The sequence below is a fragment of the Streptomyces alfalfae genome (assembly GCF_004127445.1).
Classification (GTDB): Bacteria; Actinomycetota; Actinomycetes; order Streptomycetales; family Streptomycetaceae; genus Streptomyces; species Streptomyces alfalfae.
On the sequence record NZ_QEXM01000040.1, the window covers coordinates 55657 to 113327 of the forward strand.

43 protein-coding genes and 1 tRNA gene (2 of these 44 only partly in view) are annotated in these 57671 nt (G+C 72.1%); 34 read left to right on the top strand and 10 right to left on the bottom strand.

Annotated features, from left to right (window positions below; all coding sequences use genetic code 11):
* Nucleotides 1-103 carry the 5' end (the start) of a hypothetical protein gene (locus DCW30_RS18685; protein WP_076684689.1) on the bottom strand. Its footprint begins 119 nt before the window's first position, so the window shows 103 of its 222 coding nt (coding positions 1-103); it begins with the start codon at nucleotides 101-103; its stop codon lies off the left edge, out of view.
* A gap of 191 nt (nucleotides 104-294) precedes the next feature.
* On the opposite strand from DCW30_RS18685, the gene DCW30_RS18690 reads away from it, so the two are divergent.
* The 7 genes from DCW30_RS18690 to moeZ all read left to right on the top strand — a co-directional run bounded on the left by DCW30_RS18690 (nucleotide 295) and on the right by moeZ (nucleotide 8888).
* A complete protein-coding gene (locus DCW30_RS18690; RefSeq protein ID WP_076684687.1) occupies nucleotides 295-1287 on the top strand; it encodes an alpha/beta fold hydrolase in 993 nt (330 codons plus the stop codon).
* Between the two features lie 8 nt (nucleotides 1288-1295).
* Nucleotides 1296-2663: a DUF3152 domain-containing protein gene (locus DCW30_RS18695; protein WP_076684684.1), complete on the top strand. Its 1368-nt coding sequence runs from the start codon at nucleotides 1296-1298 to the stop codon at nucleotides 2661-2663.
* 221 nt (nucleotides 2664-2884) lie between these two features.
* Nucleotides 2885-4618 (top strand): DUF3492 domain-containing protein, encoded by a 1734-nt coding sequence (locus DCW30_RS18700; RefSeq protein ID WP_076688914.1) that lies wholly within the window; start codon nucleotides 2885-2887, stop codon nucleotides 4616-4618.
* Nucleotides 4615-5808 (top strand): hypothetical protein, encoded by a 1194-nt coding sequence (locus DCW30_RS18705; protein ID WP_418347070.1) that lies wholly within the window; start codon nucleotides 4615-4617, stop codon nucleotides 5806-5808. The genes DCW30_RS18700 and DCW30_RS18705 overlap by 4 nt, the downstream gene beginning before the upstream one ends.
* Before the next feature lie 147 nt (nucleotides 5809-5955).
* Nucleotides 5956-6909: an NAD-dependent epimerase/dehydratase family protein gene (locus tag DCW30_RS18710; protein ID WP_062782440.1), complete on the top strand. Its 954-nt coding sequence runs from the start codon at nucleotides 5956-5958 to the stop codon at nucleotides 6907-6909.
* Complete coding sequence (locus DCW30_RS18715; protein ID WP_076684682.1) at nucleotides 6897-7646, top strand: spherulation-specific family 4 protein; 750 nt, start codon at nucleotides 6897-6899, stop codon at nucleotides 7644-7646. The genes DCW30_RS18710 and DCW30_RS18715 overlap by 13 nt, the downstream gene beginning before the upstream one ends.
* A gap of 63 nt (nucleotides 7647-7709) precedes the next feature.
* Nucleotides 7710-8888 carry an adenylyltransferase/sulfurtransferase MoeZ gene (moeZ, locus tag DCW30_RS18720; RefSeq protein WP_062782433.1) on the top strand — a complete coding sequence of 393 codons (1179 nt, stop codon included), beginning with the start codon at nucleotides 7710-7712 and terminating at the stop codon, nucleotides 8886-8888.
* 147 nt (nucleotides 8889-9035) lie between these two features.
* Here the strand turns inward: moeZ and DCW30_RS18725 are convergent, their stop codons facing one another.
* The 3 genes from DCW30_RS18725 to DCW30_RS18735 form a co-directional block, all read right to left on the bottom strand.
* Complete coding sequence (locus tag DCW30_RS18725; RefSeq protein ID WP_076684680.1) at nucleotides 9036-10601, bottom strand: alpha/beta hydrolase; 1566 nt, start codon at nucleotides 10599-10601, stop codon at nucleotides 9036-9038.
* Nucleotides 10602-10738: 137 nt separating this feature from the next.
* Nucleotides 10739-12292 (bottom strand): alpha/beta hydrolase, encoded by a 1554-nt coding sequence (locus tag DCW30_RS18730; protein WP_076684677.1) that lies wholly within the window; start codon nucleotides 12290-12292, stop codon nucleotides 10739-10741.
* Nucleotides 12293-12432: 140 nt separating this feature from the next.
* Entirely contained in the window at nucleotides 12433-15198 is a 2766-nt protein-coding gene (locus DCW30_RS18735; protein ID WP_076684675.1) for a lysylphosphatidylglycerol synthase domain-containing protein, read from the bottom strand.
* A 173-nt stretch (nucleotides 15199-15371) separates the two neighbouring features.
* On the opposite strand from DCW30_RS18735, the gene DCW30_RS38240 reads away from it, so the two are divergent.
* The 11 genes from DCW30_RS38240 to DCW30_RS18790 all read left to right on the top strand — a co-directional run bounded on the left by DCW30_RS38240 (nucleotide 15372) and on the right by DCW30_RS18790 (nucleotide 36329).
* A complete protein-coding gene (locus DCW30_RS38240) occupies nucleotides 15372-15965 on the top strand; it encodes an MGMT family protein (RefSeq protein ID WP_167552452.1) in 594 nt (197 codons plus the stop codon).
* Between the two features lie 166 nt (nucleotides 15966-16131).
* On the top strand, nucleotides 16132-19674 hold the full coding sequence (locus DCW30_RS18745; protein WP_076684673.1) for an ATP-dependent helicase: 3543 nt from the start codon (nucleotides 16132-16134) through the stop codon (nucleotides 19672-19674).
* A gap of 97 nt (nucleotides 19675-19771) precedes the next feature.
* On the top strand, nucleotides 19772-20473 hold the full coding sequence (locus DCW30_RS18750) for a hypothetical protein (RefSeq protein WP_062782412.1): 702 nt from the start codon (nucleotides 19772-19774) through the stop codon (nucleotides 20471-20473).
* Between the two features lie 83 nt (nucleotides 20474-20556).
* On the top strand, nucleotides 20557-24291 hold the full coding sequence (locus DCW30_RS18755; RefSeq protein ID WP_079250013.1) for an ATP-dependent DNA helicase: 3735 nt from the start codon (nucleotides 20557-20559) through the stop codon (nucleotides 24289-24291).
* 10 nt (nucleotides 24292-24301) lie between these two features.
* The gene (locus DCW30_RS18760; RefSeq protein ID WP_076688910.1) at nucleotides 24302-25705 is read left to right on the top strand and encodes a dipeptidase; all 1404 of its coding nucleotides are present in this window, start codon (nucleotides 24302-24304) and stop codon (nucleotides 25703-25705) included.
* A 73-nt stretch (nucleotides 25706-25778) separates the two neighbouring features.
* Nucleotides 25779-26726, top strand: a complete 948-nt coding sequence (gene nudC / locus DCW30_RS18765; RefSeq protein ID WP_062782405.1) for an NAD(+) diphosphatase — start codon at nucleotides 25779-25781, stop codon at nucleotides 26724-26726.
* Nucleotides 26727-26944: 218 nt separating this feature from the next.
* Nucleotides 26945-32434 (top strand): DUF6531 domain-containing protein, encoded by a 5490-nt coding sequence (locus DCW30_RS18770; protein ID WP_076684670.1) that lies wholly within the window; start codon nucleotides 26945-26947, stop codon nucleotides 32432-32434.
* 29 nt (nucleotides 32435-32463) lie between these two features.
* The gene (locus DCW30_RS18775) at nucleotides 32464-32934 is read left to right on the top strand and encodes a hypothetical protein (RefSeq protein WP_123985598.1); all 471 of its coding nucleotides are present in this window, start codon (nucleotides 32464-32466) and stop codon (nucleotides 32932-32934) included.
* 60 nt (nucleotides 32935-32994) lie between these two features.
* Nucleotides 32995-33381, top strand: coding sequence for a hypothetical protein (locus tag DCW30_RS18780; protein WP_079250012.1), 387 nt, complete (start codon nucleotides 32995-32997; stop codon nucleotides 33379-33381).
* 84 nt (nucleotides 33382-33465) lie between these two features.
* Nucleotides 33466-34137 carry an ABC transporter ATP-binding protein gene (locus DCW30_RS18785; protein ID WP_237283386.1) on the top strand — a complete coding sequence of 224 codons (672 nt, stop codon included), beginning with the start codon at nucleotides 33466-33468 and terminating at the stop codon, nucleotides 34135-34137.
* Nucleotides 34134-36329, top strand: coding sequence for a hypothetical protein (locus DCW30_RS18790; RefSeq protein ID WP_079250011.1), 2196 nt, complete (start codon nucleotides 34134-34136; stop codon nucleotides 36327-36329). Before DCW30_RS18785 ends, DCW30_RS18790 begins: the two co-directional genes overlap by 4 nt.
* A gap of 133 nt (nucleotides 36330-36462) precedes the next feature.
* Here the strand turns inward: DCW30_RS18790 and DCW30_RS18795 are convergent, their stop codons facing one another.
* Nucleotides 36463-36717, bottom strand: coding sequence for a glutaredoxin domain-containing protein (locus DCW30_RS18795; RefSeq protein ID WP_062782389.1), 255 nt, complete (start codon nucleotides 36715-36717; stop codon nucleotides 36463-36465).
* A 27-nt stretch (nucleotides 36718-36744) separates the two neighbouring features.
* Between DCW30_RS18795 and DCW30_RS18800 the strand changes: the two genes are divergently transcribed.
* The 5 genes from DCW30_RS18800 to DCW30_RS18820 all read left to right on the top strand — a co-directional run bounded on the left by DCW30_RS18800 (nucleotide 36745) and on the right by DCW30_RS18820 (nucleotide 40736).
* Nucleotides 36745-39078 (top strand): ATP-dependent DNA helicase UvrD2, encoded by a 2334-nt coding sequence (locus DCW30_RS18800; protein WP_076684667.1) that lies wholly within the window; start codon nucleotides 36745-36747, stop codon nucleotides 39076-39078.
* 161 nt (nucleotides 39079-39239) lie between these two features.
* Nucleotides 39240-39581: a hypothetical protein gene (locus tag DCW30_RS18805; protein ID WP_076684664.1), complete on the top strand. Its 342-nt coding sequence runs from the start codon at nucleotides 39240-39242 to the stop codon at nucleotides 39579-39581.
* A gap of 168 nt (nucleotides 39582-39749) precedes the next feature.
* On the top strand, nucleotides 39750-40118 hold the full coding sequence (locus DCW30_RS18810) for a WhiB family transcriptional regulator (RefSeq protein ID WP_062782379.1): 369 nt from the start codon (nucleotides 39750-39752) through the stop codon (nucleotides 40116-40118).
* The gene (locus DCW30_RS18815) at nucleotides 40115-40438 is read left to right on the top strand and encodes a hypothetical protein (RefSeq protein WP_062782376.1); all 324 of its coding nucleotides are present in this window, start codon (nucleotides 40115-40117) and stop codon (nucleotides 40436-40438) included. Before DCW30_RS18810 ends, DCW30_RS18815 begins: the two co-directional genes overlap by 4 nt.
* Before the next feature lie 106 nt (nucleotides 40439-40544).
* Nucleotides 40545-40736: a hypothetical protein gene (locus DCW30_RS18820; protein WP_076684663.1), complete on the top strand. Its 192-nt coding sequence runs from the start codon at nucleotides 40545-40547 to the stop codon at nucleotides 40734-40736.
* A 66-nt stretch (nucleotides 40737-40802) separates the two neighbouring features.
* On the opposite strand, the gene DCW30_RS18825 is transcribed toward DCW30_RS18820, so the two are convergent.
* Entirely contained in the window at nucleotides 40803-42242 is a 1440-nt protein-coding gene (locus DCW30_RS18825; protein ID WP_076684661.1) for an ABC1 kinase family protein, read from the bottom strand.
* Between the two features lie 41 nt (nucleotides 42243-42283).
* Nucleotides 42284-43462: a TOMM precursor leader peptide-binding protein gene (locus DCW30_RS18830; protein ID WP_076684659.1), complete on the bottom strand. Its 1179-nt coding sequence runs from the start codon at nucleotides 43460-43462 to the stop codon at nucleotides 42284-42286.
* Nucleotides 43463-43699: 237 nt separating this feature from the next.
* Here DCW30_RS18830 and DCW30_RS18835 point away from each other — a divergent pair, with 237 nt between their 5' ends.
* From DCW30_RS18835 to DCW30_RS18850, 4 genes are all read left to right on the top strand, one after another.
* A complete protein-coding gene (locus tag DCW30_RS18835; RefSeq protein WP_076684657.1) occupies nucleotides 43700-44323 on the top strand; it encodes a M48 metallopeptidase family protein in 624 nt (207 codons plus the stop codon).
* A 138-nt stretch (nucleotides 44324-44461) separates the two neighbouring features.
* Complete coding sequence (locus tag DCW30_RS18840; RefSeq protein WP_076684655.1) at nucleotides 44462-46204, top strand: TerD family protein; 1743 nt, start codon at nucleotides 44462-44464, stop codon at nucleotides 46202-46204.
* 11 nt (nucleotides 46205-46215) lie between these two features.
* Nucleotides 46216-46896 carry an AIM24 family protein gene (locus DCW30_RS18845; RefSeq protein WP_076684653.1) on the top strand — a complete coding sequence of 227 codons (681 nt, stop codon included), beginning with the start codon at nucleotides 46216-46218 and terminating at the stop codon, nucleotides 46894-46896.
* 16 nt (nucleotides 46897-46912) lie between these two features.
* Nucleotides 46913-47668 carry an AIM24 family protein gene (locus tag DCW30_RS18850; RefSeq protein ID WP_062782354.1) on the top strand — a complete coding sequence of 252 codons (756 nt, stop codon included), beginning with the start codon at nucleotides 46913-46915 and terminating at the stop codon, nucleotides 47666-47668.
* 94 nt (nucleotides 47669-47762) lie between these two features.
* Here DCW30_RS18850 and DCW30_RS18855 read toward each other — a convergent pair whose 3' ends face one another.
* A complete protein-coding gene (locus tag DCW30_RS18855; protein ID WP_076684651.1) occupies nucleotides 47763-48287 on the bottom strand; it encodes an NUDIX hydrolase in 525 nt (174 codons plus the stop codon).
* Complete coding sequence (locus tag DCW30_RS18860; RefSeq protein ID WP_076684649.1) at nucleotides 48284-49774, bottom strand: zinc-dependent metalloprotease; 1491 nt, start codon at nucleotides 49772-49774, stop codon at nucleotides 48284-48286. Before DCW30_RS18860 ends, DCW30_RS18855 begins: the two co-directional genes overlap by 4 nt.
* Nucleotides 49775-49964: 190 nt before the next feature.
* Between DCW30_RS18860 and DCW30_RS18865 the strand changes: the two genes are divergently transcribed.
* The 4 genes from DCW30_RS18865 to DCW30_RS18875 all read left to right on the top strand — a co-directional run bounded on the left by DCW30_RS18865 (nucleotide 49965) and on the right by DCW30_RS18875 (nucleotide 53184).
* The gene (locus tag DCW30_RS18865) at nucleotides 49965-51080 is read left to right on the top strand and encodes an SDR family oxidoreductase (RefSeq protein ID WP_076684647.1); all 1116 of its coding nucleotides are present in this window, start codon (nucleotides 49965-49967) and stop codon (nucleotides 51078-51080) included.
* A gap of 173 nt (nucleotides 51081-51253) precedes the next feature.
* Nucleotides 51254-51718 carry a molybdenum cofactor biosynthesis protein MoaE gene (locus tag DCW30_RS18870; RefSeq protein ID WP_062782342.1) on the top strand — a complete coding sequence of 155 codons (465 nt, stop codon included), beginning with the start codon at nucleotides 51254-51256 and terminating at the stop codon, nucleotides 51716-51718.
* A 159-nt stretch (nucleotides 51719-51877) separates the two neighbouring features.
* Nucleotides 51878-52048 (top strand): hypothetical protein, encoded by a 171-nt coding sequence (locus DCW30_RS36735; RefSeq protein ID WP_162933565.1) that lies wholly within the window; start codon nucleotides 51878-51880, stop codon nucleotides 52046-52048.
* A gap of 47 nt (nucleotides 52049-52095) precedes the next feature.
* Nucleotides 52096-53184, top strand: coding sequence for a YlbL family protein (locus DCW30_RS18875; protein ID WP_062782339.1), 1089 nt, complete (start codon nucleotides 52096-52098; stop codon nucleotides 53182-53184).
* 36 nt (nucleotides 53185-53220) lie between these two features.
* On the opposite strand, the gene DCW30_RS18880 is transcribed toward DCW30_RS18875, so the two are convergent.
* Complete coding sequence (locus DCW30_RS18880; RefSeq protein ID WP_076684644.1) at nucleotides 53221-53760, bottom strand: PPA1309 family protein; 540 nt, start codon at nucleotides 53758-53760, stop codon at nucleotides 53221-53223.
* A gap of 137 nt (nucleotides 53761-53897) precedes the next feature.
* On the opposite strand from DCW30_RS18880, the gene DCW30_RS18885 reads away from it, so the two are divergent.
* From DCW30_RS18885 to DCW30_RS18895, 3 genes are all read left to right on the top strand, one after another.
* Nucleotides 53898-56870, top strand: coding sequence for a UPF0182 family membrane protein (locus DCW30_RS18885; RefSeq protein WP_076684641.1), 2973 nt, complete (start codon nucleotides 53898-53900; stop codon nucleotides 56868-56870).
* Nucleotides 56871-56917: 47 nt separating this feature from the next.
* Nucleotides 56918-56991, top strand: a tRNA-Met gene (locus DCW30_RS18890).
* A gap of 291 nt (nucleotides 56992-57282) precedes the next feature.
* On the top strand, nucleotides 57283-57671 hold the 5' portion of the coding sequence (locus DCW30_RS18895) for an SEL1-like repeat protein (RefSeq protein WP_076684639.1). The gene runs 1489 nt beyond the window's last position; the window shows 389 of its 1878 coding nt (coding positions 1-389); it begins with the start codon at nucleotides 57283-57285; its stop codon lies off the right edge, out of view.

The following is a 57671-nucleotide window of genomic DNA, read 5'->3' on the forward strand; positions in this document are numbered from 1 at the left end:
CCTGCTGTTCCGCGGTGTCCGCCTCGGGCGCCTCCACGGCGGTCTCGGCGGCGGTGCTCTCTTCCGTCTCGAAGGTCTCGGGATCGGTCGGGTCGACACTCATCTGTGGCTCTCTTCCCGTGCGGTGTCTGCTGGCCCTTCCTGGTGCGAGTGCCCTCTTCGCCCGCGTTGTATGAGCCTTCGTCCGCTTTCTCTGAGCGTAGGAGCAACCCGGGTGGGGCGCTACGCGGTCCATGCGCGATCTGTGACGGCGAACACGTGAACTACCGCGTGATCGTCTCGTAACATTGCCGCATGCCTTCGACCGATCTGCCGAATCTGCTGGCCACCACGGCGTCGCCCAAGCCGGGCACCGTGGCGGTCGCGGACGGTGAGCGGCTCGACTCGGTCGGCCTCCCCGGGCTCTCCCTCACGGTGCGTTCCCGGCCCTCGGTCCGCTCCGGTCTCGAACCCGCGCTGTTCGTGCACGGGCTCGGCGGCTCCTCGCAGAACTGGTCGGCCCTGATGCCGCTCCTGGAGGACGTGGTCGACTGCGAGGCCGTCGACCTGCCGGGCTTCGGGGACTCGCCACCACCGGACGACGGCGACTACTCGGTCACCGGGCACGCGCGCGCGGTCATCCGTTACCTCGACGCCCGCTCACCCGGCCCCGTCCACCTCGTGGGCAACTCGCTGGGCGGCGCCATCACCACCCGCGTCGCCGCCGTCCGCCCCGACCTCGTCCGCACGCTGACGCTCGTCTCGCCCGCGCTCCCGGAGCTGCGGGTGCAGCGCACGGCGGTGCCGACCGGACTGCTCGCGCTGCCCGGCGTCGCGGCGCTCTTCACCCGGCTGACCAGGGAGTGGACGGCCGAGCAGCGGGTGCGCGGCGTGATGGGGCTCTGCTACGGAGACCCGGGCAAGGTGACGCCGGAAGGGTTCGAGGCGGCGGTGCGGGAGATGGAGCGCCGCCTTCAGCTCCCCTACTTCTGGGACGCGATGGCCCGCTCGGCGCGTGGCATCGTCAACGCGTACACCCTGGGCGGCCAGCACGGTCTGTGGCGGCAGGCCGAGCGGGTGCTCGCCCCGACCCTGCTCGTCTACGGCGGGCGTGACCTGCTCGTCTCGTACCGTATGGCGCGCAGGGCGGCGAACGCCTTCCGGGACTCGCGGCTCCTGACGCTGCCCGACGCCGGACATGTGGCGATGATGGAGGACCCGGAGGCGGTGGCCACGGCCTTCCGCGAACTGCTGGCCGACACCACCACCGCCGGGCCAAGGGGTTCGCGCACGGAATCAGGGAGCTGAGGCGGCACGTGGGACGGCACAGCCGCCGGGGTCCGGCAGACACGACCGACGAGACCGGCGCCTCTGGTGCGGCCCCTGCCCGGGCCGCGGTCCCGCGCCCGGGTCCCGGCTCGGGCCGCCGCAGACGCGCACCCGGAGACGAGGGGACGCCGGCGCACGGCACCCCCGCCGCCTCGTACGGCACCCCTGCGCACGGCACGCACATTCCTCCGCACGGCACTCCGCCGCATGGCGTCCCGCACGCGCGCGGCGGGCATCCGGAGCAGCGGGAGGACGGTGGCGGCTGGGGCGAGGTCGGCGGTACCGGAGCCGGGCCCCGCGCGGACGCCGCGCACCCGGCGCCGCCGCCCGCGATGCCGGGGCCCCGCGGACAGGGCCCCCGCCAGGACTACGTGGCCGCCTTCGCCGAGGGGGACGCGCCGGCGTCGAGCGGACCTCCCCCGCCCCGCGACCTGTACGCCTCCGTCACCGCCTGGGGCGACGTCGAGCCGCGGCCCGGGGACGAGGTGTCCTTCGCGGGCGACGGCGATCTCGGTGACGGCAGTGACGAGGGCGGCGGCAGGCGCAGGCGCAACCGCCGTGCCTACGCGGGCATCGCGGCCGCCGCGGTGACCACCGTGCTCGCGGTCGTCGTGGCCGGTCAGGTCGCCGACGGCGCCGACCCCGACGACACCGGGAAGCGGGCCGCCGCGGGCGGCGGCGACCGGGACACCGAGGACCCCGCGTCCCGTTCGGACGAGCGGAACAAGCCGGCCAAGGCGCCGGACGCGCCCCCGGTCACGTACGAGCAGAAGATGGGCGAGAAATACCCGCTGGACGCGAAGCTGAGCGCGTCCGGCGAATTCGAGGCCGTGGGCGGATTCGCGAAGGGCCCCGGAAAGGGGCAGCGGTTCCGGTACCGCGTGGACGTGGAGAAGGGGCTCGGTCTCGACGGTCCGCTCTTCGCCGACGCCGTGCAGAAAACCCTGAACGACGAGCGGAGTTGGGCCCACAAGGGCGCCCGCACCTTCGAGCGGATCGAGTCGGGGAAACCCGATTTCGTCATCACCCTGGCCAGTCCCACGACGACCGCGAAGTGGTGCGCGAAATCCGGTCTCGACACCACTCAGGACAATGTCTCCTGCGATTCCGCGGCGACGGAACGCGTCATGATCAACGCCTATCGCTGGGCGCAGGGCGCGAAGACCTACGGCGACGACATCTATCCGTACCGCCAGATGCTGATCAATCACGAGGTCGGCCACCGGCTCGGTTTCAACCACACGGACTGCTCCAAGAGCGGTGATCTCGCGCCCGTCATGCAGCAGCAGACCAAGTTCCTCGACCACGACGGCATCAAGTGCAAGGCCAACCCCTGGGCCTTCCCCAAGAGTTGACGGCATTGCCGGGGCCTGGCTCTCCGTAGCGAAAACGGGCCGGAGAAGTGCCATAGCGCGACGGAACGCCGTCGGCGCGGGAAAGTTACGACCGTTCACCCCTTTTGGTGGCGCGATGGACAACCGTCCGTCGCGCCACCGGCATGACCGCATACGTTCTTCCCGCTGCGAGCCGCCGGACCAACGGCGGCTCCCCAAGCGGGAGATCGGGGGTGGCACTCGTGCGCGTCGCACTGCTTACGGAGGGTGGCTATCCGTATCTGACCGGTGAGGCGAGGCTCTGGTGCGACCGGCTCGTGCGCGGTCTGGAACAGCACGAGTTCGACGTCTACGCGCTCAGCCGCAGCGAGCGGCAGGAGGCGCGGGGGCGCGTCGGACTGCCGCCCAACGTCACCGGGGTGCGGACGGCGCCGCTCTGGACCACCGACGACCGGACGCTCCATGGCGCGGGCCCGCGGGGCGGCCGGGGACGCGGCGCGCGGCGGCGGTTCCTCGCGTGCCTCGCGGAGCTGGCGGAGGTGGTGTGCCGCGGCACCGGACCCGGCCCCGACTCCAGCGACCCCGACGACATGGCGGACCGTTTCCGCAACGCGCTCCACGGGCTGGCCGAGCTGGCCCGCGCAGAGGGCGGCCTGGTCGGCGCCCTGCGCTCGGAGGCGGCCGTGCGCACGCTGGAGCGCGCCTGCCGTGCGCCCGGCGCGCCGGCGGCCGTCCGCGCCGCCCGCGTGCCCGACCTGCTCGCCGCCGCCGGGCTCATGGAGCGGGCGCTCCGGCCGCTCTCCCTCGACTGGTACGGGGACGGGGCGCTCGGCTCGGCCGACCTCTGCCACGCCACGGCGGGCGGACCGGCGGCGCTGCCGGGACTCCTGGCCCAGCATTTCGCGGGGGTGCCGCTCCTCGTGACCGAGTACGGCGTGCGGCTGCGGGCGCACTACCTCGCAGCGGGCGAGGCGGGCCTCGGCGCACCCGCGCGGGCCCTGCTCGCCTCCTTCCACGGCCGCCTCGCCGCCGAGGTGTATCGCGAGGCCGCCCTCATCACCCCGGGCAACACGCACGTACGGCGCTGGCAGGAGCGGTGCGGCGCCGAGCGCGCCAAACTCCGCACGGTCCACCCCGGCATGGCGGCCGACCGCTTCGCGGAGATCGGGGAGCGGGGGTACGACGGCCGCGCGGACGCCTCCGGCACGCTGCTCTGGGTCGGCCGCGTCGAACCCGCCAAGGACCTGGTCTCACTGCTCCACGCCTTCGCCGAGGTCCGCGCGGCGGAGCCCGGGGCGCGGCTGCGGATCGTCGGGACGGCCGCCGAAGGCCGCGAGGCCGAGGAGTACCTCACGCGCTGCCGGGCGCTGGCCGCGCGGCTCTTCCCCGGCCCCGACCCGGCGGACGGCGCGCACGACGACGGCGCCGTCTCCTTCGAGGAGATCGGCGGCCCGGGCGTGCCCGACCTCGCCGACGCGTACGCCGCGGGGGCCGTCGTGGTGCTCTCCAGCGTCGTCGAGGGCTTCCCGATCAGCCTGGTCGAGGCCATGTTCTGCGGACGCGCGACCGTCTCGACGGACGTGGGCGCGGTGGTGGAGGTCATCGGCGGCACGGGACTCGTCGTGCCGCCGCGCGATCCGGGGGCGCTCGCGGAGGCGTGCGTGGCGCTCCTGCGCGACCCCGCGCGGCGTGAGCGCCTGGGCGCTGCGGCGCGGGCGCGGGCCCTGGAACTCTTCACCGTCGAGCAGAACGTCGCGGCATTTCGCGGCATTTACCTGGAGATCGTCTCGCACTGCCCGGTGCGCCGTGACGCACTGGACGAGGCGGGCGAGCCGGTGCCCTTCGCCCACCCGGCGGAGGCCCATGTGCCGGGCCGCTGGGCGGCGTCGGCGTCCACCGCGGAGGCGGCGGCGACGCCCAGCTGGGCCGGCCGGGAGACCGACGGGCGCGACCGGCTGAAGGGGGCGGCCGTATGAAGCGCCAGGACGGTACGGGCGGAGCGGTCGACGCACCGCCCCCGATGGAGCCCTCGGCCGATACCGAGATCGGGGCCGAGATCGAGGCCGCGGCGCCGCGGCACGGCGCGGCCGACCCCGTGAAGGCGCTCATGCGCCGGCACCACGACCTGTGCGCCCGCGCCGTCGACCCGCTGGAGATCGCGGCCGGTCTGGAGGCGCACGGCCTGACCGACCGGGCCGCCGGGCGCTATCGGCACCGGGACGTGTTCTCCCTGGCCGAGGAGATGTACGCGCGCGTGCCCCGCGACGACGACGTGGCAGGTGGCCTCTCCGGCGACAGCGTCGACGTACGCCATGGGTCGGCGGTCGCGCCGGGCTGGGCCCTGTTCGCGCTGCTGCCCGGCGCGGCGTGCGCGGCGACGGCGGCCGCCGTGCCACGGGTCGGCGCGGGCGCCGCGCGGCTCGCCGTGGTGCTCGGCGGCGCGCTCGCCGTGGCCCTGGCGCTGCGCTGCGCCCTGCGGCGCGGGCCCCTGCGCGTCACTCCGCGCCGGGCGCCGGCCACGCGCGCGTGGGTGTGCTGGCTCCTCCTGTACGCACTGCTCGGCGACGCCCTGCTGCGCGACGCCGTGGCGGGCGGCCCCGACGAGCCGGGCGACCTCTGGGAGCCCGCCGTCGCACCGGTCCTCGCCCTGACGGCGGCCGTCGCGCCCGCGGCCCTGTGCGCCCGGCTCCTCGCCCTGGCGGCCGGGCGGCGGCTCCGCGCGAGCCGCGGCCTCGACGAGTTCGCCGCCTCCGCACGCCCGTTGGTGTTCGGCGCGGTCGCGCTGTTCCTCGGCGCGCTCGCCGGGCTGCTCGCGGCGGCCCGGACGCTGCCCGGCGCGCCCGGCGCGTGGCCCGCGGGGGCCGGGGCGCTCGGCGCGCTGCTGTTCCTCGCGCGGCTGCTCGCCGTGCACGGCTTCCGGCGGGCCCCCGCCCTGCTCCTCGCGGCGGCGGGCGCCTGCGAGGTGACCGCGCTCGCCCTGGTGTTCGCGGGCCGCCTGCCCGGGTGCGACGTGCTGGCCGCACCCGTCACGGCCGCCGTCGACTCCTGGGGCCCCGGCGTCGTACCGGCCGCCGCGTGCGGTGCCGCCGCCCTCGTCCTCCTGATCCACGCGGCGAGGACCCTGACCCTCGCCTCCGCTCACGCCCGCACCGGAGCCGCGCCGTGAACCGGCCCACCGACCACGACCCGCCCCCCGCGGGGCCGACACCGCGGGCGCCCTTACCCCGTGACCCACGGCACCACCCGAAGGAGAAAGACAGATGACCACCCGCAGTCGCTTCCGCCCGCGAGCGGCCACCCCGGGAGGCGCCCGATGAGAGTGCTGCTGATCGGAGCCAACGGATACCTCGGCCGCTTCGTCGCCGACCGGCTGCTCGCCGACCCGGCGGTGCAGCTCACGGCGCTCGGCCGCGGCGACGACTCGGACGTACGGTTCGACCTCGCCAGCGGCAGCCCCGGCGCGCTCACCCGCTTCCTCGACGCCGTCCACCCCGGCGTGGTGATCAACTGCGCCGGTGCGACCCGGGGCGGCGCCCGCGAGCTGACCAGGCACAACACCGTCGCGGTCGCCACCATCTGCGAGGCGCTCAGGCGCAGCGGCTGCGGGGCGCGGCTCGTGCAGCTCGGCTGCGGCGCCGAGTACGGCCCGAGCCAGCCGGGGTCGTCGACCGCGGAGGACGCGGTGCCGAGGCCCGGCGGACCGTACGGCGTCAGCAAGCTGGCCGCCACCGAGCTGGTGCTCGGCTCGGGTCTCGACGCCGTCGTCCTGCGGGTGTTCTCCCCCGCGGGGCCCGGCACGCCCGCCGGCTCCCCCCTCGGACGGCTCGCCGAAGCCATGCGGCGGGCGATGCAGTCGGGGGACGGCGAGCTCAAGCTGGGCGGCCTCGGCGTGCAGCGGGACTTCGTCGACGTGCGCGACGTGGCGCGGGCCGTGCACGCGGCCTCGCTCTCCGCCGCGCAGGGCGTCGTGAACATCGGCGCGGGCCGTGCGGTGCGGCTGCGCGACGCCGCCGCCGTGCTCGCCCGTGTCGCGGGGTACGGCGGAGCGCTGCACGAGCTGGACCAGATGCCCTCACGAGCGGTCATCGGCCACCCCCGGGGCGAGCCGGACCACGGCGGCCCGGCCGTGTACCCGTACCCCGACGGCTGCGGGAGCTGGCAGCAGGCCGATGTGCGCACCGCGCGCGACCGGCTCGGCTGGCGGCCCCGGATCAACCTGGAGGAGTCCCTCGCCGACATCTGGATGGAGGCGGCATGCCGCATCTGACCAGGACCGCGAGGGGCGGCTCGGCCACCGGCATCAGCGTCGGCTTCGGCGTCCCGGGCTTCGCCCACCCGCTCGTCGCCCCCGTCGAGTGGCACGAACTGACCCGGCACGGCACCCCGTTGCGGTGGGTTGTCCTGAACGTCGCGAACGGTCCGGGTGAACGGCCGGACCCGCACTGCCTGGAGGCGGCGGGCCGCCTGCGGAACGCGGGCATCCGGGTACTCGGCCACCTCGACCTCGGGTACGGCGCCCGCGGCTTCGGGGACCTCGCCTCCGACGCCCACCGCTACCGCGACTGGTACCAAGTGGACGGCTACTCCCTCGACCGCTGCCCGACGGAGCGCGCCGGGCTGCCCGAGGTGCGACGGACCGTGACCGCGCTGCGCGGTCTCGTCGACGGCGCGCACATCGTGCTCGGCCACGGGAGGCCTCCGCATCCCGGATACGCGGAGTGGGGTGACCAGTTGGTGACCTTCGCCGGCCCCTGGAGCGATTACCGCTGGTCGCAGGCGGCCGAGTGGACCGCCGAACATCCGCCCGAGCGGTTCTGCCACTTCGTCCACGGCATGCCGCGCGGACATCTGGAGGAGGCCCTGCGCATCGCACGTCGGCAGGGCGCCTCGACGATCTACTTCACGGACCGTGTCGACCGGGGCGGCGGAAACGACCCCTGGGAGTCCCTGCCCGGCTACTGGGACGACATCGTCTCGCGTATCGGAACAGGTATCTCGGAATGAAGAAGGGCGTGGCAGTGTTACGTGCAGAACAACCGTTCCGCACAACCGACCAACGGAGTCCCCGTGTCGCTGCCACCCCTGGTCGAGCCAGCCTCTGAGCTCACCGTCGACGAGGTCCGCAGGTACTCCCGCCACCTGATCATCCCCGACGTCGGGATGGACGGGCAGAAGCGGCTGAAGAACGCCAAGGTGCTGTGTGTCGGCGCCGGTGGCCTCGGGTCGCCGGCGCTGATGTACCTGGCCGCGGCCGGTGTGGGCACGCTCGGCATCGTCGAGTTCGACGAGGTCGACGAGTCCAATCTGCAGCGGCAGATCATCCACAGCCAGGCGGACATCGGCCGCTCCAAGGCGGAGTCCGCCAAGGACTCGGTCCTCGGCATCAACCCGTACGTGAACGTGGTCCTGCACGAAGAGCGGCTCGAGGCCGACAACGTGATGGACATATTCGGTCAGTACGACCTGATCGTCGACGGCACGGACAACTTCGCCACGCGTTACCTGGTCAACGACGCGTGCGTGCTGCTCAACAAGCCGTACGTCTGGGGCTCGATCTACCGCTTCGACGGTCAGGCCTCGGTCTTCTGGAGCGAGCACGGCCCCTGCTACCGCTGCCTGTACCCGGAGCCCCCGCCGCCCGGCATGGTCCCCTCCTGCGCCGAGGGCGGCGTCCTCGGCGTGCTGTGCGCGTCGATCGGCTCCATCCAGGTCAACGAGGCCATCAAGCTCCTCGCGGGCATCGGCGAACCGCTGGTCGGGCGCCTGATGATCTACGACGCCCTGGAGATGCAGTACCGCCAGGTCAAGGTGCGCAAGGACCCCGACTGCGCGGTCTGCGGCGAGAACCCCACCGTCACCGAGCTCATCGACTACGAGGCCTTCTGCGGCGTCGTCTCCGAGGAGGCCCAGGAGGCGGCGGCCGGTTCGACGATCACTCCCAAGCAGCTCAAGGAGTGGATCGACGACGGCGAGAACATCGAGATCATCGATGTCCGCGAGGTCAACGAGTACGAGATCGTCTCCATCCCCGGCGCCAAGCTGATCCCGAAGAACGAGTTCCTGATGGGGACCGCGCTCGGCAGCCTTCCGCAGGACAAGAAGATCGTCTTGCATTGCAAGACGGGTGTCCGCAGTGCGGAAGTCCTCGCGGTGCTGAAGTCCGCGGGCTTCGCGGACGCGGTCCACGTGGGCGGCGGCGTGATCGGCTGGGTCAACCAGATCGAGCCCGAGAAGCCGGTCTACTAGGTCGACCAGGGCCGGCGGGTCCACTGGAAGAACGTGACGCAGGAGGGGCCCCGCACCTGATGGTGCGGGGCCCCTCCTGTGCGTCCATGACCTGTGCGTCCATGACCTGCGCGTTCATGACCTGCGCGTCCGTGACCGCTGCGCCTGCTACGACGCGCAGACCTTGCCGTCCTTCGGGGTCTTGCCGTTGAGGAGGTAGTCGTCGACCGTGTCGTCCACGCAGTCGCTGCCGTTGCCGTACGCCCCGTGGCCCTCGCCCTTCCAGGTCATGTGGATGCCGACGTCCTTGCCCAGCTCGTCCGCCATCCTGCGCGCGCCCTCGTAGGGCGTGGCGGGGTCGCCGGTGTTGCCGACGACGAGGATCGGGGCGGCGCCCGGGGCGCTCACCTCGGGGGAGTCGTGCAGTCCGGGCACCGGCCACTCGTGGCACCAGCCGGCCGTGTCCCAGCCCAGGAACTCCCCGAAGACCGGCGAGATCTCCCGGAACTCGCCGAGGAGCTTCTTGGCCTCCGCCGGAGTCGTCCGCGCCTTGGCGTCACGGCAGGAGATGGCCCGCTGTGAGTGACTCTGCGTGCTGTACCGCCCCGAGGGGTCGCGTTCGTTGTACGCGTCGGCGAGCTGGAGCAGCGACGAGCCGTCGCCCTCGTCGGCGTCGTCGAGGGCGCGGGTCAGCGCGGGCCAGGTCTGCTTGCTGTAGAGCGTGACCAGGATGCCGGTGCTGGCCAGGGACTCGGTCAGCTTCCTGCCGCCGGAGGCGCGCATCGGCTCGGCGTCGAGCTGCTCGAAGAGCTTCGCGATCTTCGCGGAGCCCTTCTCGGGGTCCTCGCCGCGGGACGTGAAGTAGTTGTCGAGGGCGCGCTGGAAGCCCCTCGCCTGGTTCTTGGCGTGGCCCACGGAGTCCGCGCTCGGGTCCACCACCGCGTCGAACGTGAGGCGGCCGACGCGACGGGGGAAGAGGTGCGCGTAGGTCCCGCCGAGCTCGGTCCCGTACGACACGCCCATGTAGTGCAGCTTGTCGTCGCCGAGGACCTGGCGCATGAGGTCCATGTCGCGGGCGGCCTCGACCGTCGACACATGCTCGATGAGCTTCTTCGAGTCGCGCGCGCAGCCCGCGCCGAAGTCCGCGGCGTCCTCGAAGTACGCCTTCTCCTCGGCCGCGGTGTCCGGCGTGATGTCGACCTTCTGCTCGGCGGCCTGCGTCGCCCGGTCGTCGCGGCACCGCACGCCCTCGCTGGCCGCGACCCCGCGCGGGTCGAAGCTCACCAGGTCGTACCGCTCGCGCAGCGAGCCGTACATGTCGGCGAAGGAGGGCAGGCCGGAGACGCCCGAGCCGCCGGGGCCGCCGAAGTTGAACAGCAGGGAGCCGATGCGCTTGCCCTCGCCGGTCGTACGCCCGCGGATCAGGGCGATGCCCATGGTGTCGCCTTCGGGATCGGCGTAGTCCACCGGGACCTTGAGCGTCGCGCACTGCCATCCCGAGCCGGGCACGGCTCCGCCCTCGGGCGCCTCGCAGCGGTCCCAGGCCAGCTTCTGCGAGGTGAGCGAGGCGGGCAGGGTGGAGGAGGGGTCGGGCTTCGGCCCCGGGCCCGGAGCGGACGCCGACGGGTTCTTCGCGTCGTCGCCGTCGTCGGACGAGCCGCCGCAGCCGGCGGCGAGCCCCGCCGTCAGCACACCGGCGGCGGCCAGGGCCACGGACCGTACGAAACGCCGCATGGTGCGCTTCCTCCCCCTTGGAAGACAGTCAAGCCATAGTAGGCGGGACCACCGACAGTGACCGGACGGGGTGCGACGGGCCGCGGCGGCGGCCCCTCGGGCGAGGGCCGTGTGCGGCGGAGGGCCGTCCGGCGGTCTCAGGGGCAGACCGTCCCGCTCTTCGGGACGGTTCCGTCCAGCAGGTAGGCGTCCACGTTCTTGCGCACGCACGTGTCCTTGCTGTCGTACGCGCCGTGCCCCTGCCCCTTGTACGTCAGCTCGACGCCGACGTCCTCGCCGAGGGCCCGCGCCATCTTGCGCGCGCCCTCGTACGGCGTCGCGGGGTCACCGGTGTTGCCGATGACGAGGATGGGCGGCGCGCCGTCGGCGGCCACGTCGGGGTGGTCGGCCTGGCCGTCGACCGCCCAGTCGGTGCAGCCGGCCATGCCCCAGGCCAGGTAGTCGCCGAACAGCGGGGAGGCCTCGCGGAAGGCGGGGAGCTTCTTCTCGACGTCCTCGGTGGAGTAACGCTGTTTGTCGTCCGCGCAGTTGATGGCGACGTTCGCGGCCTGGATGTTGCTGTACTCGCCGTCCTCGTTGCGCCCGTTCATCGAGTCGGAGAGCGCCATCAGAACCCGGCCGTCGCCCTCGTAGGCCTCTTCGAGCCCCTGGGTGAGGTAGGGCCAGAAGTCCTTGGAGTACAGGGACTGCGCGATGCCGCTGGTGGCGGCGGTCTGCGTCAGCTCGCGCGGCGGGATGCCGCTGATCGGCCTCTCGTCGAGGTCCTTGAGGAGCTTGGCGATCCTGTCCTTGACGTCCTTCGCCGAGTCGCCGATCGGGCACGCGTCCTCCTGGGAGGCGCAGTCCTCGGCGAAGTTGTCGAGCGCGAGCTGGAACCCCTTGGCCTGGCCGAGGGAGCTCTGCTCGGCGTCCTGGGTGGGATCGACGACCGCGTCGAAGACGGCGCGGCCCACCTTGTCGGGGAACAGGTGCGCGTAGACGCCGCCCAGCTCGGTGCCGTACGAGATGCCGAAGTAGTACAGCTTGTCGTCGCCGAGCACCTGCCGCATCAGGTTCATGTCGCGGGCCGCGTCGGTGGTGCGGACGTGGGGGAGGGTGCGGCCGGAGTTCTTCTCGCACGCGCTGTTGAACGCCTTGACGTTCTTCACGAGCTGCTTGCGCTCGCTCGCGTCGTCGGGCGTGGCGTCCTGCTGGAAGTACCGGTCGAGCTCCTGGTCGTCCTGGCACTCGACACCCGCGCTGCGGCCGACGCCGCGCGGGTCGAAGCTCACCAGGTCGTAGCGGGTGCGCAGCTTGGCGTACTCCTCGGCGAAGGCGGGCAGCGTCGTGATGCCCGAACCGCCGGGCCCGCCGAAGTTGAACACCAGGGAGCCGATGCGCCGGGCCTTGTCGCCGCCGGCCGCGGCCCTGATCAGCGCGATGTCGATCGTGTCGCCCTCGGGGTCGGACCAGTCGAGGGGCGCCTTCATGGTGGCGCACTGCCACGCGGCTCCGCCCGGCAGCGGGGACGGGGCGTCCCCGCCGCCCTGGGCGGCGTCGGGCGCGGGGCAGTCCTTCCAGCTCAGCTTCTGCTGCGAGAGGTCCTCGGCCCGCTCGGCGCCCTCGGAGTCGCCGCCGCAGGCCGCGAGCGTCGAGGACAGGAGCAGGGCGGCGGCCAGGGCGGTGGCACGTGGCTGGGTCCGTGTGAGCATGTGCCCATCCTGCGGCGGCGCCTGACGGGGCGCTCGGGGCGCGGGCCGTGCGGGTGAGGAACCGTGCCCCTGCAAGGGGGCCGCTGGGAGCGCGGCGCCTCCGTGGAAGGGGCCCCGGGAGAGGCCGTGGCAGGGGTGCTTCAGAGCAGGCCCTTCCTGGTGAGGTGGTTGAAGAACAGCCACCCCGGGAGCACCGGGAGCCACAGGGTCAGGAGCCGGAAGAGCAGTACCGCGGGGGCCGCCACGTCCTTGGGCACGCCGACCGCGATCAGGCCGAAGGTCAGCGTGGCCTCGACCGCGCCGACGCCGCCGGGGGTGGGGGCCGCCGAGCCCAGCGCGTTGCCCGCGAGGAAGACCACCGCGACGCTCGCGAGGCTCAGCGTCGTCATCTCCTCGCTGCCGAACGCCCGTACCGACGCGTCCAGGCAGAGCACGAACATCAGGGTGAGCAGCAGCATGCCGCCGATGCCGGTCAGCAGCTTCTGGGGGCGCTGGAGGACGTCCAGCATGCGCGGCACGACACCCGCGAAAAGCGACCGCACGCGCGTGACGACGAACTTCCGCAGGAACGGGATGGCCGTCACCACGAGCACGAGCACCGCGACGGACAGCAAGCCGGCGATGACGGTACGGGACGGCGTGAACGACGGCGTCTTCTCCGTGCCCGTCAGATAACCGAAGATCAGCAGCAGCAGGATGTGCGAGCCGAGCCCGAAGAGCTGCGAGGCGCCGACGCTCGCCACCGCGAGCCCGGAGCGGACGCCCGAGCGCTGGAGGAACCGCGTGTTCAGCGCGACACCGCCGACCGCGGCGGGCGCCACGATCTTCACGAACGACCCGGCGACCTGCGCCGCCACCGCCCGCAGGAACGGCACCCGCTCGGGCACGAAGCCGAGCAGGCTCATCGCGGCGGCGAAGTAGCTCAGCGCGGAGAAGCCGACGGCCGCCGCCACCCAGCCCCACTGCGCCTCCTGGAAGAGGGTGCCGAACTCGACGTGGGTGAGCTGCGACAGCAGGAAGTAGGCGCCGATGGCGCCGGCGATGAAACTGATCAGCGTGCGCGGCCTGATCCGCTCCAGCTGCGCCGGCTCGACGGGCGCCGTCGGCCGGATGAGCAGCACCTGATGGCGGATCTGGGTGAGCAGATCCTCCTCGCGGGCCTGTTCGAGGGCGTCGTCTATGGCCTGCTTCTCGGCCTGCCGCTCCTGCTTGGCGGCCTGCTTCTCCTTCTTCTGCGCCTGCTTGTCCGTGCGTGCGTCACCGTCCTCCGCCACGTCCGCGCGGACGTGCTGCCGGGACTTGCGGGAGGCTTCGAGGACCGCCTCGCGCTCGCGCTGGGAGCGTTCGCGGGCCAGCTTGCGCAGCGTGCCGCGGGTGGAGCGGGTCAGGGCGATCGGCTGGAGCAGCGGCAGACAGTCGGCCACGGCGTCGGGGCCGAGGACCTCGACGGCGGTCGCGACCGCGCGCTCGGCGCCCACGCGCAGGCCGAGGGCGGTGAGGAGCTGGGCGGTGTCCATGCGCAGGACCAGGTCGCCCGCGGCGATCTCGCCACCGCGCAGATCCGTGAGGATCACCGCGCCGGAACGATCCACCAGGATCGCGTCGCCCGCCAGCCTGCGGTGCGCGATCCGCCGGGACTGCAGCGCCCGCACCTGCCGCCAGGTGCCGAGCAGCAGCTCGTCGGTGATCGCCTCGTCCTCCAGCGTGTCGAGCGAGCGGCCGCCCGTGTGCTCGTAGACGAGCATCACCGCGTCGGGGCCGAGCTCGGAGGTGGCGATCAGCTTGGGCGCGTTGGCGCCGGCCGCGATCGCCGCGTACGCGAGGAGGGCCTCCTGCTCCAGTGCCTGGCGCAGCGACTGCAGGCTGCGCCGCTGGGTGATGCCGCGCAGGGTGAGCCTGCGCCAGACGCGGTAGAAGAAGCCCTGCGCCTGCTGCTCGCGGTCGATGACCGTGACGTCGAGGGGCGGGCCGTCCTCCAGGGTGACGAAGTAGCGGCGGCCGCGGTCGCCGTGCTCGCTGTCCGGGGAATCCTCGCGGGCGGCGCTCACGGGGCGGAAGCCGACGTGCCGCAGGCCCGCGAGCAGTGTCTGCCCGGTGGGCCGCACGTTCGGAGAGCCGACCGCGTAGAGCGTTCCGTAGGCCACGGTCCAGCCGATGAGCACCGTCAGGAGGATCGAGAACGGTGTGGTGTAGCCGGTGACGAGCATGGTGAACGCGTCGAGCAGCAGCACCACGAACAGCACCAGGCGCCAGCGCGGTCGGCGCGACATCCCGACGGCCGTCATGTACGCGATGACGGGCGCGAGGTAGCCGTGCACCGGATCGGTGAACGCGTGGAGGTCGGCGGGGGAGGGCTTGGTGAGGGCGTCCTGGATGGAGTCGGGGGCGGCCTTCGCGACCCAGAGGTCGGTGGCCAGGGTGACGCCGTGCGCGAGGACGGCGGCGAGGACGCCGTCGGCGATGCGGAGGCCGTCCCGTTTGATCAGCCGCTCGATCGCGAAGGCGACGGGGACGAGCAGGACGCCGATGCTGGCGACCAGGCCCGCCACCTTGATCAGCAGGTCGGGGGCCTGTTCCGTGCCCTTGTCGATGTCCTGTTCGAGGCCGGAGGTCGTGCCGTGCGCGAACGCGGCGATCGCCAGGAGCACGACCACGGCGAGGACGCCGACGAGCAGCCGCATGAGGTCGGAAGGGCGGTGCACGCGCGCGGAGAGGAGCGGTTCGTCGCGCTCCACGCGGTCGGTGTGGGCTCCTTCGCCCGTCATGTCGCCGTCGGGACCGGCGCCGTCCTCGGTCTTCGGGGTGGGGGCACCGGTGTCCAGGTGTGACTCGGACGCAGAGGTGCCCGCCTTCTCATCGGGATGCACGCCCTGCTGCTCCGTCGTCTCTTCTTGATCTCGTATCACCAGTCACCGCCCGCACGATGGTGGCATGCCGGATCACCGGAGGGGGGCATCAGGGGGCAACGCAAGGACGCGAAGTGGTCACGAAACGACACGTGTCGCTCCCTCGGGTGCGCCGCCGCACGCTCTGCCGCGGCCTGTCTGCCGTGTCGGTGGCGTGCGGCAGGATGGTCCGGATGAGCGAGGAGAGCCGAACGGGGCGAGTGCCGTCCGACCACGCCGCACCGGAGCTCCCGGAGTACGCGGAGCGGGTCCTGGAGGTCGCGGAGATGATCCCTCCGGGGCGCGTGATGACGTACGGGGACATCGCCGAATGGCTGGAGGAGGGGGGCCCGCGCCAGGTCGGGCGTGTGATGGCCCTGTATGGCAGCGGCGTGCCGTGGTGGCGTGTCGTGCGCTCGGACGGCGTGCTGCTGCCCGGCAGCGAACTGCGCGCCCTCGACCGGTACCACGCGGAGGGAACACCCCTGCGCGAGGCCTCGCGCGCCGCCCAGGGGCATGTGCCGAAGCTCGACATGCGGCGGGCGCGATGGGACGGCGGCGAGGTGGCCGGCGTGGTGGATGTGATGAATATGACGGATGTGGTGCATGTGACACACATCGCGCCGATCGACGACACCGACGACACCGACGCGGTGGTCCCCGGGGACGGCGGCGGCTCCGGAGGCAAGCCGTCCGGTCGGCGCCGCGGGGGCGGCCTCGCACGTGGCGGCGCGGATGGCGACACCGCGGGGGTCGCTCGCCCGCAGGCTCCGGAGGCTCACACCTGACAGCTTCCGGCATACGGGGGCGCGGCGGAGGGCCTGTGACCCGTACGGGGGAAGCCACGCGTCCCCCGTACGCACTGGCGTAGCGTCGACAGCACGCATCCCGTCACCCCGCGGCCACCGCGCAGCCGCTCTTCGACCAGCACACCCACCAGGACCGGCGACCCACGTGAGCTCCCCTTCTTCCGCCCGGCACCTCCGGCACCCGTCGCACCACCCGGTACGACAGGGGGCCCCGGGTGCCTACCGGCTGGTGCGCACACCGCCGGCCCCGGCGGAGCCCCCTCGCTTGGACGCAGGTCAGCGCGCGGTGGTTGACCACGAGGCGGGGCCGCTCCTCGTCCTCGCGGGCCCCGGCACCGGCAAGACCACCACCCTCGTGGAGGCCGTCGCCGCGCGCGTGGCCCGCGGAGCCGACCCCGCGCGCGTCCTCGTCCTCACCTTCAGCCGCAAGGCCGCCGTCGAGCTGCGCGACCGCATGGCGCTGCGCATGGGGCAGGCGCGCGCCCCGCAGGCCACGACGTTCCACTCCTTCTGCTACGCCCTCGTCCGGGCCCACCAGGACGCCGATCTCTTCGTGGAGCCGCTGCGGCTCCTCTCCGGTCCCGAGCAGGACGTGGCGGTACGCGAACTGCTCGCGGGCCAGATCGACCTCGCGAAGGAGGGGCGGGGCCACGTCCGCTGGCCCGACGAACTGCGGGCCTGCCTCACCACGCGCGGCTTCGCCGACGAGGTGCGGGCCGTGCTCGCCCGCAGCCGTGAGCTGGGCCTCGGCCCGGCCGCCCTCGACGACTTCGCCCGCCGCAGCGGCCGACCCGACTGGAGGGCCGCCGCGGCCTTCCTCGCCGAGTACCTGGACGTGCTCGACCTCCAGGGGACGCTCGACTACGCGGAACTCGTCCACCGCGCGGTGCTGCTCGCGCAGCGGCCCGAGGTCGAGCGTGCGCTCGGCGCGCAGTACGACGCCGTCTTCGTCGACGAGTACCAGGACACCGACCCGGCGCAGGTGCGGCTGCTGCACGCCCTCGCGGGCAACCGGGGGCCGCGGCGCTCGCAGGGCGCGGGGGGCGCGGACGGTGACCGCGCGGGCCGGACCCTCGTCGCCTTCGGCGACCCCGACCAGTCGATCTACACCTTCCGGGGCGCCGACGTGAACGGCATCCTCGACTTCCCGCACGCCTTCCCGCGCGCGGACGGCGCTCCCGCGCCGGTCGCGGTCCTGACGACGTCGCGCAGGTCGGGCGCCGAACTGCTCGCCGCCACCCGGCTGCTCACCCGCCGCATGCCGCTGACCAGGCTTCCCGCCGAGAAGGTACGGGCCCACCGGGAGCTGACACCGGTCAGCGACGGCGGCCGCGTCGAGGTCTACACCTACCCGACGGCCGGCACGGAACTGGACAACATCGCGGACATCCTGCGCCGCGCGCACCTGGAGGACGGTGTCGCCTGGGGCGACATGGCGGTCCTGGTGCGCGCAGGCGCCCGCACGATCCCCGCGGTCCGCCGCAGCCTCAGCGCTGCGGGCGTCCCCCTGGAGATAGACGGCGACGACATCGCCCTGCGCCACGAGCCCGCGGTGACGCCCCTGCTGACGGCCCTGCGGGTGGTGGCGGAGGCGGTGCTCTCGGAGGCGGAGCCGGAAGCCGTGCCCGAGGCGGAGGCCGCGCCGGTCCCTGAAGCCGCCGTGTCGGAGGCGGCCCCCGAAGCCGCCGTGTCGAAGGCGGAGGCCGCGCCGGTCCTCGAAGCCGCAGGGACCGAGGTGGAGGCCGCCCCTGAGCCGGTGGCGGCCGACCCGGTGGCGGCCGACCCGGAGGCCGCCGCCCCCCGCACCGCCCCCGCCTGGCTCGACACCGAGACCGCGCTGACCCTGCTCACGTCGCCGCTCGCCGGTATGGACGCCGCCGATCTGCGGCGGCTCGGGCGCGCCCTGCGTGAGGAGGAGCGGGCGGCGGGCAACCACGTGCCGCCGCCCTCCGACGAGCTCCTGGCCCGCGCCCTCGCCGAGCCGGAGCGGCTGGTCGCCCACGATCCCGCGTACGCCCGTGGCGCCCAGCGCCTCGGCGCGCTGCTCCGCAAGGCCCGTGAGCGCCTGGCGGGCGGCGGTACGGCCGAGGAGGCGCTGTGGGAGCTGTGGGACGGCACACCGTGGCCCCAGCGGCTCGAACGCACCGCCCGGCGCGGCGGCGCGGCGGGACGCAACGCCGACCGGGACCTGGACGCGGTCTGCGCGCTGTTCGCCGCCGCGGCCCGCGCCGAGGAGCGGACCGGCGGGCGGGGCGCCCTGAACTTCCTGGAGGAGACCGAGGCGCAGGACATCGCCGCGGACACCCTGACCCGCAGGGCTGCGCGCCCCGACGCCGTACGCCTGATGACGGCCCACCGCTCCAAGGGCCTCCAGTGGCGGCTCGTGGTGGTCGCCGGCGTGCAGGAAGGCCTCTGGCCCGACCTGCGCCGCCGGGGCTCCCTCCTGGAGGCCGACCGGATCGGCCGGGACGGTCTCGCCGAGCCGCTCACCCCCGGAGCGCTCCTCTCCGAAGAGCGCCGTCTCTTCTACGTCGCCGCCACACGCGCGCGTGAACGCCTCGTCGTGACCGCGGTCAAGGCCCCCGCCGACGACGGCGACCAGCCGTCCCGCTTCCTCACCGAGCTCGGCGTCGAGCCGAAGGACGTGACGGGCAGGCCGCGCCGCCCCCTGTCCGTCGCCGCCCTCGTGGCGGAGCTGCGGGCCACCACCGTCGACCCGCGCGTCTCCGAGCCCCTGCGCGAGGCGGCGGCCCAGCGCCTGGCCAGGCTCGCCGCGCTGAGCGACGCCGACGGCCGCCCCCTCGTGCCGTCCGCGCACCCCTACCGCTGGTGGGGCATGTACGAACCGACGGCCGCTGAGGTCCCCCTGCGGGACCGCGACAAGCCCGTCGTGCTCTCCGGGAGCGCGCTCGACCAGCTCGCCAACACCTGCTCCCTGCAGTGGTTCCTGGGCCGCGAGGTGAAGGCGGACGCGCCCGCGACCGCCGCCCAGGGCTTCGGCAACGTGGTGCACGTCCTCGCCGACGAGGTCGCCTCCGGCCGCACCCCCGCCGATCTCGCCGTCCTCATGGAACGCCTCGACTCCGTGTGGGACGCGCTCGCCTTCGACGCGCCGTGGAAGTCGGCGCAGGAGAAGGAGCACGCGCGCGTGGCACTCGAACGCTTCCTCCAGTGGCACGTCATGGACCGCGCGAGCCGCACCCCCGTGGCCAGCGAGCACGGCTTCGACGTGACCCTTGAAGCGGGCCCCTACGAAGTGCGCGTGCGGGGCTCGATGGACCGCGTGGAACAGGACGCGCAAGGCCGTGCCTACGTAGTGGACTTCAAGACAGGCAAGCACGCGCCGACCAGCGCCGAGGTGGCCCGCCATCCGCAGCTCGCGGTCTACCAGCTCGCGCTCCGCGAGGGCGCCGCCGACGACGTCTTCGACGGCGTACGACCGGAACCGGGCGGCGCCGAACTGGTGCAGCTCCGTCAGGGAGCCGCCAAGAAGAACGGCGGCGACACCCTCCCCAAAGTCCAGGCCCAGGAGGCTCTTTCGGGTGAATGGATCGGCGATCTGCTCGCGACGGCCGCGGGCAAGGTCCTCGACGAGCGCTTCACGCCCACCGCGGGCCAGCACTGCGCGCACTGCTCCTTCCGCGCCTCGTGCAGCGCGCGGCCGGAGGGCCGTCACGTCGTGGAGTAGCCCCGGGGGGCACAGCACCCACATGGCCGAATTAAAGTCACGGTAAGAACTTGCTGTGTGCCGGCCCTCGGCGCACCTTTTTGAGGAGTACGCGTATATGGCAGCCAACCGGAAGCTCCTGGCAGTGGCCGTCGTCTGTGCCGCCGCCGTCATCGGCGTGTCGGGCTGCGGCGGCGACGGCGGTGACTCGGACCCCTTCGACGGCATGAGCGCCGACAAGATCGCCGAAAAGGCCTCCAAGGCCTCCAAGGACGCCGGGTCCTACCGGATGAAGGGCCAGATGAAGCAGAACGGCGAGGTGAGCGACATCGAGTTCGCCGTCGCCGAGTCGGGTGACTGCAAGGGCACGATGGGTTCGGCCAAGACGGGCAAGGCCGAGTTCCTGTCCGCGGGCGACGCCTCGTACACCAAGGCCGACGACAAGTTCTGGGAGAGCAGCGGCGGCGGTTCCACCGCCGAACTCCTCAAGGGCCGCTGGGTGAAGCAGCCCAACAAGGGCGGCAAGCCCATCTGCAACCCCGACGACATGTTCAGCGACAAGAACCTCAAGAAGCTGAAGCGCGGGGACGACGCCGAGGTCGGCGGCGCGAAGGCGGCCGTCCTGACCCGCAAGAAGGGCGGCGAGACCACCACCTTCTACGTCGCGATGGAGGGCAAGCCGTACTTCCTGAAGGTCGTCAACAAGGGCGCCGACGGCCCCGGCACCGTGACCTTCAGCGACTACGGCAAGAGCGTCGACGTCAAGGCCCCGCCGGCCAGCGAGGTCGTCGACCCGGCGAAGCTGGCCTCGGGTTCCTGAGCCCACGCCTCAGCTGAGCGGGCGGTGGCCGCCCGCAGCCGGGTCCGCCCCGGTTGTCAGTGGCCACCGCTAGCCTCTCTGACGTGCCACCTCGTATCACCGACCCCGAGCAGCTCAAAGAGCTCCTCGGCATCCCGTTCACCCCGGAGCAGACGGCCTGCGTCATCGCGCCGCCCGCCCCGCAGGTGATCGTGGCCGGAGCCGGTTCGGGCAAGACGACGGTGATGGCGGCGCGCGTGGTCTGGCTCGTCGGCACCGGCCAGGTCGCCCCCGAGCAGGTCCTCGGCCTGACGTTCACGAACAAGGCGGCGGGCGAGCTGGCCGAGCGCGTCCGGCAGGCGCTGGCCAAGGCCGGGATCACCGACCCCGAGGCACTGGACCCGGCCGGCCCCGCGGGCGAGCCGGTCATCTCCACGTACCACGCCTTCGCGGGCCGTCTGCTGACCGACCACGGCCTGCGCATCGGCCTGGAGCCGACCTCCCGCCTGCTCGCCGACGCCACCCGCTTCCAGCTCGCCGCGCGCGTGCTGCGCGAGGCCCCCGGCCCCTATCCCGCGCTGACCCGCTCCTTCCCCGACCTCGTCAGCGACCTCCTCGCCCTCGACAGCGAGCTGGCCGAGCACCTCGTGAGCCCCGACCGCCTGCGGGCGTACGACACGGAGCTGTTGCGCGCCCTGGACGGCGCCAAGCTCAGCAACGCCGACCTGCGCAAGGTCCCCGAGGCCGCCGCCGCCCGCCTGGAGCTCGCCGAGCTCGTCGGTCACTACCGCGCGGCCAAGCGCTCCAGGGACCTCCTCGACTTCGGCGACCAGATCGCCCTCTCCGCGACCCTGGCCCGCACCCGCGCGGAGGTCGGCGAGATCCTGCGGGACGAGTTCCGCGTCGTCCTGCTGGATGAGTATCAGGACACCTCCGTGGCCCAGCGCATCCTCCTGTCCGGCCTCTTCGGCGGCGGGACGGGCCACCCCGTGACCGCCGTGGGCGACCCCTGCCAGGCGATCTACGGCTGGCGCGGCGCCTCGGTGGCCAACCTCGACGACTTCCCCGAGCACTTCTCGTACGCCGACGGGCGTCCCGCCGCCCGCCACGCGCTCAGCGAGAACCGCCGCAGCGGTGGCCGGCTCCTCGACCTCGCCAACGGCCTCGCGGAGCCCCTGCGGGCGATGCACGCGGGCGTGGAGGCCCTGCGCCCCGCCCCCGGCGCCGAGCGCGACGGCGTGGTGCGCTGCGCCCTGCTGCGCACCCACGCCGAGGAGATCGCCTGGCTGGGCGACTCGATCGCCCACCTCGTGCGCACCGGCAAGGCCCCGGGCGAGATCGCCGTCCTGTGCCGGACGGCGACGGACTTCGCCGAGATCCAGGGCGCACTGGTCGCCCGCGACATCCCGGTGGAGGTCGTCGGCCTCTCCGGGCTCCTCCACCTGCCCGAGGTGGCCGACCTCGTCGCCGTCTGCGAGGTCCTCCAGGACCCGGGGGCCAACGCCTCGCTGGTGCGGCTGCTGACGGGCCCGCGCTGGCGCATCGGCCCCCGGGACCTCGCCCTGCTCGGCCGCCGCGCCCGCCTGCTGGTGCGGCCCGGGCACACCGCCCCCGACGACCCGGACCGGCGCCTCGCCGAGGCCGTCGAGGGCGTGGACCCGGCCGAGGTGATATCGCTCGCGGACGCGCTCGACACCTTCCTGGAGTCGCCGCTGGACGCCGACGGCTCCTCGGGGGGAGACGACGGGCTGCCCTTCTCGGCCGACGCCAGGGTCCGCTTCGCCCGGCTCGCCGCCGAGCTGCGCGACCTGCGCAGATCACTGTCCGACCCGCTGATGGACGTCCTGCACCGCGTGCTCGCCGTCACCGGCCTCGAAGTGGAGCTCTCCGCCTCGCCCGGCGCCCTCGCCGCCCGCCGCCGCGAGACGCTCTCCAACTTCCTGGACGTCGCGGCCTCCTTCGCCGCCGGCGACAACGGCGCCACCCTGCTCGCCTTCCTCGGCTTCCTGCGCACCGCCGCGCAGTACGAGAAGGGCCTCGACAACGCCCTGCCCGGCGGCGAGAACACCGTCAAGGTGCTCACCGCCCACCGCTCCAAGGGCCTCGAATGGGACGTCGTCGCCGTCCCCGGCCTGGTCGACGGCACCTTCCCCAGCGGGCAGGGCCGCGAGAAGTGGACCGCGCAGGCCAAGGTCGTCCCGCACGGGCTGCGCGGCGACGCGGCCACGCTGCCCGACGTCGGGGCATGGGACGCCAAGGGCATGAAGGCCTTCCACGAGGCCATGAAGGACCACCAGCGCACCGAGGAGCTGCGCCTCGGCTACGTGACCTTCACCCGCCCCCGCTCGCTCCTCCTGGGCTCCGGCCACTGGTGGGGCCCCTCCCAGAAGAAGCCGCGCGGCCCCTCGGACTTCCTGCGGGCGCTGTACGACCACTGCGCGGCGGGCCACGGCGAGATCGAGGCCTGGGCGGAGAAGCCGGCCGAGGACGAGGAGAACCCGGCCCTGCACGAGGCCTCCGCCGACCAGGCCTGGCCGCTGCCCCTGGACGACGCCGCGCTGGCCCGCCGCCGGGCCGCCGCGCGCACCGTCCTCGACCACTTGGACCGCCTCACCGGCGAGGGCGGCGCGCCGGAGCCCGCCCGCTCCCACGCGGAGGCCCACCCCTCGGCACGGGACGATGTGCCGTTGGCCGACGACCCGGAGTGGCCGCCGCCCCCGGACGACGAAGCGCTGTACGACGACGCGCTCCACGAAGAAGCGCTGTACGAGGACGTACTCCACGACGAGGCCTTCCACGAGGACGCCGTCCACGGCGGGGAGGCCGATCTCGCCGCGGTGGACTGGGACGCCCTCGCGACGGAGCGCCCCTCGCTCCCGCACCCCACGCCCGGCCCCGGCGCAGAGGCCCAGGCCCCGGAAGCCCCTGAGCCCGCGGCCGGCTCCGCCCACGCGCGTGTGCCCCACCAGACGCCGCCCCCCGAAGCCCGCCCGCACCCCGCCGACCAACCGCCGCACCCCGGCCCCGGCCCGGCGGCACCCGGCGCCCGCCTCACCCCGGAGGAGGCCCGCACCCTCGCTTCCTGGGACCGGGACCTGGAGGCCCTCACCGGCGAGCTCCTGCGCGCGCGTGCGGCGGTCAGGGACGTCCCCGTGCCGTCCTCGCTCACCGCTTCCGAGCTGATGCGCCTGGCCGCGGACCCGGACGGCTTCGCGCAGGACCTCGCCCGCCCCATGCCGCGCCCGCCGCAGCCCGCGGCCCGCCGGGGCACCCGGTTCCACGCCTGGGTCGAGTCCCGCTTCGAGGAGCTGCCGCTGCCGATGCTGGACCCGGAGGACCTGCCGGGCGGGGAGCCCGGCGAGGCGGAGATCGCCGACGAACGCGACCTGGAGGCACTCAAGGAGGCCTTCGAGCGCACGGAGTACGCCCGCCGCACCCCCTACCGCGTCGAGGTCCCCTTCCAGTTCGTCATCGCGGACCGCGTGATCCGGGGGCGCATCGACGCCGTCTACAAGGAAGGCGACGGGGACGACGCGACGTACGAGATCGTCGACTGGAAGACCAACCGGACCCGCAGCGCCGACCCCCTCCAGCTCGCGGTCTACCGCCTGGCCTGGGCCGAGCAGCAGGGTGTCCCCCCGGAGTCGGTGACGGCCGCGTTCCTGTACGTACGCAGCGGCGAGACCGCCCGCCCGAGGAACCTCCCGGACCGCGCCGACCTCGAACGTCTGCTGCTCGGAGAGCCGGCCGCCCCCACGGAACACCCAATTCCGCTTGCTGTGCCTGCCGAGCACTCCGGCGCCGAACCGCCGGACGGACCCACCCCGGATGGCGGATAGGCTCGTGGCCATGAGCGAGACCCCGGACAGCGCCGTCCGTACGTACATCGAGAACCACCGCGCCGCCTTCCTCGACGAGCTCGCCGAGTGGCTGCGCATCCCGTCCGTGTCGGCCCAGCCCGAGCACGCCGGTGACGTGTGCCGCAGCGCCGAGTGGCTCGCAGGCCGGCTCAAGGAGACCGGTTTCCCGGTCACGGAGGTATGGGAGACGGCCGGGGCGCCCGCCGTCTTCGCCGAGTGGCCGTCGGAGGACCCCGGGGCCCCCACCGTCCTCGTCTACGGCCACCACGACGTCCAGCCCGCGGCCCGCGAGGACGGCTGGCACACCGACCCCTTCGAGCCCGTCGTCCAGGGAAACCGCCTCTACGCCCGGGGCGCGGCCGACGACAAGGGCCAGGTCTTCTTCCACACCCTCGGCGTCCGCGCCCACCTCGCGGCCACCGGGCGCTCCGCCCCCGCCGTGCACCTGAAGCTCCTCGTCGAGGGCGAGGAGGAATCGGGGTCCCCGCACTTCCGTGAGCTCATCGAGACCCACAAGGACCGCATCGCCGCCGACGTGGTGATCGTCTCCGACACCGGCATGTGGTCGGAGGACACCCCGACCGTCTGCACCGGCATGCGCGGCCTCGCCGAGTGCGAGATCCGGCTGCACGGCCCCGACCAGGACATCCACTCCGGTTCCTTCGGCGGCGCCGTGCCGAACCCCGCCACCGAGGCCGCCCGCCTGGTCGCGGCCCTGCACGACGAGCACGGGCGCGTGGCGATCCCCGGTTTCCACGAGGGCGTCGTCGAGCTGACCGACCGCGAGCGCGAGCTCTTCGCCGAGCTGCCCTTCGACGAGAAGCGCTGGCTGCGCACGGCCAAGTCCCACGGCACGCGCGGCGAGGCCGGTTACACCACCCTGGAGCGCATCTGGGCCCGCCCGACCGCCGAGGTCAACGGCATCGGCGGCGGGTACCAAGGAGCAGGCAGCAAGACGATCATCCCGTCGTCCGCCGTGGTGAAGCTCTCCTTCCGCCTGGTCGCCGGACAGCGTCTGGACCGCGTCGAGGAGGCCGTGCGCGCGTGGGCGGCGGCCACCGTCCCCGCCGGCATCCGGCACACCGTCACCTTCAGCGCGGGCACGCGCCCGTGCCTGACGCCGCTGGACGACCCGGCCCTGCAGTCGGTGGTCCGCGCCATGGGCCGCGCCTTCGAGCAGCCGATCCGCTTCACGCGGGAGGGCGGCTCGGGGCCCGCGGCGGACCTCCAGGACGTTCTCGCCGCACCCGTGCTGTTCCTGGGCATCTCGGTGCCCTCCGACGGCTGGCACGCGCCGAACGAGAAGGTCGAGATCGACCTCCTCCTCAAGGGTGTGGAGACGACCGCCTACCTGTGGGGCGACCTCGCCCGGAACTGGCGCGATGCACACTGACCCACGGACCGCCGGGCACACCGCCGCCCGCCCTGCCGAGCCACCCATTCCTTCGGGGGAGTTGGAAGCACCTGTGACCACCTGGACCGACCACACCGCCGACCGTCCGATCTCGCTGACCGCGCCGAGTGGCATCGACCGGGCGGCCCACCACCGCATGGACGAGGCGTGGCTCGCGGCAGCCTGGAGCCACCCGACGACCCGGGTCTTCGTGGTCTGCGGCGGTCAGGTGCTCATCGACGAGACGCCCGAGGGCCGCACCGAACTGGTGATGACCCCGTCCTTCGAGGCGCCGCTCACCGAGGAGCACCGCTACTTCCTGGGCACCGACGACGACGGCGTCAGCTACTTCGCGCTCCAGAAGGACGCCCTGCCGGGCCGCATGGACCAGTCGGCGCGCCCCGCCGGGCTGCGGGAGGCGGGGCTGCTGCTCTCCCCGCGCGACGCGGGCCTGATGGTGCACGCCGTGGCCCTGGAGAACTGGCAGCGCCTGCACCGCTTCTGCTCGCGCTGCGGCGAGCGCACCGTCATCGCGGCGGCGGGCCACATCCGCCGCTGCCAGGCCTGCGGCGCCGAGCACTACCCGCGCACGGACCCGGCCGTGATCATGGCGGTCAGGGACAGCGAGGACCGCATCCTGCTCGGCCGCCAGGTGCACTGGCCCGAGGGCCGCTTCTCGACCCTGGCCGGTTTCGTCGAGCCGGGCGAGTCCATCGAGCAGTCGGTGCGGCGCGAGGTGTTCGAGGAGGCGGGCGTGATGGTGGGCGACGTGGAGTACGTCGCGAGCCAGCCCTGGCCCTTCCCCTCCAGCCTGATGCTCGGCTTCATGGCCGAGGCGATCTCCTCGGAGATCGACGTGGACGGCGAGGAGATCCACGAGGCGCGCTGGTTCTCCCGGGAAGACCTGCGGGCCGCATTCGAGTCCGGGGAGGTCCTGCCTCCCTACGGCATCTCGATTGCGGCCCGTCTGATCGAGCTCTGGTACGGCAAGCCCCTGCCGAAGCCGGGGTCGGTGGGCTGAGGTCCCGTCCGCGCCTCCGATCCGTGACCGGTGTGTCCCTTGTTGCGGATCAGTAAAGACTGCCGGGCGTATCGGCGCGGGGTGTGTCAAAACCCCCTTTTCGCCCTTGCTATTTGATGGCCCCTGCATCAAAGTTCCTCACGTTCTGTACACAACTGGCCACGGTTGTGCGGGTATTCGGGGGGAACAGGGTCGTGCTGGCGATAGCGTCTGCGCGCTTGCGTGCGCTGATGGTCGTGCTCGTGCTGTCTGTGGTGGCGGGCGGCGGATGGCTGGGGAAGGTGTCGGCCGACGACGGCGGGCCCGCCGTCCGACCGGTCGGCAGCACGGGACGCATGCCCGCGCCTGCCGCGGTGCAGAAGCCCATGACGCCCGCGGAGCGGCGCGCGCAGACCACGGTCCGTGGCGAGGGCGCGAAGTCGCACGGGTTGCCGACGACGAAGAGCCGCCCCGCGACCGCCCGCCAGATGGCGCTGTTCGAGCGCAATCAGCGAGCGGCGAAGCCGGGGGCACACGGTCAGCGGGCGTCGCGGTCGGCCGCCCGGGCGAAGGCCGACGCGGCCGCGCCTTCGTACTCCAGCGGATCGCTCTACCAGTACACCGTGGACCCGTTCGGGAACACCGCAGCCCAGCAGGGCGGCTGGCTGATGGCTCTGGGCAACCACATCGGCGCCGCGGTGCCGGGCGAACCGCTCCAGGTGTCGGCGGCGATCTGGCAGACCGGGGGCGCGGACGACGAGGTGCACCCCGTCAAGGTGCGCTGGAAGGTCGAGGACTACTGCGCGGGCACACCGGACAAGGTCCTGGACTTCGGGCAGACCGTGCAGGCGCCGACGCTCAACACGGGCCGGACGTTCCCCGTGGTGAACGCGTCCATCACGCTGCCGACCACGGTGTGCGACACCTCCAGCCCGTCGTACTTCGTCTACGTCTGCACGACCGTGGCCGACGACCCCACGGACAACGAGTCGTGCGGCTCGTACAACCTCTTCTACATGGTCCCGGCCCTGCCGGAAGGCGCTGCCTGCGCCGCGCTGTGCGGCGACGCCAGCGGCTCGGCGGGGACGACCGTGATGCGTGCGGACCCGGTGAACACCGCGACGGGCGCGTTCACCGAGTCCTTCACCGACGCCCGCGTGCCGGCGCCGGGCGTGCCGTTGACCGTGGGCCGCGTCTACTCCTCGGACAACGCCGACACCGGAGCGCTCGGCAAGGGCTGGCAGCTCCCCTGGGAGACCCGGCTCTCCGTGCGGTCCGACGGTGATGTGGTCCTCATCGGTGAAGGAGGCGCCCGCCACACCTACACCAAGAAGAGCGGCGGAGCGTACGCGACCCCCGGGCAGGCCCGTTCCACGCTGTCCGCCGACGGCAGCGGCTACCGGCTGACGACGGCCGACCACCGGGTCTACTCCTTCACCTCCGAGGGCCGCCTCTCCGCGCTGAAGGACCGGACCGCACGCGGTCTGACGCTGGAGTACACCGGCGCCAGACCAACGAAGATCACGGACGCTGCCGGGCGTGCGGCCACGCTCTCCTACTCCGGTGACCGTCTCGACCGGCTGACGCTGGCCGACGGACGCCTGATCGACTACGACTACACCGGCGGCCGGCTCACCGCGGTGAAGGCCCTCGACGGCGCCACCGAGAAGTACGGCTACGACTCGGGCGGCTTCCTGGACGAGGTCACCGGGGCCGACGGCAAGGTCGTCACGCGGAACGTGTACGACGACAAGGGGCGGGTGACGTCCCAGACCGACGGGGCCCAGCAGGAGACCCGCTTCGCGTACCGCGGGAACGGCGAGTTCGACCAGGCCGACATGACGGCGCCGGACGGCGGCGTCTGGACGGACATCTACTACAAGAACGTCCTGTTCACCCAGCTCGACCCGCTCGGAAACAAGAGCTACTACCGCTACGACCAGCACTTCAACCGCACCAGCGCGGTGGACGCCGAGGTCCGCGAGACGCAGTGGGACTTCGACACCACGGGCCGCCTGAAGCGCCGCTCCTCCGGAGCCTCCGACGAGACGTGGTCGTACGACAAGGCCGGCAACGTCGAGTCGCACACGGACGGGGAGTCGAACAAGACGGTCTTCGGGTACAACGCGAAGAACCAGCTGACCTCGGTCGACGGACCACTGACCAAACCAGTGACCTACGGCTACGACGCCACGACGGGCCTCGTCGAGACGGCCACGTCCGCACTCGGCAAGACCACTCGCTTCGGCCACGACGACGACGGCAACCTGACGTCCGTCACCAGGCCCGAGGGCGGCAGGAGCACCTTCACGTACGACGCGTCCGGACGCCTGAAGACGGCCGTCGACCCGCGGGGCAACGAGACCGGCGCGGACCCGGCCAAGTACACCACCGCCTACACCTATGACACGGCCGACCGCCTCAAGACCGTCACGGACGCGCGCGGCAACGTCACGGCGTACGACTACGACCCGGCCGGACGCCTCTTCACCCGCACCGACGCCGCCAAGCGCGTCACGACGTACGCGTACGACGACGCGGGCCGCCCGACGGAGGTCACCGACCCCGTGGGGAAGAAGCGGATCATCGGCTACGACAAGGCGGGCCGCGTCGCGTCGGTCACCGACCGCACCGGCGGCACCACCTCGTACCAGTACGACAAGGCCGGACGCCAGTCGCGGATGGTGACCGCGCGCGGCAACACCGAGGGCGCACAGCAGGCCGACCACACCTGGAAGTTCGGCTACGACAAGGTCGGCAACCGCACGTCCGTCACCGACCCCCAGGGCAGGACGAGCGCCTTCACCTGGGACGCCGACGACCGCCCGCTGTCGACGACCGACCCGCTCGGCCACACCCGCTCGGTGAAGTACGACGACAACGGCTCCGTCACCAACACGGTCGACGGCCTCGGCCACGGCACCACGCTGGCCTACGACGACGAGGGCCGCCTGGAGTCCTCGAAGACGTGGTCGAACCACGTGACCCGGTACGAGTACGACGACGACGGCAACCTGACCGCCGAGGTCTCCCCGGCCAAGGAACGCACCACCTACACCTACGACGGGGACAGCCGCCTCGCCACGTCGGTCGACCCGCGCGGCAACGCCACCGGCGCCGATCCCGCCGAGTACACCTGGACGTACGGCTACGACGCGGCGGGCCACGCCACGACGGTCACCGACCCGCTGGGGCACAAGGCGACAGCGGAGCACGACGCGGTCGGCAACGTCACCGCGGTGGCCGAGCCCGGCAACAAACCGACGGTCTACGCCTACGACGCGCTGAACCGCGTCGACCTCGTCACCCACCCCGACGGCGGCACCACGGACCCGGCCTACGGCAAGGCCGGCTTCCTGGAGACCAGCAAGGACGCGAACTCCCACGTCACGAAGTACGGCTACGACGCCGAAGGCCGGATGACGTCGGTCACCAACCCACGGGGCGAGACCGTCGGCTACACCTACGACGCCGAGGGCAACCGCACCACCGTCACCAACGCGCGCCGCCAGACCATCACCACGACGGTGGACGCCCGGCTCCTGCCGACCAAGGTCACCTACTCCGACGGCACGCCGACGCAGTCGTACACCTACGACGACGCGGGCCGTCCCCTCACGGTCAAGGACGCCACCGGCACCCGCACGCTCACGTACGACAACGACGACAAGGTCGAGACGATCACGTCGCCGGGCGTCGCCAAGCCCTTCACCTACCGGTGGAACACGGACGACACCCTCAAGTCCCGCACCTATCCGGACGGCCGGGCGATCTCTTACACCTACGACGACACCGGCCGGGTCAAGACCCAGCGGACCGACGGCAAGGACACCGGCTACCAGTACGACGAGGCGGGCAACCTCACCTCGGTGACGCTGCCGACGACGACGGCACGCACGGAGAGCCGTTCCTACGACCGGGTGGGCCGCCTGGCCTCCCTGACGACCCCGTCGGGCGGCAACTCCTTCGCGTACGACGACGCGGGCCGGATCATCACGGACACCCCCAAGGGCGGCAAGCCCTCGCGGTACGCGTACGACAGCGCGGGCCGGATGAAGCGGGCCTGCACCGACACGGGCACCGCGTCCTGCCTGCCCGGCGCCGGCGGAGAGACGTACACGTACGACAAGGTCGGCAACCTCACGTCCGCGAAGGCGTCGGGCACCACGACGACGTACGAGCACGACGAGGCCGACCGGCTCAGCTCCGCGAAGAAGGGGGCGACGACCACCGGGTTCGGCTACGACGCGGACGGCAACCAGACCAAGGACGGCGCCGACACCTACACCTACGATCCGCTGGGCCGGGTCAAGACGGCCAAGGTCGGCTCCGACGCCTACGCGTTCCTGTACGACGCGGACGGCAACCGTACGGTCAGCCAGAAGAACAGCAAGCTCGCCCGCACCTCCCGCTGGGACATCAACAACCCGCTGCCGCAGCTGGCCACCGACACCGACAGCGCCGGTGCGCTGATGGCGGACTACCGCTACGACCCCGACGGCACGGCGCGGTCCATGGACCGCACGAAGGGCACCTTCCACTTCACCCAGGACCGCCAGAACTCCATCAGCACGGTCTTCGACTCGGCGGGCAAGGACAACTACCGCTACGCCTACGGCCCCTGGGGCGAGTCCACGGGCAAGGCGACCGTCAGCGGGGGCCAGACCAGCATCTTCGGGTACACGGGCCAGTACAAGGACCAGTACCTGCCGGACCGGCTCCTGCTGCGCGCCCGCTCCTACGACACCGAACAGAGCCGCTTCACGACGCAGGACCCCGTCCCGGCGGCCCTGGACAACTCCAGCAAGTCCTCCTACGCGTACGTCAACAACGACCCGTCGAACCTCGCCGACCCGTCCGGGGCGTGCCCGTGGTGCATCGGCGGTGCCATCGGCGGTGTCATCGGCGGCGGGGTCTACGCCCTGACGCATCAGGACGACTTCGACTGGGGGGACTTCGCGGGAGCCACCGCCAAGGGCGCCGTGATCGGCGCGGGCGCCGGGTTCCTCGCTCCCGCGGGGATGGGCCTCGCCACCTCGCTCGGTCTTTCCGGGGGGCGGGCCCTGGCGGTGGCGGCGGTGACGGACGCCGCCATCGGAGCGGGCTACACGTACGCCGTCAACACGGTTCAGTGCCAGCCGACCAGCCCGTCCGATCTGCTGATCGGGGCCGCGGGCGGCGGCCTCGCCCCGCTCCTCGGGCCCGCTTTCCGCTACGGCAAGGGGCTTTTCGGGAAGTCGGGCGCCTCGGCCGACGACCTCTCGCAGCTGTCGCTGCAGCTTCCGTCCAACCGCGGCTGGGCCGGGCAGAAGATAGCGCCGGCCGCGCTGGAGACGCACGCCCCGCCGTCGACCTGGACCCCCGAGGGGCGGCTCGCGGAGGCCGAGAGCATGGTCGACGACTTCGCCCTGAAGAACTACACGCGCAAGACGGGAAACCGCACCTACGTGGGCGCTGTCAACACCGAGACCGGGGAGATCGCCCTCGCGTCCTCCGGCGGCAGGTACCCGGGGGCGAGCTACTGCGCCGAGGGCAACGTGTGCTTCGCTCTCGGCGGCGATGCCTCAAAGGTCAAGTTCACGAACGCCAAGCACGTCGTCAAGGACGGCGCCTCCAAGGTGACGAGGAACAAGAAAGTCTGCGTGAACTGCCAGCACGACTACGATCCACCTCAGTTCATCGACGGTGTGCAGCACGTCAAGGGTGGCCGTTGGGACAGGCTGAGGTGAGGGCAGTGAATTCTTTCGATCTTTTGCAAGTGGAAATCTCCCGGCACGACTGGGCCGGAATGACGTGCGGATGCCGCAGATCGGCCGAGCACATCCCGCGGGACTTCCTGCGCTCCCTGGACGGCCCGCCTCCGGAAGACCTGGGGGAGGGCTGGGCGGACAACCACGCCGTGGTGCAGTCGAACCTCATGCGGCCCGCCGTGGCCACGGCATGCATGGTCATGGCGGCGCTCGCCGCGGGCGTCCCGGACGAGCACCGGCATCAGCTGATGTGGGTCCTGCACGCTCTGGTCCACGGCGAGCAGGACGACATCGCAGAGGCGTGTCTCGACGTGGTCCGCGGCGGTACCTGGATCCTCTACGAGGAGATCTGCTCCGGCCGCTCCATCGAGGCGGCGTCCTACGCCTACGAAATGCTGGAACTCTTCCCGGAAGAGGACGCCAGGCTGAAGAGCGTTCAGCGGGTGGCGCGCGAGAACCTCTCGTACGACCTTCGCTGACGAGGTCCACGCCATCGAGGGCGTGGATCGACTGCCACACATGATGGGGAACGAAGAACAATGTCGATACGCAGCAGGTCCGTCTCACGGATCGCCGTGGTGGCCCTCGGTATGACGCTGGCGGCGGGGTCGACGCTGGCCGTCGCGCAGGACATCTCCGTGGAGTCCTCGAACGGCGGTTACGCGGCCGCGTGGAGCTACGGCACCAACAGCAAGATCGGTCTCGCCGACCGCAAGGCCGACGGCCGGCCCGTGAAGGCGGAGTACAACCGCCGAGCCCACGGCACCAAGAAGTTCACCCTCTGGAACAAGGAGGGGAGCGGCAAGCGGACCTACAGCGGCGTCGGCAGCAAGATCTGGGACGCCCGCGCATGCGTCGTCATCAACAACTGGCCCGACGACTGCGGCCGCTGGTGGAGCGACGACCACATCGTCACCGGCGACTGACCTCGCCGGTCGGCCCGCTGTGACCTGCCCGGGGCGCACTCCAGCCCCGGGCAGCTCTGTACCCGTGAAGGCAGAAAAGAACCCGTGACGCTCTCTCCACCGCTGCGCATCGCAGGCCTCACCCACGAGATCGACGACAGAACGCTCCTGGACCGCGTCGATCTGGAGGTGCGGGCCGGTGAGTCCCTGGCCGTGACCGGCCCCTCCGGCTCGGGCAAGAGCTCGCTGCTGTCCATCGTCCTCGGCCTTGTTCCCCCGAAGGCGGGGAAGGTCGTGGTGGCAGGCGAGAACGTGGTCGGCATGAAAGGCCGCCGCCTCTCCCGGCACCGCAGGAAGAACATCGGCATGGTCTTCCAGTTCGGTGAGCTGCTGGCGGAGCTGTCCCCCGTGGAGAACGTCGCGATCTCCGCACTCCTGGACGGCGTCCCCCGCGAGGACGCCTACCGGCGCAGCCACGAACTCCTGGCCGAGCTCGGGGTGCGGACGGACGGCGCACTCACCGGTCAACTGTCCGGCGGCGAACGCCAACGCGTCGCGGTCGCCCGGGCGCTGATCGGCGAACCGGCGCTGCTGCTGGCCGACGAACCGACCGGAGCACTGGACACCGGAACCCGGGACCTCGTCGCGGACCTCCTCTTCGACCTGCCGAGGACCCGGGGCTGCGCCCTGCTCGTCGTCACCCACGACCCCGCGATAGCCGGGCGTGCGGACCGCACGCTGCGACTGGACAGCGGCAGTCTGACGGCGGCGCCGTGACGGGCGGCGGCCGCCGTCTCACCTGGCAGCTGTTGCGCCTGGGACACGCGGCCCACCACGGCGCAGAGGCGGGGCGCACACGATTCGCGGCGCTGCTGCTCGCGTCGGCGGTGCTCGCCCTCACCTTCTGCTCGTTCGTGCTCGCCTCGGCGACCTGGGACGGGCGTGCGGAACGCGGCGCCGCCCGGACCCCGGCGCTCGCCGAGAGCGGCGAGCAGGCGAAAGCCCTGTGGAGCCGCTACTGGGACTCCTACGAAGGCCGTCAGTTCACCGTGGTGGTGATCGCACCGCTGGAGGACGACGCGCCGCTGCCGCCAGGCGTCGGACACTGGCCCGCCCCCGGCGAAGTCCTGCTGTCACCCGCGCTCGCCGAAGCCCCACGCGCCGAAGGCTTCGCCCAGCGGTACGGGAAAGCGGCCGGGCGGGTCGGCGGCGAAGGACTGGCTTCCCCCGGCGAGCGCCTCGCGTACGTCAGGCCGACGGCGGACATGCTCAGGACGGCGGACCTGGAGAAGATCACCGGTTACGGCGGGCACTGGATTCCCTTCGGCGACCTGCGGGTCGTCGGGGAGGAGACGGCGATGTGGGCCCTGCTCGCGGTGCTGCTCGGGCTGCCCGCGCTGGCTCTCGTCGTCGCGGCCGCCCGTACCGGCGCCGCCGGCCGGGACCGCAGGGACGCCCTCCTCGACGCACTGGGCGCGGGCAGGGGAGCCCGGCTGTGTGTGGACCTCGGGGGCGCCGTCCTCCCCGTCACGCTCGGCACGCTGCTCGCCGGCGCGGTGCTCGCGCCGGCACTCCTGAGTGACATGCGACTGCCGTGGATCGGCTACACCCTGGCCGCCGCGGACGTCCGTGCGGCCATCGTCCCCGTCACCGCGGCCATGGTGCTCGCGGCGCTGACGACACTCGGCCTGGTACTGCTGCTGCGGCCCGCCCCCGCCCGCCGGCCCGGGACGCGGTCCAACCGGCCCACGAGCGCACAGGCGGGGCCGCTGAAACTCCTCGCCCTCGGCGCGTTCCCCATCTTCGTGATCATGGCGGTGTTCTCGGGGCCACTCCTCGGCGGGGCACAGCGCTCGGCCATCGCCTACCTCTTCGCGGTGGCGGGGGTGTGGGCGACGCTCCCGTGGGTGCTGGGCTGGGGCGCGGGACGGTGGAGCGCAAAGGCAGCGGGTCCGGCGCGGCGCCGGGGCGACCCCGCCCTGCTGATCGCCGTGCGGACCACGGCCGCACGACCGGCCGCCGTCGTCCGTCTGGTGGCGGTCCTCGTGGTCGCCATCGGTGTCCTCGGCCAGGCGCAGATCCTGTCCAGCCTGCTGTCCGTCATGCCCGGTCACGAGAGGACACCGGGCTCGGCCGCCGAGAGCGCCGCCCTCGTCCGGTCGGCCCACCAGGGCGAACTGCCTCGGGCTTTCCGGTCCTCGCTGCCTCGGACGGCGCGGGTCGTCGCCCTGGGGCGGATGGGCGAGGGGCCGGAAGCGGTGCGCGTCATGCAGGCGCCGTGCAGCGACCTGTCCCTCCTCGATCTGCCGTGCCCCCCGCGGGGGAAGCAGCGGCAGGTCACGCTCGGCGATCTCGAACGGCGGATACAGGGCGCGGGCCCCGGGCCCGCCGGGGAGCCGGTCCTCGTGCGGTCGGGGCCCGTGGAGCCGCTCACCGAGGGCGAAGGGCTGCAGGCGCTGGTCTTCGAGCCGGGTGGCTCCCGCCTCGACCTGCCGGCCGTCAAGCGCGCCGCACACCTGCACCTGTCCGCGAAGGCCGGTGTGCAAGGGCTGCGCGAGAGTGCGGAACAGCCCTCCGAACTCAGCCACCAGTCCCGGTGGATTCCGTTCCTGGCGGCCCTGGGCGCCGTGATCCTGCTCCTTGCCATGGCCATCGCGGCCACCGCTCACTTCCTGCGCCTGGCCCGGGCACTGGCGCCGCTGAACGTGCTCACGGGCGACCGCCGGGTGTTCCACCGGACCGCGGCGTGGTCCCTGGGCGCGCCGCTCTGCGCGGCGGGCGTCGTCGGTGTCGGCGTCCACCTCGTCCTCGTCCAGCCGGTCACGGGCGGCGCCTACGGCGGCGAGGTGTCGTGGCCGCTGCTGGCGGCCATGCTGGCGGGCACGGCACTGACCGCCCTGGTCGCCGCGCTCGTCGGCGGGAGTGTCGCCGCCGGACGCGCGGCCTCGTGGGTGCCGCGCCCCGACTGAGGAGGACGCCGCGTCCCGCCGCCGTACCGGGCGACCCTGCTCCAGGGCCCCCGAGGAGGGGCCGACGCCGCGCCCGGAACGGCGGGAGACCCCCGCAGCAGCGGAGGTCTCCCGCCGGGACGAGGGACGGGACTCAGGCGGTCAGTGCCTGCTTGACCTGCGCGAGGCTCGGGTTCGTCATGACCGACTCCGTGCCGCCGGGGGAGATCACGAGAAGCGTGGGTACCGTCTGGTTCCCGCCGTTCGCCTTCTCGACGAACGCCGCCGACTCCGGGTCGTGCTCGATGTTGATCTCGTTGTACGCGATGCCCTCACGGTCCATCTGACCCTTGAGGCGGCGGCAGTAGCCGCACCACGTGGTGCTGTACATCGTCACAGTGCCCGGCATGTCTTTCGTGCTCCTTCGTCGCTCGGGATGCGTCTTCGCAATGGATCGAACGTACGCGACCCCGCCACCATTCCCGCATTAGTACGACCGCAGCCACCCCCCTGTGGACAACCGGCTCGTCCGCCCCCGGCGACCTGGCAGCATGAAGGGGTGACAGCAGCAACGCACTCCACCCTCTTCCCGCAGGTCCCGGACTCTGCCGACGCGGTGCTCGACGGGCTCGACCCCGAGCAGCGCGAGGTGGCCACCGCCCTGCACGGACCGGTGTGCGTCCTCGCCGGCGCCGGTACGGGCAAGACGCGGGCGATCACCCACCGCATCGCCTACGGCGTGCGTGCCGGCGTCCTCCAGCCCGCCAGCGTCCTCGCCGTCACGTTCACCAACCGCGCCGCGGGCGAGATGCGAGGCCGCCTCCGCCAGCTCGGCGCCTCCGGCGTCCAGGCCAGGACCTTCCACTCCGCGGCCCTGCGTCAGCTCCAGTTCTTCTGGCCGAAAGCGGTCGGTGGGTCGCTGCCCCGGATCGTCGACCGCAAGATCAAACTCGTGGCCGACGCGGCGGCGGCCTGCCGCATCCGCCTCGACCGCAACGAGCTGCGTGATCTGACCAGCGAGATCGAGTGGTGCAAGGTCACCCAGACCGTCCCCGCGGACTACGCGGCGGCCGCGGCCAAGTCCGGCCGCGACGTCCCGCGCGACCCCGCCGAGACCGCCCAGCTCTACGCGGCCTATGAGGACCTGAAGCGCGACCGGGCCGTCATCGACTTCGAGGACGTGCTCCTGCTCGCCGTCGGCATCCTCCAGGACCGGCACGACATCGCCGAGCAGGTCCGCGCCCAGTACCAGCACTTCGTGGTCGACGAGTACCAGGACGTGAGCCCGCTCCAGCAGCGCCTCCTGGAGCTCTGGCTCGGCGACCGCGACAGCCTCTGCGTCGTCGGCGACGCCAGCCAGACGATCTACTCCTTCACCGGAGCCACCCCCGACCACCTGCTGAACTTCCGCACCCGCCATCCGGGGGCGACCGTCGTCAAACTGGTCAGGGACTACCGCTCCACGCCCCAGGTCGTCCACCTCGCCAACGGCCTGCTCTCGCAGGCCCGCGGCCGCGCCGCCGACCACCGGCTGGAACTGATCTCCCAGCGCGACCCCGGCGCGGAGCCCGTCTATACGGAGTACGCGGACGAACCGGCCGAGGCCGAGGGCGCCGCCCGCCGCATCCGGGCCCTGATCGCCGACGGCGTCCCCGCCGGCGAGATCGCGGTCCTCTTCCGCACGAACTCCCAGTCCGAGATCTACGAACAGGCCCTCGCCGACGCGAACGTGCCCTACCAGCTGCGCGGCGCCGAGCGGTTCTTCGAGCGCACCGAGGTCCGCGAGGCGGGCGCGGCCCTGCGCGGCGCCGCCCGCTTCGGGGGGAACGACGCACTCCTGGACGACGTGGTCGACCTGCCCTCGCAGGTGCGGGCCGTGCTCTCCACGAAGGGCTGGACCTCGCAGCCGCCCGCGGGCTCCGGCGCGGTCCGTGACCGCTGGGAGTCGCTGGCCGCGCTGGTCCGCCTCGCCGAGGACTTCGCGCGGGCCAAGCCGGAGGCGACCCTCGCCGACCTCGTGGCCGAACTGGACGAGCGGGCGAACGCCCAGCACGCCCCGACGGTCGAAGGCGTCACCTTGGCCTCGTTGCACGCGGCCAAGGGCCTGGAGTGGGACGCCGTGTTCCTCGTCGGCCTCGCCGAAGGCATGATGCCGATCACCTACGCCAAGACCGACGAGCAGATCGAGGAGGAGCGCCGGCTCCTCTATGTGGGCGTCACCCGTGCCCGCGTCCACCTCGGGCTCTCCTGGGCGCTCTCCCGTTCGCCGGGCGGCCGGCCCAACCGCCGCCCCAGCCGTTTCCTGGACGGCCTGCGGCCGGGCTCCGGCGGGGGAGCGGCGGCGCGAGCGGCGGGCGGCGGCCCCGGCGGCGTGGAGCGCGGCAGCGGAGCCGAGGCGCCGGGGGCGGTATCCGGCCGCCACCGGCCCAGGAGCCGCACGCCCGCCCGCTGCCGTGTCTGCGGGCGGACGCTCACCGACGCGGGCGAGCTGAAGCTGCTGCGGTGCGAGGACTGCCCGTCCGACATGGACGAAGGGCTGTATGAGCGGTTGCGGGAGTGGCGCAGTGTCCAGGCGGGGCGGCTCGGGCAGCCCGCGTACTGCGTCTTCACGGACAAGACCTTGATCGCCATCGCCGAGGCCGTGCCCGAGGACGAGGGCGAGCTGGCGCGCATCCCCGGTGTCGGCGTGCGCAAGTTCCACCGCTTCGGCGCCGATGTCCTCGCCATCTGTGCAGGTCAGGACGGTGTAAGGGGCGCCGACGGCGAGTGATTCAAACTCGTCGAGAAAATAGTTTGCGCATGCGCAAGGAAGACCCATAGGTTCTTAGGCACGGGAACGGCGGCTTCTCCGAAGCCCTGGCCCCGTGCTGTACTTGTTCCGCAGGATCGATTCCGATCGATCCCTTAGACGCCGAGAGGAGGCGAATTCCAGTGATCAGCATCAACGAGAGCTTCGTCAGCACCGTCAAAATGACCGATCGCTCGGTCGTCGCTTCCTGCCTGCTCGGCTTCTCGAACCAGGGCACCGGTCTGTCCGGCGGCATCGCCGCCGTGCGTCCGCTGCCCGCCGCCCTGCCTCTCTCCGGTCTCTCCATCCGTGAGGCCAATGAGGGCAATGAGCGACCGACCAAGGCACCGGAAGCAGCAGTAGCGGAGGCGCAGGCCCAGGCCTATGCCTTTGCGGCAGCCGGTGCCGGATTCCGGAAGCAGAAGACGCACCACCACCTGATGTGGGCCTTCCGTGGGCTCGAACCCTGGAGCGATCCAGTCTGATCTCGATCAGACCGGCGCCTTCAGGGCCGCGGAACCCCACCCGGGATCCGCGGCCCTTTTGTTTTCCCCGAAACAGGGAGACAAGCCGAAGGGGCCACCAGCAAGACCCGGTACCAGCCGCCAACCGGCCGACCCAGGCCGGCACGACCAGACGAGGAAAACCACACCGTGCAACTCGAAGCGCACGCCCCGTCCGTACCGCCTTCACAAGCGATCGCCCCGCCCACTTCCACGGAGGATTCGACCTTGACCCCCCTGACCGCGCTCACCGCGCTCGACGACGCCATCGAGAACCTCGGCGTACCCGTCCCCTGCCGTGCGTACGACCCCGAGGTCTTCTTCGCCGAGTCCCCGGCCGACGTCGAGTACGCCAAGTCGCTCTGCCGCACCTGCCCGCTGATGGAGGCCTGCCTCGCCGGCGCCAAGGAGCGGCGTGAGCCGTGGGGCGTCTGGGGCGGCGAGCTGTTCGTCCAGGGCGTCGTCGTTGCCCGCAAGCGGCCCCGTGGCCGCCCGCGCAAGAACCCGGTCGTCGCATGAGCATCACCGGAACAATCGACCGCCCCATGACGCACGACCCCCAGAAGCAGGCCCCGATGAAGGCAGCCACCAGCGAGCCCGCCGGCTCCGCTTCCCCGGACTTCACCACCACCGGCGCGCACACCTCGCGCCAGAACAGGACCCGTGAGATGCAACTCATCCCAGAAGCCATGGCTCGTGCGCATATGCACGAACGACTGCGGGAGGCCGAGGCTCAGCGCCCGGCCGAGCGCCTCCTGGCGGCCCGCCGCATGCAGCGCCGCGCGGAGCGCGCTTCGCTGCGTGCCCGGCGCGCGCTCGCCATGGCGGTCATGCAGTAAGAGCCCAGGCGCAACGAGAGACGTGAACGGGGGCCGGTCCGAACGGACCGGCCCCCGCGGTACGTTGTGCCCCGCGCCCGGCCGGACGCGGAGATAGGGTCACCGGGTGGACCAGCAGAAACCCCCGGCCGCGGACGCGGTGGACCCGGTGTGCTCCCGCTGCGGCACGACCGCCGAAGGCACGCCGCTGGCCTGGACGTACTCGGTCGAGAACGGCGTCCGCCGCTACTTCTGCGAGAGCTGCGCCCGCGACAACCTCAGAGCCATCGAGGGACGCCTCGACTCCGACCTCTGGTAGCCACCGCGGCCTCCGGCCATCCGGTCACCGCGGCCTCCGGCCATCCGGTCATCGCCGCGGAGCCGGTCACGCCTCGACCGCCGCCACGGTCTTGTCCTGGTTCTTGTCCTCGTTCTCGTTCTCGTCCTCGGCCGAGACCTCGCTGTCCGCGTCGTCCGCGTCGCCCGCGTCGGCCGGGTCCGTCTCCGCCACGAAGCCGGGCAGCCACTCCTCCAGCTCGTCCCGCATCCGGACCGTCGCCCCCAGCTGGCACAGCACCCCGATGGTGCTCAACGTCACGCGGTGTATCAGCAGATACGCCGGGGGCAGGTTCAGCTGCTTGCCCAACTGGTGGGCGGGGGAGCGGGGATCGGCCACCCGGGCCGCCTGGCTGCGCATCCAGCCCCGGGTGAACGTGAACTCGTCCACCAGCATGGGCTCGATGATCGGCAGCAGATAGTCCAGCACCGCGTCCGGTTCGAGCTCCACGGACTCCTTGACGAAGCCCTCCGCGCACAGCATCTCGTAGACCGCGTCGGCCTCGCCCTCCAGCGTCATCCGCATGGCCTCACCGATGATCACCGGCAGGCCGCCGGGGAGCCGGTCCACCGTGCCGAAGTCCAGGACGCCGAGCCGCCAGCCGTCCTCACCGTCGGGCACCAGCCGGAAGTTCCCCGGGTGCGGATCGGCGTGCAGCAGCCCCGTGCGCGCCGGGCCCGAGAAGAGGAAACGGGCCAGCAGCTGGCCCGCCCGGTCGCGCTGCTCCTGCGAGCCGTCCGCGATCACCTCCGACAGCGGCGTCCCGTCCATCCACTCGGTGACCAGAACCTGATCACCCTGATACACCACCTGGGGCACCACGACGTCCGGGTCGTCCACGAACTCCTCGGCGTGGGCCTGCTGAGCCCGTGCCTCCAGCCCGTAGTCCAGCTCCTCCGACACGCGGTCACGCAGCTCGGTGATGAGGGGCTTGATGTCCATGCCCGGAATCAGCGGGCCGAGCAGACGGGCGAAGCGGCTGATCTGGTTGAGGTCGGAGAGCAGGGCCTCGCCCGCTCCCGGGTACTGCACCTTGACCGCGACCTCGCGCCCGTCCTCCCAGACAGCCCGGTGCACCTGGCCGATGGACGCGGCGGCGGCGGGCTTGTCCTCGAACTCCAGGAACAGGTCGCGCCAGTCCTCGCCGAGCCGCTCCGCGAGCACGGCGTGCACCGTGCGCGTCGGCATCGGAGGCGCCGCCTCCTGCAACTTCGTCAGTGTCGCGCGGTAGGGCCCCGCCACCTCCTCGGGCAGCGCGGACTCGAAGACGGAGAGCGCCTGCCCGAACTTCATGGCGCCGCCCTTCAGCTCCCCGAGGACCTTGAAGAGCTGCTCCGCCGTGCGCTGCTGCAGCTCACGCCCGACGATCTCCGCCGACTTGCCGCCGATCCGCTTGCCGAGCCCCCAGGTCGCGCGTCCCGCGAAGCCGAGTGGCAGCGCGGCCAGTTTGGCGGTTCGGGTGACCGCCTTCCGGGGAAGATCAGACATTCGCCCCTCCAAGTCCCAGACAGCCACGCCCTCTCAGGCGGTTACCCGGCCATTGTTGCGTGCGGGTCCGTGTCAGTGGTCAGCCGATCCCCCTTAATGTGCGCAGCCGCCCCACAGGGACACGCGGGATGAGCCCGGACAGGGCGCGCGTGCCAAGCGAAATTGGGCACGGACGCCTCCCACCGGGCGTCCGTACACGCCGATGGCGCTCCGTCGAGAAACGCGAGGGCATGCCCCGCGACCAGGCCCGCGACCGAGGTCGACAGCGCCAGATCGCACGCGGGCACATGCCGGGCGCGCCCCGAGCGCCACTGCGCCAGCATGCGCGGCCAGGTGGGGTCGTGGTCCGAACGCCGCCGGAAGAGACATCCGGCACACGCGGTCGCTCCCGGCAGGACCAGCGGCCCGACCACACCCGTGCCCTCGATCACACCCGCGTAGAGATGAGGGGTGCCGGCGGCCAGGAGCTCCTCCGCGGCACCGGCGTCCGGAGCGTAGGCATGGAGGCCGTCCCGCGGGGCGATGATCACGAGGGAGAGCCCCGCCTCGCCCTCGGCGTCCGGGCCCGTCCCGCCCGGTCGGTCCGTGGCCGCGGAGCGCTTCGGCGGAGCGGCGCGCGGCGGCCGGTCCGGCGCCGAGCCCCGGACGAGACGCCGCGCCGCGGCGTCCCTGCGCTCCCCGATCGACTCGGCGGGCAGCCCGCCCGGTGCGACGTCCCACGGCTCCACGTGCCCGCCGTCCAGCACATCGACCCGACCCACACCCGCACCGGCGAGGATCGCGGCGACCAGCGCCCCCACCCGCCCCGCGCCCTGGACCCGCACGCGCATGGCCCGGCGCGCCGCGAGCTTCCCGATCGCCTCGCCCGGCTCCGACGAGGAGAGCGACAGCGAGGCCAGGTCGGCCCGCAGCCGGTCCATGACCCCGCTCCGCCCGCGCAGGCCGTCGGCGGCCGGGCCGCCACCCGTCGAGTCGTCGAGGAGCCCGGCCCGCGACAGCTCACCCACCAGACGGTCCACGTGTCCGTCGGGCAGACCCATCCGCCGCGCCTCCTCGTGCAGGAGCGGCAGACCCCGGGTGCCGTCCAGGAGGGTCAGGAAACTGCTCGTGGCCGTGTCCATCGGGCCGAGCACCAAGGCGTGCGCGGGCGCCACGCCGAACTGCACGGTGCTCAGGTCCCGCCAGCCGCGCCGCAGCGCCGGCTTCAGCGTCGGATGCATGGTCGTCCCCCGTCGTCCGTCCGGCACCGCCCCGTCCGCGGCGCCGATCGAATGCCAGAGTGCCCGCCCCGCCGCATCCGTGCGTCGCGTTGTCCACAGGCAGGGGGTATTCGTCGTACTAGTCAGCCGCACGCGTCAAACCCGCCGGTCGTACGAGTCCGACGGACGGGGAGCGGAACAGCGCCGAAGTGCCCCGGAGGCGGGACTTCCCCCATGCCCAGCGGGTAACGTCGGGGCGTGCCCGCAGACCCGTTCCCTCGCGTCGCTGGGGAGACCTCGGCGCGCCGCGCAGGACCTCCACAGCGCAGCACGACCAGTCCGCCACAGTCCGGTGCGAAAGCCAGCGCGGTCGAGATCAGACGCAGCGCCCGCCGGCGCAGAACGGTCTCCGCCTACCGGGAGGGCGACCGCACCGTCGTCCTCATGCCGGCCCGCATGTCGGAGGCCGAGGAGCAGCGCTGGGTCGGTGTGATGCTCGACAAGCTCGCGGCGCAGGAGAGCAAGCGGCTCCTCGGCGACGCGGAGCTCTCCGAGCGCGCCGGGCAGCTCTCCGAGCAGTACTTCGGCGGCCGGGCCAGGCCCGCCTCCGTCCGCTGGGTCACGAACCAGAACACCCGGTGGGGTTCCTGCACCCCGTCGGAGGGCAGTATCCGCCTTTCGCACCGCTTGCAGGGTATGCCCGAGTACGTCGTGGACTACGTCCTCGTCCACGAGCTCGCCCATCTTCTCGTCCCGGGTCACGGGCCCCGTTTCTGGCGCCTTCTCGAGGCCTATCCGCGCACCGAGAGAGCCCGGGGATACCTCGAAGGGGTGGTCGCGGCCGGCCGGCTGCCCCATCTCCCCGCCGCCCGCGAGGAGTGAACGACCGCGGTCCGAGGAGCGAGCGCCCGCGGTCCGGGGCGGTTGTGTAGCGGGTCTGTACCGGCTTGGTCGCCTGTCCGACTTTGCGGTTAGCCTGACGCGACGCAATCACATCGGGATGGGGGACGGTCGTTACGTATGGCCAGGGAATTCCAACGCGGCCACAAGGCCAAGATCAGTGACCTGACAGCGGGTACCGATCTGTACGTAGGCGTGCAGATCTCCGCCCCCGGACTGTCCTTCGACATCAGCTGCTTCGGCCTGGACGCGAGTGAGCGGCTCTCGGACGACCGTTACTTCATCTTCTTCAACCAGCCGAAGTCGCCGGAGGAGTCGATCCAGCTCCTCGGCGCGCAGGCCGGCGACACCGAGTCCTTCCGCGTCACGCTCGACCGCGTCCCACAGCAGATCCAGCGGCTCTCCTTCACGGCGACGATCGACGGCGCCGGACAGATGTCGCAGGTCGCGTCGGGGTACATCCGCATCGTCGCGGGCGGCGAAGAGGTCGCCCGCTACGCCTTCAGCGGCGCGGAGTTCTCCACGGAGCGCGCCGTCATGCTGGGCGACTTCTACCTCAAGGACGTCTGGCGGTTCGCCGCGATCGGCCAGGGCTTCGACGGCGGGCTCGAAGCCCTCCTGAAGAACTTCGGCGGAGAGGTCGCCGAGGAGGAGCCCGCGCCCGCGCCGCCGCAGAGCGCGGCCGCGCCCTCCTTCGCGCCGCCCGCGCAGGCCGCCGCCCCGCCGGCGTTCGGCGCCCCCGTGGCCCCGGCTCCCGCCCCGGCTCAGCCCGCCGCCCCCGCCCCGGCTCCGGCTCCCGCCCCCGCGCAGCACTTCGCGCCGCCGCAGGGCGCCACGCCGCCGCCCGCCACTCCCGCCGACCCGATGCATGCCGCGCAGACGGTCGTGGCCCCGATGAACCAGCCTCCCGGGGCTGCCGTGCCGCCTCCCCCGCAGGCGCCCTCGCCGTACGGTCAGCCCGGCGCTCAGCAGCAGCCGCCGTTCGGCCAGATGCCCGGCCAGCAGCAGGCCCCCGGCCAGACCGCGCCCCCGCCCCCGGGCTACGGCCAGCAGCCGCAGGCCCCGATGCCGCCGGGGTACGGCCAGCCGCAGGGCGTCCCCATGCCTGCCGGATACGGCCAGCCGCAGGGCGGCCAGTTCCCCGGCCAGGGCGCTCCCCAGGGCGTCCCCCAGGGCGCACCGCAGAGCGCAGCTCCGCAGGGCGCAGGTGTCGCCGCCGCGCTCCAGAAGTACCGCGAGGCGCCCACCGGCCAGCGCTGGACCCAGCAGAACGAGAAGCTGATCCGCGTCGACCTCGGGGTCAGCGAGCAGCCGATCCTCGCCCGCCAGGGCAGCATGGTGCTCTACCAGGGCAAGGTCGAGTTCAGCTACAAGGGCGCCGGCTTCGCGGGCCGCGTCGTGGGCAACGCCACCGGCCAGGAGATGCAGCTGATGCGCTGCTCGGGCCGCGGCCAGGTCTTCCTGGCCGAGGAGGGCACCCACCTGCACCCGATCGAACTGCAGGGCGACGCGATCTGCGTCTCGGCGGAGAACGTCCTCGCCTTCGACGAGACCCTCCAGCACGAGGTGCGCAGGATCGAGGGGCACGGCATTCCCGGCGGCGCGCTGTTCGTCATGCAGTTCCAGGGCACCGGCACGGTCATCGTGAAGACGCACGGGGTGCCTGTCGTGCTGCCCGTCACGCCGACGACGTTCGCCGACTGCCACGCCGTCGTCGCCTGGTCCGCCGCCGCCCAGGCGATCGTCTCCAGCCAGGTGCGGATGCGCAGCAACGCCTACGCCGGCTCCACGGGGGAGAGCGTCAACCTCCAGTTCCGTGGCGCGCCCGGCAACTTCATCGTCGTCCAGCCGTACGAGGTCTGAGGGAGCCCGTCATGAACCAGCAACTCGCGGGCTTCGCTCCCGCACCCGTCGCCACCCGTATGGAGAACCACGGCCACCACATGGTGAAGGTGGCCATGCAGACCGGAAACGACCTCTACGCGCGCGTGGGCTCGATGGTCGCCTACGAGGGCTTCGTGCAGTACGAGCCGAATCCGCCCGCCGTCCGTCAGGTCGCACGCGAGTGGATGACCGGCGAGGGCGCGCCCCTGATGAAGTGCTCCGGCGACGGCCTGCTCTATCTCGCGGACTACGGAGCGGACGTCGTCGTCATCAACCTTGCGGGTGACTCCCTCTCGGTGAACGGCACCAACCTGCTCGCCTTCGACGCCTCCCTCCAATGGGGCGTGGAGCGGGTCAAGGGCATGGCCAAGTTCGCCGGGCAGGGCCTGTGGAACATCAAGATCTCCGGCCAGGGCTGGGTCGCGCTGACCTCGCGGGGAACCCCCATCGTCGTCGACTGCGGTCGCGGCGAGGACGAGACGTACGTCGACCCGGACGCCCTGATCGCCTGGTCCCCGAACCTGAAGGTGAAGGGCAAGCGCAGCTTCAAGGCCGGCTCCCTCATCGGGCGCGGCAGCGGCGAGGCCTACCAGATGGGCTTCTCCGGGGAGGGCATCGTCGTCGTACAGCCCAGCGAGGACAGCACCGATCGTCTCCGAGCACGGGGCTGAGGGGGAGCGACACATCATGCAGAGCCCACTTTTCGCGCACGCCGAGCAGCAGACGCACGAGCGCTACAACGTCCAGAACCCGCAGCTCCTGCGGGTGGCCCTGGACGGGCACGACGACGTCCTGGCCCGCAAGGGGTCCATGGTCGCCTACCAGGGTCTGATCGAGTTCGACGCCGAGTACCAGAGCCGGGGCAACCAGCGGGCACGCGCGCACACGGGCGAGGGCCTTGACCTGATGCGGTGCCACGGCCAGGGCACCGTCTACTTCGCCAACCTCGCCCAGTACATCCATGTGGTGGACGTGGACCAGGACGGCCTGACCGTGGACAGCAGCTATGTCCTCGCGATGGACTCGTCGCTGACCCACCAGGTCATCGCCGTGGACAGCCAGTACGGCATCTCCGGCTCCGGCAAGTACCAGCTCAACATCTCCGGCCGCGGCAAGGTCGCCCTGATGACCTCGGGCCAGCCGCTGATGCTCCAGGTCACGCCCGACCGGTACGTCAACGCCGACGCGGACGCGATCGTCGCCTGGTCCAACGGTCTGCGCGTGCAGATGCAGGCCCAGACCCACTCCTCGGGCGTCTGGCGACGCCGCGGCAACACCGGCGAGGGCTGGGAGCTGAGCTTCATGGGGCAGGGCTACGCGCTCGTGCAGCCGAGCGAGATGCTGCCGCCCCAGAACGCGGTCGTCGGGCGGGGCGCCGGGGCGCAGTTCGGCGTGGGCCAGCAGGGGGCCCGGGGGCAGAACCAGGGCAACGTCTGGAGTTAGCGGCGGGAGCGAACCCGGCACTGAGGGGGCGTGGGGATCCGCGGGCCGTATACGGCTGGTCGCGCAGATCCCCGCGCCCCTTCAGGGCCGGTCCCTACAGGCGTGCCCTCGTCGCCTCCACCAGGCGGACGACCGACTCGTCCGCCACGCCCGCCACGTCCTCGTACGAGAACCAGCGCAGGTCCAGCGACTCGTCGCTGATCGTCTCGACGGCGTCCTCGGGGGCCAGCGCGGCGTACTGCACGTCCAGGTGCTGGGTGCACGGGCCCGGGATCGGGTGCCTGTCCAGGCGGACGGGGCCGCCCCCGAGGAGCGTCAGGCCGGTCACGCCGGACTCCTCCGTGGCCTCGCGCAGGGCGGCGCCGGCCAGCGTCGTGTCGCCCGGCTCGCAGTGGCCGCCCATCTGCAGCCACATCCGCAGCTTCTTGTGCAGGGTCAGCAGCACCCGGCCGCGGGAGGGGTCCACGACCAGGGCGCTCGCCGTCACATGCCCCGCCATGCAGGCCTTCCACATGCCGTCGTCGCCGTGCGCGGACAGGTGGTCCAGATAGGCCTGGCGCAGCTCGGGCTGGTTCTCGTACTCCTTGAGGACGAGGACCGCGTCGTCGTACAGGCTCACTTGCCGTCGTCCTCCGGGGACTGGTCGTCGCCCTCGTCCTTCGTGAGGTCCGGCTCGGCGTCCGGCTTCGTGAGGTCCGGCTTCGCGGCGGAGCCGCCGCCCGCCGCCTCGCCGAGCATCTTGTCCAGCTCGGAGAAGTCCATGTGCTCGCGGTGGACGAAGCCGTCCGGGTCGTCCAGGTCGGACGCCGTCGGCAGCATGTCCGGGTGCTCCCAGAGGCCGTCGCGGCCGTCGACGCCGCGCGCGTCCGTGAGCGAGGCCCACAGGCGCGAGGCGTCGCGCAGCCGGCGCGGACGCAGTTCGAGCCCGATCAGCGTGGCGAACGTCTGCTCGGCCGGGCCGCCCGTCGCCCGGCGGCGGCGCAGCGTCTCCCGGAGCGCGTCGGCCGACGTCAGACGGGGCTTGGCGGCGGCGTGCACCACGGCGTCCACCCAGCCCTCCACGAGCGCCAGAGCCGTCTCCAGACGGGCCAGGGCGGCCTTCTGGGCCGGGGTGTCCTCCGGCTGGAACATGCCCTGCTGGAGCGCTTCCTGCAGCTGCTCCGGATTCTGCGGGTCGAGCTGGCCGACGACGTCCTCCAGCTTGGCGGTGTCGACCTTGATCCCGCGGGCATAGCCCTCGACGGCGCCGAAGAGGTGCGAGCGCAGCCACGGCACGTGGGCGAAGAGCCGCTGGTGGGCGGCCTCGCGCAGCGCCAGATACAGCCGCACCTCGTCCTTGTCGACGCCCAGGTCCTTGCCGAACGTCTGGATGTTCACCGGTAGGAGCGCGGCCTTGCCCGCCGGGCCGAGCGGCAGGCCGATGTCGGTGGAGCCGACGACCTCGCCCGCGAGCACGCCCACGGCCTGGCCGATCTGCTGGCCGAACATGGCGCCGCCCATGGAGCGCATCATGCCGATCAGCGGGCCCGCCATGGCCTGCATCTCCTCGGGGAGCACATCGCCCATGGCGAGGCCCACCCGCTCGGCCACCGGGTCGACGAGCTCCTTCCACACCGGCAGGGTCGCCTCGACCCACTCGGCGCGGCTCCAGGCCACGGCCGTGCCGGACCCCGAGGGCAGCGACGTCGCGTCGTCCAGCCACAGGTCGGCGAGGCGCACGGCCTCCGCGACGGCGGAGCGCTCGGCGGGACCCACACTGGCGTCCTTGACGCCGTCGGCCGTGCCCTGGGCCACGGTCTGCCGGGCGATGTCCTTGGCCATGTCCCAGTTCACCGGGCCGCCCTCGTACGAGAGCATCTGGCCGAGCTGCTGGAAGGCGGCGCCCAGGTCGTTCGGGTTCATCGAACCGAACATCGCGGCGAACGGGTTGTCACCGCCGCCCGGGCCGCCGGCCCCGGGGAACCCCCCGAAACCGAACGGGTTCGCCGGACCACCGGCGCCCGGTCCCCCACGCCGGCCCTCTCCGGGGGATTCCTTCTTCTTGCCCTCGTCGCCGTCTTCCGGCTCCTCCGGCGGAAGGCCGAATCCGAATGGGGTGTCACTCACGGGATTCCTCGGCTCGTCAGGCCGCCGGTATCGTCCGGCGGCGGCTGCCCTACAACACCACCCAGCGTAGACACCATGACGGGTTCGGGCCTCGGTGCTTCGCCGACTGATGGCCTGCGGCAGGATGGATGCCACCTGGTACGTACGCGTCATTCGGGTACGTACTGAAGACAACCGCTGGAGACGCCCGGTGAGTTCCCCAGATCCACAGGTTCGCGCAGCGCGAAACCCGTCAGCCCCTTCCTCGCCCCTGCGCGGGCCGGTCGTCGCCGTCACCGGCGCCGCCTCCGGCGTGGGCGCCCTGCTGACCGAGCGCCTTGCCGCTTCGGAAGAGATCAAGCAGGTCATCGCCATCGACGAGCGCCGCGGCGACTGCCCGCAGGCCCAGTGGCACATCCTGGACGTCCGGGACCCCGCGATCGCCGACAAGCTGCGCGGCGCCGACGTCGTGGTGCACCTGGCCCTCGATCTGGACCTGGAGACGGACGGCGCGGCCCGAACCGCGTACAACGTACGCGGCACCCAGACCGTCCTGACCGCTGCCGCCGCCGCGGGTGTCCACCGCGTCGTCCTGTGCACCTCGGCGATGGTCTACGGAGCCCTGCCCGACAATGAACTGCCCCTCTCCGAGGACGCCGAACTGCGCGCGACCGCCGAGGCCACCGGCGTCGGCGACCTCCTGGAGGTCGAGCGGCTCGCCCGCCGGGCCCCCCGCGCCCACCCCGGCCTCAACGTCACCGTCGTCCGGCCCGCGACCCTGGTGGGCGGCACCGACACGGCCCTGACCCGGTATTTCGAGTCGCCGCGCCTCCTGGTCGTGGCCGGTTCCCGGCCCGCCTGGCAGTTCTGCCACGTCGAGGACCTGTGCAGCGCCCTGGAGTACGCCGTCCTCGAACGGGTGGACGGGGAACTCGCCGTCGGCTGCGACGGCTGGCTCGAACAGGAGGAGGTCGAGGAGCTGAGCGGGATCCGGCGCATGGAGCTGCCCTCCACGGTGGCCCTCGGCGCCGCCGCCCGGCTGCACCGCATCGGCCTCACCCCGTCGCCGGCCGGTGACCTCGCCTACACGATGTACCCCTGGGTGGTGAGCGTCAGCCGGCTGCACGACGCGGGGTGGCGTCCCCAGTGGACCAACGAGGAGGTGCTCGCGGAGCTGCTGGAGGAGGTCGCGGGGCGGCGGACCGTGGTGGGACGGCGGCTCGGCCGGAAGGATGCGACGGCGGCCGGCGCCGCGGGCGCGACGGTCGCGCTGCTCGGCGCGGCCGCGGTGGTGCGACGCGCCCGCAAGGCCCGCCGCCGCATCTGACGCTTCTCCGGCACCCGTGGCGCCCCTTCCGGGGCCCACGGCGGTGCCCCTCCGGCCCCTGCGACGACCCCGGCGCCCGCGGCGTCCCCTGTAGGGATCTCCAAGGCGCCGCGCGCGCGTGCCGGGCGAAAGGGCTATTCCGTGATGTCCGTGCCGTGCGGCACCATGGCCGCATGGCACGTACCACGAAGGACCACCCCGGCGAGCAGGCCGCCCAGGACCCGATCCGCCTTCTCGCGATCCGCGACACCCCGCTCTCCCTGGACGAGGTCTTCCGGGCCGTCGGGGACGACGCGGCGGGCGGGACGGCGCTCTTCGTGGGGACGGTGCGCAACCACGACGGGGGCGCGGACGTCGACGAGCTGGGCTATTCGACGCACCCCACCGCCGAGGCCGAGATGCGCAGGGTGGCCGAGAAGGTCGTCGCGGAGTTCCCCGTGCGGGCCCTGGCGGCCGTGCACCGCGTCGGTGACCTCGCCGTCGGCGACCTCGCGGTGGTCGTCGCCGTCTCGTGCCCGCACCGGGCCGAGGCCTTCGACGCCTGCCGCAAGCTCATCGACGACCTCAAGCACGAGGTGCCCATCTGGAAGCACCAGCGGTTCTCCGACGGCAAGGAGGAATGGGTCGGAGCCTGTTGAGACGTGCCGGTCCGGGCGGGCCGATTGGGCCGTGTGGCTCCGGTTGCGTAACTCGACCCCTGCCGTGAGCGTTGATCGTACGGATGGTTAATCTGCTGATCAGTCAGTCGCAGGTCGTACAATTCAGTCGCAGGTCGTACAAGGGGTCGGGAGATCGACATGGCGTCACTTGCCTGGTTGCTGATTCCTTTTCTGGCGGCCGTCGGAGCGGGCCTGTGGGCCACCTGGGCCGCCCGTAACCGCAAGTCCGGCAAGACCGGCGACGTCACGGAGCTCAACGGCTACGCCGCGTTCCGCGAGGCGATGGAGAAGTCCCACACCGGCACGTGAGCCCGCCCCACAGGTGCGTCGACAGGCCGGTCCCGTACTGTCGTTCCATGCCACGCCGCACCGCGACGATGCTCGCCTCCACCCTCATGCTGATCGCGCTGCTCTGCGCCGGAGTGCTCATCAAAGTGCCGTACGCCGAGATGTCCCCGGGCCCCACGGTGAACACCCTCGGCGACCATGACGGCGAGCCGGTGCTGCAGATCTCCGGGCACAAGACGTACCCGACGACCGGTCACCTCAACATGACCACGGTCCGGGTCACCGGCGCCGACTACAACATGAACCTGGCGGAGGCCGTCTACGGCTGGCTGGCCCACGACAACATCGTGGTGCCGCACGAGACCCTCTACCCGGACGGCAAGACCGAGCAGCAGTCCTCGCGGGAGAACGCCGAGGAGTTCAGCCAGTCACAGGAGAGCGCCAAGGTGGCGGCGCTCCGGCAGCTCAAGCTGCCGGTGCAGTCGCAGGTCGTCGTCTCCACCGTCTTCAAGGGCGACCCCGCGGAGGGCAAGCTGCACGCGGGCGACGTCATCAAGAAGGTCGACGGCAAGTCCGTCAAGGAGATGACGGACGTCGCGAAGCTCGTCACCCGGCGCAAGCCCGGCGACAGCGTCACGTTCACGATCGTCCCGGTCAAGGAGGCGGCCACCGCGGAGAAGGCGGGCAAGGAGCCGAAGCGGACCGAGGACATCAAGATCACCACGAAGAAGGCGGACGACAGCGACCGCGCCGTCGTGGGCATCCAGGCGGGGACCGACCACACCTTCCCGTTCACGATCGACATCAAGCTGGCCGACGTGGGCGGCCCCAGCGCCGGACTGATGTTCGCACTCGGCATCGTCGACAAGCTGACCCCGGACGACCTCACGGGCGGCGAGTTCGTGGCCGGCACCGGGACGATCGACGACAAGGGCAAGGTCGGCCCGATCGGCGGCATCGAGATGAAGACGGTCGGCGCGCGCCAGAAGGGCGCCGAGTACTTCCTGACGCCCAAGGGCAACTGCGGGGCCGCCGCGAGCGACGTCCCCGACGGGCTCACGCTCGTCGAGGTGGACACCATCGCCGACGCCGTGAAGTCCCTGAAGAAGATCCGCGAGGGCGACACGGCCGACCTGCCCCGGTGCACCGCCGGCTAGCGGCGCCCCGGAAGCAGGCCGTCCCGCCGGACGCCCTTACGCGAACGTCGCCGCCAGCGCGTCCGCGAGCCCCGGCACCAGGTCGGAGCCGGTGAGGACCTCGGTCGGCGAGTCCTTCTCGCGCAGCCGCAGCGCCGACTCGCGCGCGCCGTCACGGAGCACCGCCACGGTCATGCGGACCTCCTGGCGGTCCGGGTGCGACGCCACCCACTGGGCGAGGTCGGCGTCGCTCAGGCCCTCGGGGACGGACGTCTCGGCGGACGGCGGCAGCATCTGGCGCTCGACGGTGAGGGCGCAGCCCGCCACCGCGTCGGGCCAGGCGATGGTGCCGAGGAACTCGTCCAGCGGCTTGTTCGCGGGGATCTCCTCCTGCTCGATGGGGGTGAGACCGGCGTGCTCCACGCCGTCGTCGAGGCCGAGCTGGGAGGCGAGGCCGGGTTCTTGGGTGCGCAGTCGCGCCGTGTCGACGAGCGCGAAGAGGCGGGCGGGCCGGTCCCAGCCGAGGCCGGAGACGTACTCGTCGATCTCGAGGACGGCCCGGGTGAGGGGGCTCGCTGCCATGGGAGTGTTGGACATGGTCACAATCCTGCCTCGTTAGTCCCGAGAAACGGGAACCGAGTAAAGCGTGAGTAAGTTGCATAGGTGGGGCTCCACGATCTCGGGGGCCTGACATATCGACAGCGAACTTCGAGGTGCGCACCTTGGCTTTCCAGATGCCGGACCGCGGCGGAGGCCCGACGGGGCCACGGATCAGAGTGGGCCGACCCTCCCGTCGTGTCCGGACCCTGCTCATGACGTTGGGGGTCCTGGCCGTGCTGGCCATGGCCTTCGTCATGTTCTCCGGGTTCTGGACGGACTGGCTGTGGTACCGCTCGGTCAACTACTCATCGGTCTTCACGACGACACTGTGGACCAAGATCGGACTGTTCTTCGTCTTCGGCCTCCTCATGGCGGTCGCGGTCGGGGTGAACATCTGGCTGGCGCACCGGCTGCGCCCGCCGCTGAGTGCCATGTCGATGGAGCAGCAGAGCCTCGACCGGTACCGCATGGGCATCGCCCCCTACAAGAAGTGGCTGCTGGTCGGGGTCACCGCCCTGGTGGGCCTGATCGCGGGCGCGTCCGCCGCGGGGCAGTGGCGCACCTGGCTGCTGTGGGTCAACGGCGTGCCCTTCGGCCAGAAGGACCCGCAGTTCCACATGGACGTGGCGTTCTTCGCGTTCGACCTGCCGTGGTACCGCTTCCTGCTGGGCTTCGGCTTCGCCGCGGCGGTGCTCTCCCTGGTCGCCGCGGCCCTGACGCACTACCTCTACGGCGGGCTGCGGATCACCAGCCCCGGCGCGCGGGCGACCGCGGCGGCCACCGGGCACCTGTCGGTGCTGCTCGGCGTCTTCGTCACGCTCAAGGCCATCGCGTACTGGCTCGACCGGTACGGCCTAGCGGTGAAGTCCAGTGATTTCAAGGCGACGGGCAACTGGACCGGCCTGCGGTACGTGGACGCCAACGCCTATCTGCCGGCGAAGACGATCCTCTTCTGCATCGCGGTCATCTGCGCCGTGCTCTTCTTCGCGACGCTGTGGCGGCGCACCTGGCAGCTCCCGGTCATCGGCTTCGGCCTGATGGTGCTCTCGGCGATCCTCATCGGCGGGCTCTACCCCGCGATCGTCCAGAAGTTCCAGGTCCAGCCGAACGAGCAGGCCAAGGAAGCCCCGTACATCGAGAAGAACATCAAGGCCACCCGCGACGCCTATGGCATCAGCGGCGTGAAGCCCGAGGCGTACGAGGGCGCGGGCAAGGTCGACGAGGACCCCGAGAAGAAGCGCGACAACGCGGACTCGGCGGCCAACTACCGGCTGAACGACCCGAACATCGTCTCGCCGACGTTCCAGCAGCTGGAGCAGGAGCGCAGTTACTACCAGTTCCCGAAGACGCTCGACGTCGACCGCTACAAGGGCCAGGACACCATCGTCGGCCTGCGTGAGATCGACGTGAACAAGCTCGACAAGCGGAACTGGATCAACGACCACTTCGCCTACACCCACGGTTACGGCATGGTCGCGGCCAAGGGCACGGAGACGAAGAAGGGCTCCAAGGGAGCCCCGGCCTTCACCGAGTCCGGCCTGCCCACCACCGGTGACCTCGGTGAGTACGAGCAGCGGATCTACTACGGCGAGAAGACGTCGCAGTACTCGATCGTGGGCGGGCCCCAGAAGGAGCTCGACTACGAGGGGAACGGCGGTGGCCAGAAGACCTACAGCTACAAGGGCGACAGCGGCGTCAACCTCTCCAACCCGATCAACCGCGCCGCGTACGCGGTGTCCTTCGGGGAGCCGCAGATCCTGTACTCGGGCGCGATCGGCGAGGGCTCGCGGATTCTCTACAACCGCACGCCCAAGGAGCGCGTCGAGGCGGTGGCCCCCTGGCTGACGATCGACGGAGACGTGTATCCGACGGTGGTCGGCAAGCGCATCCAGTGGGTGGTCGACGCCTACACGACGTCGAACGGCTATCCGTACGCCTCGCGGACCACGCTCGGCGACACCACCGCCGACTCGCTGTCGCAGGCCGACAGCCAGCGCACGGTGATCGCCCAGCAGAACCGGGTCAACTACATCCGCAACTCGGTCAAGGCGACCGTCGACGCGTACACCGGCGACGTCAAGCTCTACACCTGGGACGAGAAGGACCCCGTCCTCAAGACCTGGAAGAAGGCGTTCCCGGGCACCGTCAAGGACAAGAGCGAGATCCCGCAGGCGCTGATGGACCACCTGCGCTATCCGCAGGACATGTTCAAGGTGCAGCGCGAGCTCCTGACCAAGTACCACGTCACGGACCCCGGGCAGTTCTACAACGCGAGTGACGCCTGGCAGGTCCCGAACGACCCGACGAAGAAGGACGACAGCGCGGTCCCGCCGTACTACCTGTCCCTGAAGTCGCCGGGCCAGGACCGGCAGCAGTTCTCGCTGACGACGACGTTCACACCCAGTGAGCGGCCCAACCTACGGGCCTTCATGACGGTGGACGCCGATGCCAGGAGCGAGAACTACGGCAAGATGCAGCTCCTGAGAGTCAGGGGCGACGTCGACGGCCCGGAACAGGTGCAGAACAAGCTGAACTCCATGACGGAGGTCGGCAACTTCGTCCGGGACATGAAGGGCGCAGACTCCGACGTCCTCTACGGCAATCTGCTGACCGTGCCCCTTGACGACGGCTTCCTCTATGTGGAGCCCGTCTACGTCCAGGGCCGGAAGTCGGCGTATCCCCTCCTGAAGAAGGTCGCCGTCTCGTACGGCACGGAGACCGTCTTCGCGGACAGCCTGAGCGAGGGCCTGAACCAGGTCTTCGGCGCCGACGCGTCCACCAAGCCGCCGGCCGATCAGGACGAGGGCGAGCCGACCAAGCCGCCGAAGTCGAGCGACCCGACGGTCCAGGCCGCGCTCGACGACGCCCAGACGGCGTTCGAGGACGGCGAGAAGGCCATGAAGGAAGGCGACTGGAAGAAGTACGGCGAGGCCCAGGAGCGGCTCCAGGACGCGCTGGAGCGCGCCGAGGAGGCCTCGGCCAAGGCCGCGGAGAAGGACGGCGACAAGAACGCCGACAAGAACGCGGACAAGGCCGACGAGAAGGACCCCGCCGGGAACGACGAGAAGGACGGCGACAAGGAGGGGAGCGGGACAGCGGCTGAGTAGCTGGTCAGGCAGCCCCCTCGCGCCGTGGTACGGTTTGAACACAACGGCGCGGGGTGGAGCAGCTCGGTAGCTCGCTGGGCTCATAACCCAGAGGTCGCAGGTTCAAATCCTGTCCCCGCTACTGCAAGGTGAAGGCCCGGATCCTTATGGATCCGGGCCTTCGTCGTGTGCGGCGCGGCCCCCGGAAACGGCGGAGCGCGACGCGCCCGGGCGGTCGCGGACCGCGGGTCCGCAGCGGTGGTGAACGGCGTGTGCGGGTGGCCTATGCCAAGAAATGTGAACCGTGTCCGTACGGGGGAGAGTTGAGGGATCTGTGTTTCACTTATCTCTCTGTGGGCATGTCGACAAAACGCTGAAGTGACCTCACTGGCTGCGGTATACCAGGTGTACCCAGGTTGCAGGTGGTGCGACGATGGACGTTATGGGGGACAAGGCAACTCTGTTGGAGACAGGGCGGTTTGTGCAGCCGGCCGACCGGGAGGATCCCGGGGCGGCCGCCGAGGAGTTGCGCCATCGGCTGGCCGCCGAGTCCGGCGACGTCGACGCCATGAGCGTCCTGGGAAGCCTTCTGCTGCGCCGCGGCGACCTCGACGGGGCCGAGTCGCTGCTGCGCGCGGCGACGGCCGAGGGCGACCGCGCCGCGGCCAACAACCTCGGTGTCCTGCTGCACCAGCGCGGTTACGCCGACGAGGCGGCCGGCTGGTGGCGCGTCGCCGCCGTCGCCGGTTCCGCGGCGGCCGCGCACGCGCTCGGCAGGCACCACCGCGAGCGCGGCGACGAGCCCGCCGCCGAGTACTGGCT

Coding starts and splice junctions, on each gene's coding strand:
- DCW30_RS18690 (WP_076684687.1), top strand. CDS start 295: ATGCCTTCGACCGATCTGCCGAATCTGCTGGCCACCACGGCGTCGCCC.
- DCW30_RS18705 (WP_418347070.1), top strand. CDS start 4,615: ATGAAGCGCCAGGACGGTACGGGCGGAGCGGTCGACGCACCGCCCCCG.
- DCW30_RS18710 (WP_062782440.1), top strand. CDS start 5,956: ATGAGAGTGCTGCTGATCGGAGCCAACGGATACCTCGGCCGCTTCGTC.
- DCW30_RS18715 (WP_076684682.1), top strand. CDS start 6,897: ATGCCGCATCTGACCAGGACCGCGAGGGGCGGCTCGGCCACCGGCATC.
- DCW30_RS18725 (WP_076684680.1), bottom strand. CDS start 10,601: ATGCGGCGTTTCGTACGGTCCGTGGCCCTGGCCGCCGCCGGTGTGCTG.
- DCW30_RS18730 (WP_076684677.1), bottom strand. CDS start 12,292: ATGCTCACACGGACCCAGCCACGTGCCACCGCCCTGGCCGCCGCCCTG.
- DCW30_RS38240 (WP_167552452.1), top strand. CDS start 15,372: ATGAGCGAGGAGAGCCGAACGGGGCGAGTGCCGTCCGACCACGCCGCA.
- DCW30_RS18750 (WP_062782412.1), top strand. CDS start 19,772: ATGGCAGCCAACCGGAAGCTCCTGGCAGTGGCCGTCGTCTGTGCCGCC.
- DCW30_RS18760 (WP_076688910.1), top strand. CDS start 24,302: ATGAGCGAGACCCCGGACAGCGCCGTCCGTACGTACATCGAGAACCAC.
- DCW30_RS18780 (WP_079250012.1), top strand. CDS start 32,995: ATGTCGATACGCAGCAGGTCCGTCTCACGGATCGCCGTGGTGGCCCTC.
- DCW30_RS18795 (WP_062782389.1), bottom strand. CDS start 36,717: ATGCCGGGCACTGTGACGATGTACAGCACCACGTGGTGCGGCTACTGC.
- DCW30_RS18800 (WP_076684667.1), top strand. CDS start 36,745: ATGCGTCTTCGCAATGGATCGAACGTACGCGACCCCGCCACCATTCCC.
- DCW30_RS18815 (WP_062782376.1), top strand. CDS start 40,115: ATGAGCATCACCGGAACAATCGACCGCCCCATGACGCACGACCCCCAG.
- DCW30_RS18825 (WP_076684661.1), bottom strand. CDS start 42,242: ATGTCTGATCTTCCCCGGAAGGCGGTCACCCGAACCGCCAAACTGGCC.
- DCW30_RS18830 (WP_076684659.1), bottom strand. CDS start 43,462: ATGCATCCGACGCTGAAGCCGGCGCTGCGGCGCGGCTGGCGGGACCTG.
- DCW30_RS18840 (WP_076684655.1), top strand. CDS start 44,462: ATGGCCAGGGAATTCCAACGCGGCCACAAGGCCAAGATCAGTGACCTG.
- DCW30_RS18845 (WP_076684653.1), top strand. CDS start 46,216: ATGAACCAGCAACTCGCGGGCTTCGCTCCCGCACCCGTCGCCACCCGT.
- DCW30_RS18850 (WP_062782354.1), top strand. CDS start 46,913: ATGCAGAGCCCACTTTTCGCGCACGCCGAGCAGCAGACGCACGAGCGC.
- DCW30_RS18870 (WP_062782342.1), top strand. CDS start 51,254: ATGGCACGTACCACGAAGGACCACCCCGGCGAGCAGGCCGCCCAGGAC.
- DCW30_RS36735 (WP_162933565.1), top strand. CDS start 51,878: ATGGCGTCACTTGCCTGGTTGCTGATTCCTTTTCTGGCGGCCGTCGGA.
- DCW30_RS18875 (WP_062782339.1), top strand. CDS start 52,096: ATGCCACGCCGCACCGCGACGATGCTCGCCTCCACCCTCATGCTGATC.
- DCW30_RS18880 (WP_076684644.1), bottom strand. CDS start 53,760: ATGTCCAACACTCCCATGGCAGCGAGCCCCCTCACCCGGGCCGTCCTC.
- DCW30_RS18885 (WP_076684641.1), top strand. CDS start 53,898: ATGCCGGACCGCGGCGGAGGCCCGACGGGGCCACGGATCAGAGTGGGC.